Origin of the sequence: Streptomyces gottesmaniae (genome assembly GCF_031845845.1) — a bacterium.
In the GTDB taxonomy this organism is placed as follows: domain Bacteria; phylum Actinomycetota; class Actinomycetes; order Streptomycetales; family Streptomycetaceae; genus Streptomyces; species Streptomyces akebiae.
Window position 1 is genome coordinate 1 of sequence record NZ_JAVRFJ010000030.1, and the last position, 57,671, is coordinate 57,671.

The 57,671-nt window shown below is 70.9% G+C and carries 48 protein-coding genes (1 of these 48 running past the window's edge); 33 read left to right on the forward strand and 15 right to left on the reverse strand.

Annotated features, from left to right (window positions below):
* Window positions 1-245: 245 nt before the first annotated feature.
* Window positions 246-905 (forward strand): RBBP9/YdeN family alpha/beta hydrolase, encoded by a 660-nt coding sequence (locus tag RM704_RS29455; RefSeq protein ID WP_052146511.1) that lies wholly within the window; start codon window positions 246-248, stop codon window positions 903-905.
* A gap of 39 nt (window positions 906-944) precedes the next feature.
* On the opposite strand, the gene RM704_RS29460 is transcribed toward RM704_RS29455, so the two are convergent.
* The 3 genes from RM704_RS29460 to RM704_RS29470 all read right to left on the reverse strand — a co-directional run bounded on the left by RM704_RS29460 (window position 945) and on the right by RM704_RS29470 (window position 6,755).
* Window positions 945-2,678 carry a penicillin-binding transpeptidase domain-containing protein gene (locus RM704_RS29460; RefSeq protein ID WP_033531953.1) on the reverse strand — a complete coding sequence of 578 codons (1,734 nt, stop codon included), beginning with the start codon at window positions 2,676-2,678 and terminating at the stop codon, window positions 945-947.
* A gap of 446 nt (window positions 2,679-3,124) precedes the next feature.
* On the reverse strand, window positions 3,125-4,759 hold the full coding sequence (locus RM704_RS29465) for a penicillin-binding transpeptidase domain-containing protein (RefSeq protein ID WP_033531954.1): 1,635 nt from the start codon (window positions 4,757-4,759) through the stop codon (window positions 3,125-3,127).
* Between the two features lie 256 nt (window positions 4,760-5,015).
* Window positions 5,016-6,755, reverse strand: a complete 1,740-nt coding sequence (locus RM704_RS29470) for a dolichyl-phosphate-mannose--protein mannosyltransferase (protein WP_033531955.1) — start codon at window positions 6,753-6,755, stop codon at window positions 5,016-5,018.
* 226 nt (window positions 6,756-6,981) lie between these two features.
* Here RM704_RS29470 and rsmI point away from each other — a divergent pair, with 226 nt between their 5' ends.
* The 14 genes from rsmI (at window position 6,982) to RM704_RS29540 (ending at window position 25,460) form a co-directional block, all read left to right on the forward strand.
* Window positions 6,982-7,827, forward strand: a complete 846-nt coding sequence (gene rsmI / locus RM704_RS29475) for a 16S rRNA (cytidine(1402)-2'-O)-methyltransferase (RefSeq protein WP_033531956.1) — start codon at window positions 6,982-6,984, stop codon at window positions 7,825-7,827.
* A gap of 215 nt (window positions 7,828-8,042) precedes the next feature.
* The gene (locus RM704_RS29480; RefSeq protein ID WP_033531957.1) at window positions 8,043-8,447 is read left to right on the forward strand and encodes a hypothetical protein; all 405 of its coding nucleotides are present in this window, start codon (window positions 8,043-8,045) and stop codon (window positions 8,445-8,447) included.
* A gap of 62 nt (window positions 8,448-8,509) precedes the next feature.
* Complete coding sequence (locus tag RM704_RS29485) at window positions 8,510-9,385, forward strand: TatD family hydrolase (protein ID WP_033531958.1); 876 nt, start codon at window positions 8,510-8,512, stop codon at window positions 9,383-9,385.
* Between the two features lie 155 nt (window positions 9,386-9,540).
* The gene (locus tag RM704_RS29490) at window positions 9,541-10,935 is read left to right on the forward strand and encodes a resuscitation-promoting factor (RefSeq protein WP_033531959.1); all 1,395 of its coding nucleotides are present in this window, start codon (window positions 9,541-9,543) and stop codon (window positions 10,933-10,935) included.
* Window positions 10,936-11,150: 215 nt separating this feature from the next.
* Window positions 11,151-12,077 carry a 16S rRNA (adenine(1518)-N(6)/adenine(1519)-N(6))-dimethyltransferase RsmA gene (gene rsmA, locus RM704_RS29495; protein ID WP_052146512.1) on the forward strand — a complete coding sequence of 309 codons (927 nt, stop codon included), beginning with the start codon at window positions 11,151-11,153 and terminating at the stop codon, window positions 12,075-12,077.
* Window positions 12,074-12,988, forward strand: coding sequence for a 4-(cytidine 5'-diphospho)-2-C-methyl-D-erythritol kinase (locus RM704_RS29500; RefSeq protein ID WP_033531960.1), 915 nt, complete (start codon window positions 12,074-12,076; stop codon window positions 12,986-12,988). Before rsmA ends, RM704_RS29500 begins: the two co-directional genes overlap by 4 nt.
* Before the next feature lie 67 nt (window positions 12,989-13,055).
* Window positions 13,056-14,432 carry an acyltransferase family protein gene (locus tag RM704_RS29505; protein WP_033531961.1) on the forward strand — a complete coding sequence of 459 codons (1,377 nt, stop codon included), beginning with the start codon at window positions 13,056-13,058 and terminating at the stop codon, window positions 14,430-14,432.
* Between the two features lie 230 nt (window positions 14,433-14,662).
* On the forward strand, window positions 14,663-15,442 hold the full coding sequence (locus RM704_RS29510) for an MHYT domain-containing protein (RefSeq protein ID WP_033531962.1): 780 nt from the start codon (window positions 14,663-14,665) through the stop codon (window positions 15,440-15,442).
* 118 nt (window positions 15,443-15,560) lie between these two features.
* The gene (locus RM704_RS29515; RefSeq protein WP_033531963.1) at window positions 15,561-17,573 is read left to right on the forward strand and encodes a sensor histidine kinase; all 2,013 of its coding nucleotides are present in this window, start codon (window positions 15,561-15,563) and stop codon (window positions 17,571-17,573) included.
* 336 nt (window positions 17,574-17,909) lie between these two features.
* Window positions 17,910-18,491, forward strand: a complete 582-nt coding sequence (locus RM704_RS29520) for a hypothetical protein (protein ID WP_033532022.1) — start codon at window positions 17,910-17,912, stop codon at window positions 18,489-18,491.
* Window positions 18,491-20,302 (forward strand): ABC-F family ATP-binding cassette domain-containing protein, encoded by a 1,812-nt coding sequence (locus RM704_RS29525; protein WP_033531964.1) that lies wholly within the window; start codon window positions 18,491-18,493, stop codon window positions 20,300-20,302. The genes RM704_RS29520 and RM704_RS29525 overlap by 1 nt, the downstream gene beginning before the upstream one ends.
* 356 nt (window positions 20,303-20,658) lie before the next feature.
* A complete protein-coding gene (locus tag RM704_RS29530) occupies window positions 20,659-22,458 on the forward strand; it encodes an outer membrane protein assembly factor BamB family protein (protein WP_033531965.1) in 1,800 nt (599 codons plus the stop codon).
* A 55-nt stretch (window positions 22,459-22,513) separates the two neighbouring features.
* Window positions 22,514-24,472 carry an outer membrane protein assembly factor BamB family protein gene (locus RM704_RS29535; protein ID WP_033531966.1) on the forward strand — a complete coding sequence of 653 codons (1,959 nt, stop codon included), beginning with the start codon at window positions 22,514-22,516 and terminating at the stop codon, window positions 24,470-24,472.
* Window positions 24,473-24,764: 292 nt separating this feature from the next.
* Window positions 24,765-25,460, forward strand: a complete 696-nt coding sequence (locus RM704_RS29540; protein ID WP_078937496.1) for a helix-turn-helix transcriptional regulator — start codon at window positions 24,765-24,767, stop codon at window positions 25,458-25,460.
* Between the two features lie 19 nt (window positions 25,461-25,479).
* On the opposite strand, the gene RM704_RS29545 is transcribed toward RM704_RS29540, so the two are convergent.
* From RM704_RS29545 to RM704_RS29555, 3 genes are all read right to left on the reverse strand, one after another.
* Window positions 25,480-26,682, reverse strand: coding sequence for a serine hydrolase domain-containing protein (locus RM704_RS29545; protein ID WP_078937497.1), 1,203 nt, complete (start codon window positions 26,680-26,682; stop codon window positions 25,480-25,482).
* 71 nt (window positions 26,683-26,753) lie between these two features.
* Window positions 26,754-26,957: a DUF397 domain-containing protein gene (locus tag RM704_RS29550; RefSeq protein ID WP_033531968.1), complete on the reverse strand. Its 204-nt coding sequence runs from the start codon at window positions 26,955-26,957 to the stop codon at window positions 26,754-26,756.
* A gap of 7 nt (window positions 26,958-26,964) precedes the next feature.
* Entirely contained in the window at window positions 26,965-27,816 is an 852-nt protein-coding gene (locus RM704_RS29555; protein ID WP_033531969.1) for a helix-turn-helix domain-containing protein, read from the reverse strand.
* A 214-nt stretch (window positions 27,817-28,030) separates the two neighbouring features.
* Here RM704_RS29555 and RM704_RS29560 point away from each other — a divergent pair, with 214 nt between their 5' ends.
* From RM704_RS29560 to RM704_RS29610, 11 genes are all read left to right on the forward strand, one after another.
* Entirely contained in the window at window positions 28,031-28,441 is a 411-nt protein-coding gene (locus tag RM704_RS29560) for an ATP-binding protein (protein ID WP_311591366.1), read from the forward strand.
* A 32-nt stretch (window positions 28,442-28,473) separates the two neighbouring features.
* Window positions 28,474-29,352 carry a hypothetical protein gene (locus RM704_RS29565; RefSeq protein ID WP_033531970.1) on the forward strand — a complete coding sequence of 293 codons (879 nt, stop codon included), beginning with the start codon at window positions 28,474-28,476 and terminating at the stop codon, window positions 29,350-29,352.
* Window positions 29,353-30,243: 891 nt separating this feature from the next.
* Window positions 30,244-30,762, forward strand: a complete 519-nt coding sequence (locus tag RM704_RS29570; RefSeq protein WP_078937498.1) for a GntR family transcriptional regulator — start codon at window positions 30,244-30,246, stop codon at window positions 30,760-30,762.
* Window positions 30,759-31,706 carry an ABC transporter ATP-binding protein gene (locus RM704_RS29575; RefSeq protein ID WP_033531971.1) on the forward strand — a complete coding sequence of 316 codons (948 nt, stop codon included), beginning with the start codon at window positions 30,759-30,761 and terminating at the stop codon, window positions 31,704-31,706. Before RM704_RS29570 ends, RM704_RS29575 begins: the two co-directional genes overlap by 4 nt.
* Window positions 31,703-32,722, forward strand: a complete 1,020-nt coding sequence (locus RM704_RS29580; protein WP_033531972.1) for an ABC-2 membrane transporter-related protein — start codon at window positions 31,703-31,705, stop codon at window positions 32,720-32,722. The genes RM704_RS29575 and RM704_RS29580 overlap by 4 nt, the downstream gene beginning before the upstream one ends.
* A 94-nt stretch (window positions 32,723-32,816) precedes the next feature.
* Window positions 32,817-36,200 carry a S8 family peptidase gene (locus tag RM704_RS29585; RefSeq protein WP_033531973.1) on the forward strand — a complete coding sequence of 1,128 codons (3,384 nt, stop codon included), beginning with the start codon at window positions 32,817-32,819 and terminating at the stop codon, window positions 36,198-36,200.
* A 179-nt stretch (window positions 36,201-36,379) separates the two neighbouring features.
* A complete protein-coding gene (gene galT / locus RM704_RS29590; RefSeq protein WP_033531974.1) occupies window positions 36,380-37,441 on the forward strand; it encodes a galactose-1-phosphate uridylyltransferase in 1,062 nt (353 codons plus the stop codon).
* Entirely contained in the window at window positions 37,438-38,400 is a 963-nt protein-coding gene (gene galE / locus RM704_RS29595; RefSeq protein ID WP_033531975.1) for a UDP-glucose 4-epimerase GalE, read from the forward strand. The genes galT and galE overlap by 4 nt, the downstream gene beginning before the upstream one ends.
* A 195-nt stretch (window positions 38,401-38,595) precedes the next feature.
* A complete protein-coding gene (gene galK, locus RM704_RS29600) occupies window positions 38,596-39,756 on the forward strand; it encodes a galactokinase (protein WP_033531976.1) in 1,161 nt (386 codons plus the stop codon).
* A 53-nt stretch (window positions 39,757-39,809) separates the two neighbouring features.
* A complete protein-coding gene (locus RM704_RS29605; RefSeq protein ID WP_033531977.1) occupies window positions 39,810-40,061 on the forward strand; it encodes a type II toxin-antitoxin system Phd/YefM family antitoxin in 252 nt (83 codons plus the stop codon).
* A complete protein-coding gene (locus RM704_RS29610; RefSeq protein ID WP_033531978.1) occupies window positions 40,058-40,306 on the forward strand; it encodes a type II toxin-antitoxin system RelE family toxin in 249 nt (82 codons plus the stop codon). Before RM704_RS29605 ends, RM704_RS29610 begins: the two co-directional genes overlap by 4 nt.
* 34 nt (window positions 40,307-40,340) lie before the next feature.
* Here the strand turns inward: RM704_RS29610 and RM704_RS29615 are convergent, their stop codons facing one another.
* Window positions 40,341-40,784 carry a GNAT family N-acetyltransferase gene (locus RM704_RS29615; RefSeq protein WP_192829849.1) on the reverse strand — a complete coding sequence of 148 codons (444 nt, stop codon included), beginning with the start codon at window positions 40,782-40,784 and terminating at the stop codon, window positions 40,341-40,343.
* Between the two features lie 261 nt (window positions 40,785-41,045).
* Here RM704_RS29615 and RM704_RS29620 point away from each other — a divergent pair, with 261 nt between their 5' ends.
* Entirely contained in the window at window positions 41,046-41,828 is a 783-nt protein-coding gene (locus RM704_RS29620; protein ID WP_033531980.1) for a LuxR C-terminal-related transcriptional regulator, read from the forward strand.
* 75 nt (window positions 41,829-41,903) lie between these two features.
* On the opposite strand, the gene tamR is transcribed toward RM704_RS29620, so the two are convergent.
* Window positions 41,904-42,401 carry a MarR family transcriptional regulator TamR gene (tamR, locus tag RM704_RS29625; protein ID WP_311591367.1) on the reverse strand — a complete coding sequence of 166 codons (498 nt, stop codon included), beginning with the start codon at window positions 42,399-42,401 and terminating at the stop codon, window positions 41,904-41,906.
* Between the two features lie 148 nt (window positions 42,402-42,549).
* Between tamR and RM704_RS29630 the strand changes: the two genes are divergently transcribed.
* The 5 genes from RM704_RS29630 (at window position 42,550) to RM704_RS29650 (ending at window position 48,791) form a co-directional block, all read left to right on the forward strand.
* Window positions 42,550-43,368 (forward strand): trans-aconitate 2-methyltransferase, encoded by an 819-nt coding sequence (locus RM704_RS29630; protein ID WP_033524925.1) that lies wholly within the window; start codon window positions 42,550-42,552, stop codon window positions 43,366-43,368.
* Window positions 43,365-43,724, forward strand: a complete 360-nt coding sequence (locus RM704_RS29635; RefSeq protein WP_033524917.1) for a VOC family protein — start codon at window positions 43,365-43,367, stop codon at window positions 43,722-43,724. The genes RM704_RS29630 and RM704_RS29635 overlap by 4 nt, the downstream gene beginning before the upstream one ends.
* Window positions 43,725-43,878: 154 nt before the next feature.
* Window positions 43,879-45,240, forward strand: coding sequence for an MFS transporter (locus tag RM704_RS29640; RefSeq protein WP_033524916.1), 1,362 nt, complete (start codon window positions 43,879-43,881; stop codon window positions 45,238-45,240).
* A 107-nt stretch (window positions 45,241-45,347) separates the two neighbouring features.
* Window positions 45,348-46,214, forward strand: a complete 867-nt coding sequence (locus RM704_RS29645; protein WP_033524915.1) for a PaaX family transcriptional regulator — start codon at window positions 45,348-45,350, stop codon at window positions 46,212-46,214.
* A 471-nt stretch (window positions 46,215-46,685) separates the two neighbouring features.
* Window positions 46,686-48,791 carry a glycosyltransferase family 4 protein gene (locus RM704_RS29650; protein WP_033524914.1) on the forward strand — a complete coding sequence of 702 codons (2,106 nt, stop codon included), beginning with the start codon at window positions 46,686-46,688 and terminating at the stop codon, window positions 48,789-48,791.
* Between the two features lie 135 nt (window positions 48,792-48,926).
* Here RM704_RS29650 and RM704_RS29655 read toward each other — a convergent pair whose 3' ends face one another.
* Both RM704_RS29655 and RM704_RS29660 read right to left on the reverse strand, forming a co-directional pair.
* The gene (locus RM704_RS29655) at window positions 48,927-49,604 is read right to left on the reverse strand and encodes a TetR/AcrR family transcriptional regulator (RefSeq protein ID WP_033524913.1); all 678 of its coding nucleotides are present in this window, start codon (window positions 49,602-49,604) and stop codon (window positions 48,927-48,929) included.
* Window positions 49,601-50,632, reverse strand: a complete 1,032-nt coding sequence (locus tag RM704_RS29660) for an acyl-CoA desaturase (RefSeq protein ID WP_033524912.1) — start codon at window positions 50,630-50,632, stop codon at window positions 49,601-49,603. The genes RM704_RS29655 and RM704_RS29660 overlap by 4 nt, the downstream gene beginning before the upstream one ends.
* A gap of 381 nt (window positions 50,633-51,013) precedes the next feature.
* Between RM704_RS29660 and ppc the strand changes: the two genes are divergently transcribed.
* The gene (gene ppc / locus RM704_RS29665; RefSeq protein ID WP_033524911.1) at window positions 51,014-53,746 is read left to right on the forward strand and encodes a phosphoenolpyruvate carboxylase; all 2,733 of its coding nucleotides are present in this window, start codon (window positions 51,014-51,016) and stop codon (window positions 53,744-53,746) included.
* Between the two features lie 120 nt (window positions 53,747-53,866).
* Here the strand turns inward: ppc and RM704_RS29670 are convergent, their stop codons facing one another.
* The 5 genes from RM704_RS29670 to glmU all read right to left on the reverse strand — a co-directional run.
* Window positions 53,867-54,400, reverse strand: a complete 534-nt coding sequence (locus RM704_RS29670) for a hypothetical protein (RefSeq protein ID WP_033524910.1) — start codon at window positions 54,398-54,400, stop codon at window positions 53,867-53,869.
* Between the two features lie 80 nt (window positions 54,401-54,480).
* Entirely contained in the window at window positions 54,481-55,083 is a 603-nt protein-coding gene (gene pth, locus RM704_RS29675; RefSeq protein WP_033524909.1) for an aminoacyl-tRNA hydrolase, read from the reverse strand.
* A gap of 74 nt (window positions 55,084-55,157) precedes the next feature.
* Entirely contained in the window at window positions 55,158-55,751 is a 594-nt protein-coding gene (locus RM704_RS29680) for a 50S ribosomal protein L25/general stress protein Ctc (protein WP_033524908.1), read from the reverse strand.
* 197 nt (window positions 55,752-55,948) lie between these two features.
* Window positions 55,949-56,923, reverse strand: a complete 975-nt coding sequence (locus tag RM704_RS29685; RefSeq protein ID WP_033524907.1) for a ribose-phosphate diphosphokinase — start codon at window positions 56,921-56,923, stop codon at window positions 55,949-55,951.
* 110 nt (window positions 56,924-57,033) lie between these two features.
* Window positions 57,034-57,671 carry the final stretch of a bifunctional UDP-N-acetylglucosamine diphosphorylase/glucosamine-1-phosphate N-acetyltransferase GlmU gene (gene glmU / locus RM704_RS29690; RefSeq protein ID WP_078936909.1) on the reverse strand. 811 nt of this gene lie beyond the right edge of the window, so only the last 638 of its 1,449 coding nucleotides appear in the window; its start codon lies off the right edge, out of view; its stop codon occupies window positions 57,034-57,036.

Consider the following 57,671-nt stretch of genomic DNA (forward strand, 5'->3'; position numbering starts at 1 on the left):
GGGGGGGGGGGGGGGGTTGGGGGGGGGGGGGGGGGGGGTTGCTCGCGCAGTTGCCCGCGCCCCTAAAGCCCCAGGCCCTGCGGGCCTGAAAAGCACGGGGCGCAGCCCCGGCTTTTTCAGGGGCGCGGGGAACTGCGCGAGAAGTCCCACCCACCCGCACCCGACACACGAACGCCCCCTCGATCCCCCATCCAGCCACAGAGACGGCACTGGACCCACAGATCCGTTTCGCTGACGATCGGGGGATGACAGAAACCCCGGCCGCCGACGAAACCCGCGCCTTCCTCATCCTGCACGGCTGGCAGAACCACCGGCCGCCCGCCCACTGGCAGCACTGGCTGGCCGACCGCCTCACCGACCTCGGCCACGAGGTCGCCTACCCCCAGCTCCCGGAGGCGGACGACCCGGACCTGGAGCGGTGGCTGGCGGAACTGGACGCGCTGCTCGGTGAGTTGGCGGGGCGGCGGATCACGGTGGTCTGCCACAGCCTGGCCTGTCTGCTGTGGCTGCACGCGGTCGCCCGGGACGGCATCCTGTCCGGCCCCGTCGACCGCGTCCTCCTCGTGGCGCCGCCGTCCCCCGAGTTCGTCCTGAAGCAGCCGGAGATCGCCGAGTTCGCCCCGCCGCCGCTGACGCCGGAGCGGCTGGCCGAGGCAGCCGCGTACACCCGGGTCGTCGGCAGTGACAACGACCCGTACTGCCTGCCGGACGCGGCAACGGCGTACGCGCGGCCCCTCGGCCTGCCCGCCGACGTGCTGCCCGGCGAGGCCCACCTCAACCCCGACTCGGGCTACGGCCCCTGGCCGTCGATGCTCGACTGGTGTCTGCGACCGGCGTCCGACGCGTACGAGGAGATGCCGATCCAGGAGCGCCCCGTGCAGCGGACGGACGCGACCGGCGACTGAGTCACCCGCCCGCCTCGCCCGCCCGGTCCGCGTCGTCGCTCAGCCGCCGCTGCCCGCCTTGAGCAGCGCGGCCACGATCGGGCCCGCCGACTCGCTGCCGTGGCCGCCCTGCTGGACGACCCCGGCGGAGGCCAGATCGCCCTTCCAGGCGGTGAACCAGCCGTTGGGCTCCTTCTGCCCGTCGACCTCGGCGGAGCCGGTCTTGGCGCCGTAGTCCGGGCCGAGACCCGACATCGCCTCGGCCGCCGTACCGGCCGCGGCGGTGTACTGGAGGAGTTCGCGGAGCTGGGAGCGGACCGTCGCGGACATGGGCCGGGAGGCGGTGGCCAGGGTGCGGTCGTCGACGGACGGCGGCACCAGGTAGGGCTGCTTGAAGACGCCGGTCTTGGCCGTCGCGACCACCGACGCCATGTTCAGCGGGTTCATCCGCACCCCGCCCTGGCCGATCAGCGAGGCCGCCATCGGGGCGGCGCTCTGCACCGGCACCGCGCCGTCGAAGCTGGAGACGCCGATGGCCCAGTTGTTCAGGCCGAGCCCGAAGACCTGCTGGGCCTCCTTGGTCAGGGAGTCGTCGTCCAGTTTCTTCGCCTGTGAGATGAAGGCGGTGTTGCAGGAACGGGCGAAACTCGCCTTGAAGGTCCCGCCCTTGATCTCGAACTTGTCGTCGTTCTGGAACTTCCAGCCACCGTACGAGGAGTACTTGGGGCAGGGGTGGCCCTTGTTAGCCGAGGCCAGGCCCTTGTCGATGAGCAGTGCCGACGACACGATCTTCATCGTGGAGCCGGGGGCCAGTGAGCCCTGGAACGCCACGTTGAAGCTGCTGGAGTTGGCCGCGGCCAGGATCTCGCCGGTCGAGGGCCGCATCACGACCACCGACGCCCGCTTCGTGGCGGCCACCTTCTCCTCGGCGGCGGCCTGCAACGACGGGCTGAGCGTCGTCCTCACCTCGCCCGGGGTGCCCTCGTTCAGCTCCAGAAGGGTCTTGTCGGCGGCCTTGTCCTTGGTGGACCTGGTGGAGTTCGTGGGCTCGGCGGAGGACTTGCCGTCCGACCCGCCCTCGGCCGGGTCGGCGCGGACGATCCGCAGTTCGACGCCCGCCTTGCCGCCCGCCTTCTTGCCGTACTTCTCCCGCAGCCCGTCCAGCACCGAGCCCAGCGACGGGTACTTCTCCGTCGTCAGCTCGCCGCCGTCCCGGTCGAGGGCCTTCACCGGGGGTGTGCCCGCCTCGCCGGTCACCAGCCGGTCGCCCTCGGCGAGTTCGGGGTGGACGACGGAGGGCTGCCAGTCGACGACGGGTTCGCCGTCCTTCTCCGCCCGTACGACGGTGAGGGCGGACTTGTAGGTCAGCGGCTTCTCGGTGCCCTTGAAGGAGACCGTGCCCTTCACCGTGAACGGCACCTTGTCGCCGGAGCGCTTGCCGCGGGTGAGGGTGACGTCCTTGACGTGGGCGTCCTTGGTGAAGCCGGTCAACGCCGTCTTGGCGGCCGCCGAGTCGTCCGTGGCGGCGGCGGCCTTCGCGACCGTGCCCTTCTGCCAGGCCGTGAGGAACGTGGTCGCGGCCGTGCGGACCTCGCCGGCGGACAGGGGGCCGGTCTTCACGGCCTTGGCGTCGGCCGAACCGTCCTCGGCCGCCGCGCCGGCGCCGAACACCGTGTACACGGCCATCGCGCCACCGCCGAGGGCCGCGACCGCCACTCCGCCCAGCACGAGATGCCGCCGTGACCTCCCCGACTTCGCGGCCTTCCGCTCGTCGACACGCCTTCTCTTACCCACGCTCCCGACCTTCCGCTGCCCCCGACTGCCTCTCGTTCCTCAACGAGAACCACCACCCTAGAGTCCCGCGGATCACTCCGTGGGTTCACCCGTTGGATGCACGGGCGACTGAAGGCCTCTCGCGCAACTCCCCGGGCCCCTGAAGCCCCAGGCCCTGCGGGCTCGGATGCGGGGGCTGCGGGCCTGGAAGGCGGACGGGGCTGCAGGCTGGGGAGCGAGGGGGCTGCGGGCCTGGAAGGCGGACCGGGCTGGGGGTTGGGGAGCGACGGGGCTGCGGGCCTGGGAAGCAGACGGGGCCGCGGTGTGAAAAGCACGGGGCGCAGCCCCTGCTTTTCAGGGGCGCGGGGAACTGCGCGAGAAGCCCCACCCACCCGCACCCCGCAACGAACCGCACCCTCTACGGCGCGCCCCGGACACTCACCCCAGTCCATGTGACCGGGCCACACTCACCCCCCAGCCTTCAGCACATCCACCACGATCGGCCCAGCCGCCTCCCCACCACGGCCACCTCCCTCCGACATCGCCGCCGCAGCCACATCCCCACGGAACCCGGTGAACCAACTGTCCGCCACCGCCTGCCCGTCGATCTCCGCGGACCCGGTCTTCGCCCCGATGTCCCCGCTCAGATCGGCCATGACGGTCGCGGCGGTCCCCTGCGTCGCGGTCAGCCTCATCATCTGCTTCAACTGCGACGCGGTACTGGCCCGCAACCCCTCCGCCGTGGCCAGCTTCCGGTCGTCCAGCTCGGGCGACACCAGATACGGCTGCCGGAACCGCCCCGTGATCGCCGTGGACGTCACCGACGCCATGTTCAGCGGGTTCATCAGCACATCACCCTGTCCGATGGCGTTGGCGGCCCGGTTCGGCCCGCCGGACGCCGGTACCTTGCCGTCCATGGAGGCGATGCCGGTCTTCCAGTCGTCCCGGCCGATCCCGAACCGCTCCTGCGCCTCCTCGGTCAACGACGCGTCGGTCAGCGGCTTCTCGTCGATCAGCTTGATGAAGGCCGTGTTGCAGGACCGCTGGAAGCTGTTGGCGAGCGTGGCGTTCGGTGTCTCGTCGGCCTTGAGGCCCGGCAGGTTCTTGAAGGTCTGGCTCTGCCAGGTGGCCGTGTCGGGGCAGGGGGCGGGGCCGTTCATGGAGGTCACGCCGTTGTCGATGAGCATCGCGGCGGTGACGATCTTCATCGTGGAGCCGGGCGGCAGTTCGCCCTGGAAGGCGGCGTTGAAGCCGTCCTCGCGGTGGTTGGCGACCGCCAGCACCTCACCGGTGCTGGGCCGCAACGCGACCACGGACGACTCGGCGTACTTCTCCACCGCCGCCTCGGCCGCCGCCTGCGTGCGGGCGCTGATGGTGGTCTGCAGCTTGCCCGCCTTGCCCTCGGCGAGGGTCAGCAGCGTGGTGTCGCCCGCGTTCGTGGTGGTGTGGCGGATGGCCAGCTCGACCCCGGGGGTGCCGCCCGCGTCGGCGCCGTAGCGTTCGCGCAGGGTGTCGAGGATCGGTCCGAGGGAGGGGTACTTCTCCTTGGTCAGCACCTTGCCGTCCCGGTCCACGGCCTCGATGGGCGGCGCGGCCGCCTCCCCGAGGAACAGGGTGTCGCCGGCCTTCAGTTCGGGGTGCACGACGGACGGCCGCCAGTCGATGAGGGCCCGCCCGGTGGTCTTCCCCCGCACGACGGTCAGCCGGCTCTTGTAGGCGAGCTTCTTGCTCTTCCCGTCGAACGACACCTTGGCCGCGACGGAGTACGGGACGGTCCGGTCGCCGGCCCCGGTGGGCTCGCCCGGCTCGATCTCGACGTCCGCGATCCGTGCGGCGTCGACGAAGCTGCCGAACACGGCTCTCGCGGCCGCCGCGTCGTTCGTGTACGAGGACGCCGTGGCAGCGTCGCCCTTCTCCCAGGCGGCGAAGAACTTCTCCGTGGTCTCCCGCACCTCGTCCGCACTCGGCGGCCCGGTGCGCTTCTCGACGCCCCCGACGTCCCCGTTGAGCGCGGTCACGATGTTGTACCCGCCGTACCCGGCGCCCCCCACCATCGCGGCGAACACCCCGCCGACTATGGCGACCTTGACCCCCTTGCGCATGACGCGTTCCCTTTCCCCGTTACCCCGTGGTGGCTTGCCGTCCGGCCCCGAACACGTCTTTGAACACGTTCAGAAACCGCTTGCCGAGGCTCACTGTAAACACGGGGGAGTGACGCGTGGGAAAAATGCGTCCCGTGTGTGCCCTGATTGTTAGCCCAGGGCACCCACTGAACCGGATTCAGGCCACGACGACCCCGTATCCGGCCACGCCTGGCCACGCGGCCCCAGGGGGGCGGTCGACCGCTGGACCCAGATGTCAGACCCAGGTGTCCATCCACATCCGCGACCGCCAGCTGTCGATCGGGATGGGCTGCCCGGTGTACAGAGGCCAGAAGTAGATGAAGTTCCAGGCGATGAGGAGGATCAGGACGCCGGCCGCTGCCGAGCCGGCCACGCGGCGGCGTTCCGGGGCGCCCGGGGGGCCGAGGACGGCGCCGACCAGCATGGTGACGGCGAGGCAGAGGAAGGGGAGGAAGACGACGGCGTAGAAGAAGAAGATCGTGCGTTCCTGGTAGAGGAACCAGGGGAGGTAGCCGGCGGCGATGCCGCAGGCGATCGCGCCGGCGCGCCAGTCGCGGCGGAAGAACCAGCGCCACAGGACGTAGAGGACGGCGACGGCGGCGGCCCACCAGAGGAGGGGGGTGCCGATGGCCAGGACCTCGCGGGCGCACTTGTCGGCGGTGTCCGCCGGGCAGCCGTCGTTGCCGGGGGACGGGGACTCGTAGAAGTACGAGACCGGGCGGCCGAGGACGATCCAGCTCCACGGGTTCGACTCGTACGTGTGCGGGGACGACAGGCCGACGTGGAACTCGTAGACCGCGTGCTCGTAGTGCCACAGGCTCCGCAGCCAGTCCGGCAGCCAGGCGAACCAGCCGCCCTTGCCCTCGGTCGCGGCCCAGTCGCGGTAGTAGCCGCCGCTGCCGTCGTCCGGCGAGAGGATCCATCCCGTCCAGGAGACCAGATACGTGACGATCATGACCGGGACCGTGGAGAGGAACGCGAAACCCAGGTCGCGCTGGGCCGTCGCGATCAGCGGCTGACGGGCGCCGGCGACCTTGCGGGCCGCGTAGTCCCAGAGCACCGTCATGATCCCGAAGAACACCATGAAGTACAGGGCGTTCCACTTGGTGCCGAGCGCCAGGCCCAGGCAGAGGCCGGCCAGCAAGCGGTAGGGGCGCCAGCCCAGTCGAGTGGTCTCGGCGACGAGGGAGTTGGGGCGTACGACTCCGTCGCCGTCCGGGGGGAGGGCCTCGGCCAGGCGCCGGCGTGCCTTGTCCCGGTCGATGACCAGGCAGCCGAACGCGGCCAGGACGAAGAACATCAGCACCTGGTCCAGCAGCGCCGTGCGGCTCATCACGAAGTGCAGGCCGTCGACCGCCATCAGGCCGCCCGCGAGACAGCCGAGGAACGTCGAGCGGAAGATACGGCGGCCGATACGGCACAGCATCAGGACGGAGAGCGTGCCGAGCAGGGCGGTCATGAAGCGCCAGCCGAACGGGTTGAAGCCGAACATCAGCTCGCCCAGGCCGATCACGTACTTGCCGACGGGCGGGTGCACGACGTACGCCGCGTCCGTCGGGATCGGGACGTTCCCGTCGTTCCGGAGGATCAGCTCGTTGGCGTTCTTGGCCCAGTTGACCTCGTAACCGCGGTGGACGATCGCCCACGCGTCCTTGGCGTAGTACGTCTCGTCGAATATCACCGCCTTGGGGCTGCCCAGGTTGTGGAACCGCATCAGCCCGGCGACCAGCGTGACCAGCAGGGGGCCGCCCCAGGCCGACCAGCGGACGAGGCGGTTCCCGACCTCCTCGCGCACCCCGAGGACGGCCCAGAAGCGCGCGCCGGGGCGGGTGTACGGGGGCACCAGTCGGCTGCGGACGTCGCTTCTCGGCGGCGCCGTGTAGCCGAAACGGCGCAGGCGGTGCTGCCACGACGGCCGCGGGTCTTCGGTGGCCTGGTCCTGCCGGGTGTCCGTGGAGGACGCGGTACTGGTCACCGCGCCATCGTAGGGAACACGGCTGTGGGAGTCCCGTGGGATGAGGATGTGGCCGGGTGACCTCGGCACGCGCGGTCGCGTGCGGCGGGGACGGCCGTGGGTGGGTCGTGGCTGGTCGCGGGGGCCCCGGGCGCCGATTCGGGACGTCGCCCCGGCCAGGGCCGTCGGTGTCCCTGCCCGCCCCTCGGCTTCGCCCCGGCATCGGCGTGGCTGGGAGGATGGGGGTGTGACAGGAATCCTTGTGTTGGCAGGTACTCCCATCGGTGAGATCGCGGACGCGCCGCCCCGGCTCGCCGAGGAATTGGCCGGGGCGGACGTGATCGCCGCAGAGGACACGCGGCGGCTGCGGAGGCTCACCCAGGCGCTGGGGGTGCAGCCGGGCGGGCGGATCGTCTCCTACTTCGAGGGCAACGAGGCCGCGCGTACGCCGGAACTCGTCGAGGCGCTGGTGGGCGGTGCCCGCGTGCTGCTGGTCACGGACGCGGGGATGCCGTCGGTCTCCGACCCCGGGTACCGGCTGGTCGCCGCCGCCGTGGAGAAGGACATCCGGGTCACCGCCGTACCCGGGCCCTCGGCCGTCCTGACCGCCCTCGCGCTGTCCGGGCTGCCCGTCGACCGGTTCTGCTTCGAGGGGTTCCCGCCGCGCAAGGCCGGGGAACGGCTCGCCCGGCTGCGCGAGGTCGCGCAGGAGCGGCGCACCCTCGTGTACTTCGAGGCGCCCCACCGCCTGGACGCCACCCTCGCGGCGATGGCCGAGGTCTTCGGCGCGGGGCGGCGGGCCGCCGTGTGCCGCGAGTTGACCAAGACGTACGAGGAGGTCAAGCGGGGGCCCCTCGGGGAGCTGGCCGAGTGGGCGGCGGCCGGTGTGCGCGGGGAGATCACCGTGGTGGTCGAGGGGGCGCCGGAGCGGGGGGCGGAGGAGCTGGACGCCGAGGAACTGGTGCGGCGGGTCCGGGTGCGGGAGGAGGCGGGGGAGCGGCGCAAGGAGGCGATCGCCGCGGTGGCGGTGGAGGCCGGGGTGCCCAAGCGGGAGGTGTTCGACGCGGTGGTGGCCGCGAAGAGAGCGGAGTAGGGGCCGAGCGCCTCTGTGTGGGGGCGCCGGTCTTCATGCCCGGGTAAAGCCGCGCAAAGGGCGTCCCTCGTGTCGACGGTCTTCGCACAAGGGCAGGCCAAATGCCCTTCAACAGTCGGCAGATGGGGTGCCCTCCAGGTCCGCCAGGGCGTCAACTGGGTGGTGAGGACGTACACGTCACGTCCCCACCGTCCAGCGGACAAGAGGAGCTGGCAATGACCGAGATCGCAGAGCGCGCAGTGCTGCGCGACACCGCCACCGCCGTCGTTCACGAGTCGTACGCGTTCGCCTGCATGCGGTGCGGGCACGGCTGGGAGCAGTCGTACGAGATAGAGCACCACAACGACGCCCAGGGGCGCGACTTCGTGATGTACGTGGCCGACGGGACGGTCGTGCCGTCCCCGCTGTCCCGGCCCACGTGCCAGAACTGCGACGGTCATGTCGTCCGGATCATGCGGGCGGGCCAGGTGTCGTCGGCGTTGGACGCCGAGCGTCGACGGCACCTGCCGAAGCCCCGCGCGGTGGCGGACACCGACACCCCGGAAGGGGCGGAGCCCGGGGAACACCACCACTGGCACCTGTCCGACCTCCTGCACCCGTTCCACCGCAAGGCGAGCTGACCCTCCCCCGCTCAGCGAGCCTGTGGGGCATGCCCCGATCGTGCGATTCGTAGGATCGGGGCATGCCCTCGAACGACAAGAACGCCGCGCCCCCGCTCCCCGAACCCCTCCGGGTCCCGGTCGCTGATGCGCACACCCATCTGGACATGCAGTCCGGCACCGTCGAGGAGGGCCTCGCGAAGGCCGCCTCCGTGGGGGTGACGACGGTCGTCCAGGTCGGCTGCGACATCAAGGGCTCGCGCTGGGCCGCCGAGACGGCCGAGCGGTACGAGGCCGTGCACGCGACCGTCGCGCTGCACCCGAACGAGGCGCCGCGCATCGTCCACGGCGACCCTGACGGCTGGTCCCGGCAGGGCGCGCGGACGCCCGGCGGGGACGCGGCACTCGACGACGCTCTCGCCGAGATCGACCGGCTGGCCGCGTTGCCACAGGTCAAGGGCGTCGGGGAGACGGGGCTCGACTACTTCAGGACCGGGCCCGAGGGCAAGGCCGCCCAGGAGCGGTCCTTCCGCGCGCACATCGAGATCGCCAAACGGCACGGCAAGGCGCTGGTCATCCACGACCGTGACGCCCACGACGACGTGTTGCGGATCCTGAAGGAGGAGGGCGCGCCCGAGCGGACCGTCTTCCACTGCTACTCCGGCGACGCGGAGATGGCGGTGGTCTGCGCCGCGCACGGCTACTTCATGTCCTTCGCCGGGAACATGACGTTCAAGAACGCCCAGCCGCTGCGTGACGCCCTCGCCGTCGCGCCCCTCGAACTCGTCCTCGTCGAGACCGACGCGCCCTTCCTGACCCCCGCGCCGTACCGCGGACGGCCCAACGCGCCGTATCTCATTCCGGTCACGGTTCGGGCGATGGCGGAGGTGCGGGGCATCGACGAGGACGCGCTGGCGACGGCGGTCGCGGCGAACACGGCGAGGGCGTTCGATTACTGACGGGTCACGTTCCGTCGGCCGTCCGGGGGACCCAAAAAGATGATCAGCGGCCCGTGTCGCGACACTGAGTGACCGCGTTGCTTTGGAGGGTGACCGGAGTCCGCTAGGTTCACGTCGCCCGACCCGGACCCGGATCACCTCTGGAGCGTGTCGTCGTGAGCAATGCGCAGTCGCCGTACGAGGCCGAGACGCTGCCCCACAGGGGGTACGCGGACACCTATCGGCCCGCTTATGAGGATCGGCTCGCCCAGGAGGCCCAGGAGGCCCAGGAGGCCCAGGACGCCACCGAGGCCACGGAGGACCGTGGGATCCAGGAAGCCCCGGAAGCCCCCGAAGCCCCCGAAGCCCCCGAAGCCCCGGGAGGGCGTGAGGGCCCGGACGGGGTGGGCGCCTCGGCTCGTGGGGGCGGCCGGAGGGGCTCCCGGCGGGCCGTGCGGCGCAGACGGGCCGCCGACCGGCCCGGCTCGCTGCGGCGGCTGGTGCCCCAGGCCCTGGTCGTGGCCTTCCTCGCGGGCGGCACCTCCGCGTTCGTGGCGAAGGACAAGGCGATCGAGCTGACCGTCGACGGCCGGCCCCGCACGCTCCACACCTTCGCCGACGACGTCACCGAACTGCTCGCCGACGAAGGGGTCGCCTTCGGCGCGCACGATGTCGTCGCGCCCGCCCCCGGTACGGCGTTGAGCAGCGGGGACGAGGTCGCCGTGCACTACGGGCGGCCCGTCGCGCTCACCCTCGACGGGCAGCGGCGCAAGGTCTGGACGACCGCCCACACGGTGGACGGGGCGCTTCAGCAGCTCGGGGTGCGGGCGGAGGGCGCGTACGTGTCGGCCTCGCGCTCCCGGCGGATCGGGCGTGAGGGCCTGGAGCTGGACGTCCGCACCGAGCGCACCGTCACGATCATGGCGGACGGGCGGACGCGGACGATCCGTACGAACGCGGCGACCGTGGGGGAGGCCGTGGAGCAGGCCGGGATCACCCTGCGCGGGGAGGACACCACCTCGGTCGACTGGTCGAGTTTCCCCCGGGACGGGCAGACGGTGACCGTGCTGCGGGTGACCGGGTCCGAGGAGATCCGGGAGACGCCGATCCCGTTCCGGGTGCGCCGTACCGAGGATCCCTCGCTCTTCCGGGGCACCGAGGTCGTGGAGCGGGCCGGTCGTCCGGGGGTGCGTCGGGTCACGTACGCGCTCCGGACGGTCAACGGGGTCCGGGAGCGGCCGCGGCTGGTGCGTACCGAGGTCGTCCGTGAGCCGCGGGAGCAGGTGGTGAAGGTCGGGACGAAGGTGATGCCCACGTCCGTGGCGGGGGCGGAGGGGCTGAACTGGGGTGGTCTCGCCGCGTGCGAGTCGGGAGGGCGGCCCCATGCGGTGGATCCCTCCGGGACGTACGGCGGGCTGTATCAGTTCGACACCCGGACCTGGCGGAGCCTCGGTGGGAGCGGGAGGCCGCAGGACGCTTCGGCGGCGGAGCAGACGATGCGCGCGAAGAAGTTGTACGTCCAGCGGGGGGCGAGTCCCTGGCCGCATTGCGGGGCGCGGTTGCGGGGGTAGGGCGCCTGGGGCGCCTGGTGACTCGGGGATGCGTGTCTCGTCGGCGGCTGCGGGTGAGTGGGGGTTTCTCGCGCAGTTCCCCGCGCCCCTGAAAAGCCGGGGCCGCGCCCCTCGCTTTTCAGCGGCGCGGGGCCTTCGCCGGCCGACGCACCCGCACCCCGAGCCCTCAGGCGCCCAGGAACCGAACGCCGCCCCCCGCCCCGTACCCTGGTGCCGTGAGCAGCCCCTCCCCCGACGCCCTCCTCGGCCCCGCCGACGTCCGTGAACTCGCCGCCGCCCTCGGTGTGCGTCCGACCAAGCAGCGCGGCCAGAACTTCGTGATCGACGCGAACACGGTCCGCCGTATCGTGCGGACCGCGGACGTCCGCCCGGAGGACACCGTCGTCGAGGTGGGCCCGGGTCTCGGCTCGCTCACCCTCGCCCTGCTGGAGGTGGCGGACCGGGTCACGGCCGTCGAGATCGACGACGTGCTCGCCGCCGCGCTGCCGGCGACGATAGCCGCCCGCATGCCCACCCGCGCCGGGCGTTTCGCCCTCGTCCACTCGGACGCGATGGAGGTCACGGAGCTTCCCGGCCCCGCCCCCACCGCCCTCGTCGCGAACCTCCCCTACAACGTCGCCGTCCCCGTGCTGCTGCACATGCTCGAGACCTTCCCGACCATCGAGCGCACCCTCGTGATGGTCCAGGCGGAGGTCGCCGACCGGCTCGCCGCCGGGCCGGGCTCGCGGGTGTACGGCGTGCCGTCGGTGAAGGCGAACTGGTACGCGGAGGTCAAGCGGGCCGGGAAGATCGGGCGCAACGTCTTCTGGCCGGCGCCGAACGTGGACAGCGGGCTCGTCTCCCTGATCCGCCGGACGGAGCCGATCAGGACCACCGCCGACAGGCGGGACGTGTTCGCGGTCGTGGACGCGGCCTTCGCCCAGCGGCGCAAGACGCTGCGGGCCGCCCTCGCCGGGTGGGCCGGTTCCGCGGCCGCCGCCGAGGCCGCCCTCGTCGCCGCCGGTATCTCCCCGCAGGCCCGCGGCGAGTCCCTGACGGTCGAGGAGTTCGCGGCCATCGCCGAGAACCGTGTCCCGACCGACGACCAGGCCCACCACGAGACCCACCGCAAGGCCCACCACGAGGAGTCCCGTCAGTCGTGAGCGTCACCGTTCGCGTTCCCGCCAAGGTCAATGTGCAGCTCGCGGTCGGCGGTGCCCGGCCCGACGGGTTCCACGACCTGGCCAACGTCTTCCTCGCCGTCGGGCTGTACGACGAGGTCACCGCCAGCCCCGCCGACGAACTGACCGTCAGCTGCGAGGGCCCCGGCGCCGACCAGGTGCCCCTGGACCGGAGCAACCTCGCCGCCCGCGCCGCGCTCGCGCTCGCGGAGCGGCACGGGATCGAGCCCGCCGTCCATCTCCACATCGTCAAGGACATCCCCGTCGCCGGCGGTATGGCCGGCGGCAGCGCGGACGCGGCCGGTGCGCTGCTGGCCTGCGACACGCTGTGGGGCACGAACGCCTCGCGCGGCGAACTCCTCGACATCTGCGCCGAGTTGGGCAGCGATGTGCCGTTCAGCCTGGTGGGCGGGGCCGCCCTCGGGACGGGGCGCGGGGAGCGGCTGCGCCCCCTCGACGTGGGCGGGGTCTTCCACTGGGTGTTCGCCGTCGCCGACGGCGGTCTCTCCACGCCCGCCGTCTACCGCGAGTTCGACCGGCTCCACGAGCACGACGTCGTGCCCGAGCCCGTCGCCTCCCAGGTGCTGCTCGACGCGCTCGCCAAGGGGGACGTGGACGCGCTCGCCGCGTTCCTGCCGGGCTCCAACGGCCTCCAGCCCGCGGCCCTCTCGCTGTTCCCGAAGCTGGCCGACACGCTCACCGAGGGCCGTGCGGCGGGCGCACTCGCCGCGCTCGTCTCCGGCTCGGGCCCGACCACGGCCTTCCTCGCCCGGGACGCCGAGTCGGCCCGTGCCGTCGCCGAGGGTCTCCTCGCGTCCGGTACGTGCGCGTCCGCGCGTGTGGCCGCCTCGCCCGCGCCGGGGGCGACCGTGGTCCAGGGGCGACAACCGTAGGTACTCAGAGGTGAGTTGAGTACGGGAGCGCTGCCGCCCGCCCGGGTGCCCGCGCGACCGTACTCCCATGACCGTCATCGCAAGCGTGGGTGCGAGAGAACTCGCCGCCGCCACCCCGGCCACCAGGGACCGGTACGTCGATCTGCTCCGCGTCGCCTCCCTCGGCACCGTCGTCCTCGGCCACTGGCTGATGGCGGCGGTGACCACCGGGGACGGCGGTGGGGTCGAGGTGGGCAACCTGCTCGCCGTCGAGCCGCGGTTGCAGATCCTCACCTGGGCCCTGCAGATCATGCCGGTGTTCTTCTTCGTCGGCGGCTTCTCGCACGCCCTCTCCCACCGTTCGCTCAGCCGGAAGGCGTCGGACGGCGGTTCCGTCTATCCCGCCTTCCTCCGGGCCCGCCTGCAGCGGCTGTTGCGTCCCACCATGGTCTTCATAGGGGTGTGGGGCGCCGCCGCCGTGCTGCTCCATCTCGCGGCACTGGGCGGCGGGTTGCTCGACGTGGCGCTGCGGCTGGTCGCGCAGCCGCTGTGGTTCATCGGGATCTATCTGGCGATGGTCGCCTTCACCCCGCCGTTGCTGCGGCTGCACGAGCGATGGGGGTGGGGCGCGTTCGCAGGGCTGGTCGCGGCCGCCGCGCTCGTGGACGTGTCACGCTTCGCGCTCGACGTGCCGTACGTCGAGTTCCTCAACTTCGCCTTCGTGTGGCTCGCGATCCACCAACTCGGGTTCCTGCGGGCCGACGGGCGGCTGACGCGGCCGTATCTGCTCGCCGGCGCCGGGCTCGTGGGGGCCGCGCTGCTGGTGGCGTTCGGGCCGTATCCGCTGTCGATGGTCGGGATGCCGGGCGAGAAGGTGTCGAACATGGCGCCGCCGACCTTCGCGCTGCTGTGCCACGGGCTGTGGCTGGTCGGCGCGGTGGAGTGGGTGCGCGGCCCGGTCACGCGGTGGCTGGAGCGGCCGAAGGTGTGGCGGACGGTCGTGGCGGCCAACGGCATCTCGATGACCGCGTTCCTGTGGCATCTTTCGGCCATGCTCGGGGTGTACGGCGTACTGCTCGCCCTGGATGTCGACCTGCCCACGCCCGCGACGGGCGCCTGGTGGGTCCAACTGCCCCTGCGGCTGGCGTTCGCGGCCGTCCTCACGGCGGTTCTCGTCGCCGCCTTCCGGCGCTTCGAACGGCCTGCGGCCCGCCCCTCGCGCCCGTCCCTGCCGAGCCGTTCCAGCAGGTCAGCGGCGTATTCCGGGCCGGTTGCCGCCCTCGGGGTGACCCTGTGTCTGTTCGGGGTGCTGGGGCTCTCCATGGTCGGATTCGGCGGGCTGTTCGAGGGGCGTACGGCCCTGTTGATCGCCGTCCAGGTCAGCGCTCCGGTGGCCGTGGCCATGACGCTCGCCGGGTGGTCGCTGGTCGAACTCATTGGTCGTGGCACCCGGTCAAGTGCCTGACCCGAGTGGTCCGGTGGAGGAAATGTGCAGGTCACGCATTGGTCTGACAAACCCTTCGGTTTGTAACCCATGCCACAGTATTTTAATGTTCACGGAATTCCCTTCTGGGCCCCTTCGGGTGATTTGCCGGTCATTCTCGGGTGGCATGATCTCGATCCCCGGTGACTCGTTACCGGCGGTACTTCCCGTGTGCGGGGTGTCGTCCCCGCGGCGGGCGAGAGGGGTTCCTCATGGGACACATGGACCACTTCAGCGCCGGATGGGTCACCCCCGTCCTCTCCTTCGTCATGGCCTGTGTCGGCTCCGCGCTCGGACTGCGCTGCACCGTCAGGGCACTTGAGGCCGAGGGCGCCTCCAAGCGGAACTGGCTCACGCTGGCGTCGTTCGCGATCGGCTCGGGCATCTGGACCATGCACTTCGTCGCGATGATGGGCTTCGGCGTGCGGGGCACCTCGATCCGCTACGACGTCCCGATGACCGTCCTCAGCCTGGTCATGGCGATCGCCGTGGTCAGCGCCGGTGTCTTCACCGCCGGTTACGGCCGCTCCCGGATCCGCGCGGTGGCCTTCGGCGGCCTCGGTACCGGCCTCGGCGTGGCCGCGATGCACTACACCGGCATGGCCGCGCTCAACCTGCACGGCGAGATCGGCTACGACCCGTCCCTGGTCATCGCCTCCGTGGTGATCGCCGTCGTCGCCGCCACGGCCGCGCTGGCGCTGACGCTGGTCGTGCGCGGGGGCGTGCTCGCCGCGGTCGCCGCGCTCGTGATGGGGCTCGCGGTGAGCAGCATGCACTACACCGCGATGTATGCCGTGACCATCGATCTCACGCCCAGCACCGCGCAGTTGGCGGGGGCGACGGCCACGGAGTTCCTGTTCCCGCTGGCCGTGCTGCTGGGCTCGTTCCTCTTCCTGACCTCGGCGTACGTGGCGTTGTCGCCGACGGGGAAGCGGGCGGAGTCCTCGTTCGCCGACGAACTGTTGCGAGAGGTCGAGCTGTCGACGGCGTGAGTGCTCCGTCCGACGCCCAGTGAGTACCTGCGGGCCCGGTGGGGGCGGGCCACGCAGTTCCCCGCGCCCCTGCCCCTGACGGAGGCGCTCGATCCGCCCTCCCCTTGCGAGGTCCCCGATGAAATTCTTCCGTACCACCAGCCGGCTGCTGCGCCCCAGATCCGTGCGGGCGAAGATCGTCGCCCTGTTGATGCTGCCCGTCGTGTCGTTGATGGCGTTGTGGAGCTATGCCGCCGTGACGACCGTGGCCGTCATCGGCGACACCGAGCGGGCCAAGGACGTCAACAGCGAACTGCTGGCGCCCGTCGCCGAGTTCGTGACCGCGCTGCAGGGCGAGCGGACGGCCGCCATGCGATACGCCGCCAGGCGCACCGAGACGGGGCTCGACGAACTGAGGGCCGATCAGCAGGCCACAGACAAGGCCGTGACGGCGCTCCGCGCGGGCCTCAGCTCCTCCAGTTCGGACGCCGCCCTCATCGACGCGGGGCTGCCCGACCGCCTGGAGACCCTGGAAGCCGACTTCAGCGACCTCGCCGCCCTGCGCGCCGGCACCACCGGCTCGGGTACGGGGGACCCGGTGTCGACGGCGTACACCGAGTACTCCACCGTCATCGACCACGCCTTCGCCGTGACCGGCGCGCTCACCAGCGAGAAGGGCACCGACGCGACCTCCGAGGCGCGCGTCGTCCTCGAACTCTCCCGGGTCCGGGACGCCGTGGCCCGAGAGCAGGCACTGCTGGCCGCCGCCACCGCCTCCGGGACGCTGAGCAAGGAGCAGTACGCGTGGTTCGTCGGCGCCGTCGCCATCCAGCGCGAGCTGCTGAGGCCGGCCGTCGCCGACCTCAAGGCCGAGCACCGGCCCGCCTACGACGTGCTGCTGGACGGTGACAGTCACGCCGCCCTCGTCAAGATCGAGGACGGGGTGACGGACGCCGGAGCGGGACCGGTGTCCGCGGCCGTGCTGCGGGACTGGGACGCCTCCTCGGCGGCCGTGCTCAAGGGCCTGGCCGCGGCCGAGGAGGGCGCGGGAACGGGCGCGGCGGCCAAGGCGGACGTCTTCGGCTGGGACACGCTCGGCGCGTCCGGCGTCGCCGTCGTCCTCGGCCTCGCCGGTGTGCTCCTGTCGCTGCTGGTCTCCGTGGGCGTCGGGCGCGGCCTCATCGTCGAACTCCTCGACCTGCGCAACTCCGCCCTGGAGGTCGCCGGGCGCCGGCTGCCGCAGGCGATGCGCAAACTGCACGCCGGGCAGGGCGTCGACATCGACGCCGAGGCCCCGATGCGACGGCTCGCCGGTGACGAACTCGCCCAGGTGGGCACGGCGTTGACGGCCGTGCAGCGGGCCGCGCTCAAGGCGGCCTCCGAGCGGGCCGAACTCCTCAGCGGCATCTCCGGGGTGTACGTCAGCCTCGCCCGGCGCAGCCAGGTGCTCCTCCACCGCCAGCTCGACCTGCTCGGCGTCATGGAGCAGCGCCAGCGGGAACAGCAGAACAACGCCGAGCTGTACGACCTGTACCGGATCGACTACCTCGCCACCCGGATGCGGCGCCACTCCGAGTCGCTGCTCATCCTGTCGGGCATCGCGCCCGGCCGGGGCTGGCGCGAACCGATCGCGCTGACGGACGTCCTGCGGGCCGCCGTCGCCGAGATCGAGGACGCGACCCGGATCCAGGTGTGGGCCGTACCGAAGGTGTCGCTGAACGGCGGCTCCGTCGCCGACGTCATCCATCTGCTCGCCGAACTCGTCGAGAACGCCGCCGCGTTCTCCCCGCCCTCCACCAAGGTCCAGCTGCGCGCGGCCCGGCTGCGCGACGGCATCCTCATCGAGGTCGAGGACAGCGGCTTCGGCATGAACGAGGAGGCGATGGCCGAGGCCAACCGCAAGCTCCGGTCGGAGCAGGTCGACCTCCTCGACGCCAAGCAGATCGGCCTGTTCGTGGTGAACCGGCTCGCCGACCGCCAGGGTCTGCGCGTCGAACTGCGGCAGTCGACCGACGGAGGCGTCGCGGCGGCCGTCTTCATCCCCGAGAACCTGATCCGCGACGACATGCCCGTCCACCGGGAGCCGGCCGACGACGGCCACTACCCGGCCCCGGCGTCGGCGCAGATCCGGCAGCAACAGCGGCGGCGGTAGAGCCGCCCACGGGACCGCCGTGCGTCCCGGGTGATGGTGTCCCCGGGGCGCGCGGCCTTCGTATGCGGGAGTCTTCGTATGCGGGAGTCAGGGTCTCGGCGGGGGCCCGAAAAGCGAGGGGCGAGGGCCCCTGCTTTTCAGGGGCGCGGGGAACGCGCGAGAAGCCCCACCGGACCCGCACCCGCCACCGCCGTATCCCACCCCCGACAGCCCTCACCCCCGACAGCCCTCACCTCCGGCAACCCTCACCCCCGCCTACTCCCACCCCCGTACTCCCGGATACTCCCGCCGGCAGACGCCCAGCCGCCCCCACCCCGGCACGGTGGGCACATGAACATGAAGACGAACCGAAGCCCCCTGCGCCGCCCCGCCCGCCGGGCCCTCCTCGTCGTCCATGTCACCGCCTCCGCCGCCTGGCTCGGGCTCACGCTCGGGCTGCTGGCGCTCGGCGCCACCGCGGGCACCACCTCGTCGGCGGCCGCGGTGGAGGCGTCCGTCCGCGCCATGAAGCTGTTCGCGGACTGGCTCCTCGTCCCCGTCGGCCTGCTGACCTTCACCAGCGGTCTGGTGCTGTCGCTGGGCACCCCGTGGGGGCTGGCCCGCCACCGCTGGGTCCACACGAAGTTCTGGCTGACCCTGGCCACCCTCACGGCCACCGTCCTCGCCCTGCGCCCCGGCGTGAACACGGCCGTCACCGCCGTCGCGGCCGGTGGGCCGCTGCCGGACGCCGGAGACGTCCTCTTCGGCCCGGCCGTCTCCCTGTGCGCGTACGTCTTCATGACGGTGATCTCGGTGCTGAAGCCCTGGGGGCTCACCAGGCGCGGCCGCCGCCTGCGCGCGACCACCCGCCGCCCCGCCGCACCCGTGCGCCCCGCCGACTACCCTGGAGGGTCGATCGTCCCCGTGGCAGGAGAGTAATGGCCGTCAACCTGGTCAATGTCGAGAACGTCAGCAAGGTGTACGGCACCCGTGCCCTGCTCGACGGGGTCTCGCTCGGCGTCTCCGAAGGGGACCGGATCGGCGTCGTGGGGCGGAACGGGGACGGCAAGACCACCCTGATCCGGATGCTCGCGAAGCTGGAGGAGGCCGACACCGGGCGGGTCACCCACTCCGGCGGCCTCCACCTCGGCGTCCTCACCCAGCACGACTCCCTCGACCCCACCGCCACCGTCCGGCACGAGGTCATCCGGGACCTGGCCGACCACGAGTGGGCGGGCAACGCCAAGATCAGGGACGTGCTGACGGGGCTCTTCGGCGGGCTCGACCTCCCGGGGTTCCCCCAGGGGCTCGACACCGTCATCGGCCCGCTCTCCGGCGGTGAGCGGCGGCGCATCGCGCTCGCCAAGCTGCTGATCGAGGAGCAGGACCTGATCGTCCTCGACGAGCCCACCAACCACCTGGACGTGGAAGGCATCTCCTGGCTCGCGCGCCACCTGCGGGAGCGGCGCTCCGCCCTCGTCTGCGTCACCCACGACCGGTGGTTCCTGGACCAGGTGTGCACCCGGATGTGGGACGTGCAGAAGGGCTCGGTCTTCGAGTACGAGGGCGGCTACTCCGACTACGTCTTCGCCCGCGCCGAGCGCGAGCGGATCGCCGCCACCGAGGAGACCAAGCGGCAGAACCTGGTCCGCAAGGAGCTGGCCTGGCTGCGGCGCGGCGCCCCCGCCCGTACGTCGAAGCCGCGCTTCCGCGTCGAGGCGGCCAACGAGCTGATCGCGGACGTACCGCCGCCGCGCGACACCAGCGAGCTGATGAAGTTCGCGTCGACCCGGCTGGGCAAGACCGTGTTCGACCTGGAGAACGTCACCGTGCAGGCCGGTCCGAAGGTGCTGCTGAAGCATCTGACCTGGCAGCTCGGCCCCGGCGACCGGATCGGCCTCGTCGGCGTCAACGGCGCCGGCAAGACCTCCCTGCTGCGGGCCATGGCGGACGCCGCGCGCAGCGAGGGGGAGAAGCAGCCGGCCGCCGGGCGGGTCGTCACCGGCAAGACCGTCAAGCTGGCGTACCTGTCCCAGGAGGTCGCCGAACTCGACCCGACCTGGCGGGTGCTCCAGGCCGTGCAGCAGATCCGCGACCGGGTCGACCTCGGCAAGGGCCGCGAGATGACGGCGGGGCAGCTCTGCGAGACCTTCGGCTTCAACAAGGAGAAGCAGTGGACGCCGGTGGGCGACCTCAGCGGTGGTGAGCGGCGGCGGCTCCAGATCCTGCGGCTGCTGATGGACGAGCCCAACGTCCTCTTCCTCGACGAGCCGACGAACGACCTCGACATCGAGACGCTCACGCAGCTGGAGGACCTCCTCGACGGATGGCCCGGGTCGATGATCGTGATCTCCCACGACCGGTTCTTCATCGAGCGGACGACGGACAAGGTGTTCGCGCTGCTCGGTGACGCGGCGCTGCGGATGCTGCCGCGGGGGATCGACGAGTACATCGAGCGGCGCCACGCCATGGAGGAGGCCGCGGCCGCGGCCTCCGGGGTCGCCGTGAAGCCCGCTGCCGACACCGCGCAGAAGAGTGGCGCCGACACCCGTGCCACGAAGAAGGAACTCCAGAAGATCGAGCGGCAGTTGGACAAGGTCTCCGAGAAGGAGGCGAAGTTGCACGCGCGGATCGCCGAGAACGCGACGGACTTCTCGAAGGTGGGGGAGCTGGACGCCGAGTTGAGGGCGTTGCTCGGGGAGAAGGAAGAGCTGGAGATGCGGTGGCTTGAACTGGCCGAGGAGGCGTAGCCGCTGAGTCGGGGGCGGCCACGGGTTGTTGGGGCTCGTGTTCGAGGCCGAGCGTCGGCCGTCCGTGGTCGCTCGCGCGGTTCCTCGCGCCCCCTCAGTGCGCTCCCCCTGGTCGGCGCGCAGCAATTACCGCCCTCCAAACGGCGTATCGAGGCGGCGCGCGCGTCCCGTGAAGGGGGCGTGAAGGAGCGTAACGGGGGCATCACGGGCCGGTTCTCCCTTGGGAACAGGGGAGCGACCGGCCCCGTGTGTGGCAGCGTCGCAGTGATAGAAAGAGCCGTCTGAGAACAGTCTGAGAAGCGACACCACGCGTGGTCACGGGTGGCTCGAAAGCAGCGAACAGGGGGAAAGCGCTGATGGTTCAGCCACCCGATCAGCCGTCGCAGGGCGGTTACGGAGTACCGCAGAATCCACCACCGCCGTCGCAGCCGCAACAACCGCAGCAGCCGTACGGCTACCCGCAGACGCCCCCGCCGCAGGGCCCGCCCGCACCGGGCCCCGGCTACGGCTACCCCCCTCAGCAGCAGCCGCCCGCGCAGCCGGGTCCGTACACCCAGCCCGGCCCGTACGGTCAGCCGCAGCAGCCCGGCCCGTACGCGCAGCCCGGCCCGTACAACCCGGCGTCGCAGGCCGGTTACGGCTATCCGCAGGCGCAGTACGCGGGCGCGCCCACGCCCCCGCCGGTCGGTGGCGGCGGTGGGTCGAAGAACCCCTTCAAGGGCAGGCCCGCGATGGTCGTCGGGGCGGCCGTGGCCGCGCTGCTCGTGGTCGGCGGCGCGGTGTTCGCCGTGACCGGTCTCGGGGACGACGGCGAGAAGAAGCCGGTCGCCAAGGAGAGCACCGGCCCGTCCGAGGACGACAAGCCCTCCGACGCGCCCTCCGCGCCCGTCAACCCGGGCGACGGCAGCGGCGACGGTGGCGAGGACCTCGACATCTCCGACCTCAACGCGGATCGCCAGGACGGCGAGGCGAAGGTGCTCTGGTACAAGAGCGCACCCGACGCCCCCGGTTCCGGCGCGAGCGCACCCGGCCTGTGGGTCACCGACAAGGTCGCGGTGAAGCCCGCGTACAAGCAGCTGTTCGCCTACAACGTGGGGGACGGCGACCCGGCCTGGGACCCGATCGAGTTCCCCGGCAAGATCTGCTCGGTCACCCCGAAGACCTCCGACGACCGGGCCGTGGTCGCGTACCAGAAGAGCACCTCGAAGAACGCCGAGTGCGACCAGCTCCAGCAGATCGACCTGAACACCGGTGACAAGGGGTGGTCGGCCCAGCTGGAGAAGGGTGACCTGTTCGACAGCGCGAGCAGCGTCTCCCTGGCCGTCACCGGTGACACGCTCGTGGTGGGCCGCTCGCAGTCCGGGACGGCGTACGACATCGCCACCGGCAAGAAGCTGTTCGACAAGAAGAACTACGGCCAGTCCTGCTATCCGTCCGGGTTCGCGGGCGGTACGCGGCTGGTCGTCGTCTCCTCCTGCGCGGTGACCACGGAGAAGGAGCACGACGAGGTCCAGGAGCTCGACCCGAGGACCGGCAAGGCCAAGTGGACGCGGAAGATCCCCAAGGGCTGGAAGGTCGAGAACGCGTACTCCGTGGACCCGCTCGTCCTCTACCTCACCAACGAGGAAGAGAACACCTGGAACATCTCCACCCTCAAGGCCGACGGATCGACCCGTTCGCAGGTCGACTCCGACGCCTCGTTCGCCCCCGAGTGCGACGGCGGGATCCTCACCGGGAACCTCGCCGGCTGCACCGGTGTCGCGAGCGACGCGAACACGCTCTACCTGCCGACCGAGGAGAAGGACGGCACGAACGAGATCGTCGCGCTGAACCTCGCCACCGGCAAGGAGAAGTGGCGCGTCAAGTCGCCCTCCGCCGACGCCGCGATGTCGCCGGTGCGGACCGAGGGCGGCAGGCTGATCGCGTACGTGGAGCCGTCGTCCGACGCGGGCGGCCAGATCGTGTCGTTCCCGACCACGGGCGGCAGCCCCGCCGCCACCAAGCTGCTGCAGATGCCGGCGAGCGCCGCGGCGATCGAGAGTTCCTTCTACTCGAAGGCCATCGACTACGTGGACGGACGCTTCTACATCTCCTCGACCCTGCTGAACGGTGCCGACGAAGCGAAGGAGAAGTTGATGCTGGCCTACGGCAAGTGACAGCCCCGCTCGTCCTCCACCCGACCACCGAGATCCGCTCCGAGGAATCCACGTCATGACGCAGCCGCCGCCCCCGCCGAACCAGCCGCCGAACCAGCCGCCGAACCAGCCGCCGGGCCAGCCCCAGAACCAGCCGCCGGCCCCGTCCTTGTCCAAGGACCAGCCGCCCGCGCAGCCCCCGGCCCCGGGTCAGCAGCCCCCGCAGAGCACCCCGCCGCAGGGCGGTTTCGGCGCGCCCACGCCCCCGCCGCCCGGCGGTTTCGGCGCCCCGACGCCCCCGCCGCAGGGCCCGCCCGCGCAGGCCCCGGGCTACGGCTACCCGCAGACGCCCCCGCCGGCGCAGCCGGGTTACGGCTACCCGGGCCAGCCCGGTCAGCCGGGTCCGTACGGCCAGCCGCAGCCCGGCCCGTACGGCCAGCAGCCGCAGCCCGGTCCCTACGGGCAGCAGCCGTACGGCTATCCGCCGCAGACCATGCCGATGCAGCCCCAGGTGGGGCACGCCCCGGGCGGTCCCGGCGGCAAGAAGAAGCTGAACTCCGCGGCGATCATCATCACCGCGGCGGTCGCGGCCATCGCCCTCATCGTCGGCGGCGGCGTCTACATCGCCACCTCCAGCGGCGACGACGACAACGGCAAGAACGACACCGCCAGTTCGGAGGGCACCTCCGGCGGCAAGGACGACACCAAGGGCGACGACGACGGCGGCTCCTCGTCCGGCGGTTCGTCCTCCGGCGGCGTGGAGATCCCGACCACGGCGCAGGAGAAGGCACCGTCCAGCCCCAGCGCGAAGATCCTCTTCCAGGTGCCCGCGCACGAGGTCAAGGAAAAGCTCCAGATCGACAGCGTCAAGGGCTCCTGGCTGACGAAGACCACGTACGCCAAGTCCGCGCTCAACAAGATCGTCGGCTACGACCCGGACAGCGGCAAGGCCAAGTGGACGCTGGACCTGGCCGGCCAGACCTGCGCGGGCTCGCGGGAGATCACCACCGAGGGCATCGCCGTCGTGGTGACCGAGTCGGCCAAGCGCAAGAACAACGACGACCGCCAGCCCTGCACCGAGGTCACCGCCTTCAACGTCGAGACCGGCAAGGAGGTGTGGACCAAGAACGCCGACCTCAGCGGAAGCAAGGTGCCGTTCGGCGAGGTCACCATCTCCGGTACGACGGTCGCCGCGGCCGGCGGCTACTCCGGTGGCGCCGCGTTCGACGTCAACTCCGGCAAGGTGCTGTGGTCGCCGAAGGCCGGCGAGTGCACCGACGAGGGCTACGCGGGCGGCGCCCAGCTGGTCGCGGTCCGCAAGTGCGGCGACTACGGCAGCGAGACCTTCGAGATCCAGCTGCTCGACCCGAAGTCGGGCAGCGTCAAGTGGACGTACAAGGTCCCCTCCGGCATCCAGCGCGCCACGGTCATCTCCACCAACCCCGTCGTCTTCGGTGTGGTGACGGGCAGCGACGTCCCGCTGACCGGCACGACCGACATCTTCTCCCTCGACGACAAGGGCAAGCTGCGCGCCAAGATCTCCGTCCCGGACGACAAGTACGACTACGAGTGCCCGGTCCGCGGTGTCTGGGCCTGCCGGGGCATCTCCGTCGGCAACGACAAGGTGTACATGCCGACCAAGAGCCACGACGGCACCGGCGCCTACAGCTCCACCAACGAGATCGTCTCCTTCTCGCTGGCCACCGGTAAGTCCACCGGTGACCGCGTCGACGCGGGCGACGACCACGAGCTGTTCCCGATCCGTATGGACGGGCCGAACATCATCGCCTACAAGGACGGCCCGTACGACAAGGGCGCCCAGATCGTCTCCGTCGACGGCAAGACGCTGAAGCAGACCAAGCTCCTGGAGACCCCGGCCTCCGAGTCGGTGCTGCGCGCGATCAGCGCCATGACGCCGACGATGAGCGAGATGCTCTACACCGACGGACGGTGGTTCATCGGCTCGGAGCTCGTCAGCAAGCCGTACTCGGACGACGAGAAGGAGTACACGGCGCTCGGCTTCGGGGCGAAGTAACCCCACGCGCCCCCTCGGCCTCGTTCCACGGCCCCGCCCCAGCTCAGGGGCGGGGCCGTGCACGTATCCCGCATCACGCTCGAATCGGAGGGAATTTCGGTAATCCGGGCACTTCTCTCCCGTAGGGGGAGCGCAACGTCGAACAAGCGTGTAGCTTCCGGGGGCATGAAGAGCGGGCGTCGACCGGCGAGTCGACGGGAAGTCGGGGGGCTTCTGTCCGCGAGGTCCGGTGGGCAGCCATAGTGGGCAACCATCTGGGGGACTGTGGGGGACTGGGGGGTGGGGTGGCTCGATGGGAGTGCGGCTCATGGTGGTCGACGACCACCGACTGCTGGCCGAGGCGTTGGCCTCGGCCTTGAAGCTGCGGGGACACCGGGTCCTGGCGGCGGCGGCGCCCGCCGCGGGCGCGGCGGAGCTGGTGATCACCAGGGCACCTGAGGTGTGCCTGATCGGCACGGCGACACCCGCCGAGCCGGGGATCTTCGACCCGGTGGTGAAGATCAAGCGCGAGCGCCCGCAGGTGGCGGTCCTGGTCCTCGGACCGGTGCCCAACCCGCGCGGCATCGCGGCGGCGTTCGCCGCCGGCGCCTCGGGCTACGTCCGGCACGACGAGCGCATCGAGGGGGTCGAACGGGCCATCATGAAGGCCCGCGCGGGCGAGGCGGCGGTGGCACCACAGCTCCTGCAGAGCGCCTTCGGCGAACTGCTGAACCCCGCCGCCCAGCCGGACGACGAGGGCCAGCGGCTCCTGCAGATGCTGACCCCGAGAGAGGTCGAGGTCCTGGTCCGCGTCGCGGACGGCGAGGACACCCGCCTCATCGCGGCGGGCATGGGCATCGCCCCGTCGACGGCCCGCACGCACGTCCAACGGGTCCTGATGAAGCTCGGCGTCGGCTCCCGCCTGGAGGCGGCGGCACTGGCGGCCCGCACGGGCTTGCTGGACCGGGCGGGGCCGGTGCGGCAGGGCCCGCCGGGCCCGGAGGCATAGGGGAGGGGAGCGCGGTCGGCTACTTCCCGCGGTGCTCCCCGGGCCGGGTGGCGCACAGGGCGTGGTCGACCAGGTCCGTGGTGGCCCGGATCTGCCGTACGGCGGTCTGCTCGTCGCCCGGCCGGCTGTGCACGGCGACGGTGACCGAGGTCCGGCCGTCCCGCGTCGTCCCGGGCCACGCCAGAAAGCCGAAGCCGCTGCCGCTGTGGCCCCAGTAGCCACCGCCGCAGGTGAGCGGCGTCCAGCCGATGCCCAGCCCGTAGCGTGAGCCCGGCACCTCGCCGGGGCTGTCGGGCACGGCGACGGTGCGCAGCATCTCGGCGAGCTGGGCGGGGGCGAGGAGCCTGCCGCCCAGCAGCGCGGAGAAGAAGCGGTTGGTGTCGGCCGTGGTGCTGATCATCGACCCGTCGGCGTCCCCGTCGAAGGGGAGGTAGGCGAGGGTGGTGTCGGTGAAGGTGGTGCGGGCGCCGGCGCCGTCGCCCGTCCCGAACTCCTGGTAGTTGCGGGCGTGCGGCCGGGGAAGACGGGGATCGTCGCCCGGCGCGTACGTCCGCGTGAGCCGCAGCGGCCGCAGGATCCGCTCCCTCACCTCCTCGTCCCACCCCTTGCCGGTGACCGCCTCGATCACCATCCCGGCGAGGATGTAGTTGGTGTTGGAGTACTCCCAGCGGGCCCCCGGCTCGAAGACGGGAGGGTGCGTCATGGCGAACGCGACGCGCTGCGCCGAGGTGTACGTCGTCGACCGGTGCTTCAGATACCCGGCGGCGCTCAGCTCCGGGACGACGTCGGCGACGTAGTCCGGCAGCCCGCTGGTGTGCTGCAACAGCTGCCGGACGGTGATCCGCCGCCCGTCGTTCCCACTGCCCCGGACCACCCCCGGCAGCCACCGCTCCACCCGGTCCTCCAGCGACAGCCGCCCCTCACCGACGAGCTGGAGGACGACGGCGGCGACGTACGTCTTGGTGGTGCTGCCGATCCGGATGTACTCGGCGGGCGGCACGGGCGCACCGGTGCGGAGGTCGCCGACCCCACTGCGAACGGTCCGCGTCCCACGAGGCCGGTCCACCCGCACGGACACGCCGGTCACCCCCGAGTCCCGCAGGGCGTCGGCGTCCCGTTGCAGGGGGTCCGCCGCGGCTTGGGCGCGGGCCGGGGCGAGCGTGGCGAGGAGGGCGAGAGCGAGGGCGACGACGGAGGTCGAGGCGGTGTGGGGGGTGCGCATGGAACCACGGTAGAAACGCACGTCCCGGACCAGCCATCCGGCGAACCCCCGCGTGTCGCAGGGGGTTTTTCTCAGCTCGTCGTACGAAACCCGCCGGCCTTTATGTGGTGGAGGAGTCCGGCTAGGGGGGTGGGGGTGGTGCGGAGGTGGGTGGTGGGGGTGGTGGATTCGCGGAGGCCGAGGAAGTTGGGCGCTACGGCGGCTATCTCGACGCAGGTGTCGCCTTCGCCGCCACCGGAGTACGTGGACTTCTGCCAGTGCGGGGCGCGGTCCATCGTGTCCTCACAGTTCCTTCGTCAGACGGTGGATGAAGTCCCGTGACGTCGTGGGGTCCAGCGACGCCTCCTTCACCTTACGAAAGAGTGTTCGGAGTTGCTTCAGCTGTGCTTCGGCGTCGATGAACAGGACGCCGGTGGGTGAATCGCGAAGCCCGGTGTCCAGGCGGGGCACCGGACCGCCCAGGTACATCATCGAGGCGGCGGCACCGGCGAACCCGTCCTGATCGGTGGGGATGACCCGCACCGTCACGTGCCCCCGCTCGATCTCGGCCAGGATGCGGCGGAGTTGGGCGAGCGAGGTCTGCCGGTCGGCCACTCGGATCCGCAGGGTGAACTCGTGGACGATCGTCTCGTACGGCAGCGGATGGTCGCCTTCGATGACCGCGCGCCGCCGCATCCGGTGCTCTACCCGAGGAGTCAGCTCGCTCTCGGGAAGTTCGGGGCGCGTGTAACTGAAGACCGCTCGTGCGTAGTCGGCGGTCTGGAGCAGTCCGGGCACATAGGCGATGGCAACCTCGTCCAGGAACGTCGCATGGTGCTCAGCCTCGGCGACGTCCAGATTCACCTGGGGCAGGACGCCTCGGTAGTCGTCCCACCAACCGCGCGTGCGGTCGGTCGCGATCGCCACAAGGGCCTCGATGAGTTCCGCGTCCGTGCAGGCGCAGTGAGCCGCCAGCCTGCGGAGCCTCTCCTCGCTGATCGCCGAACTCCCGGCCTCGATCTGGCTCATGTGGGCCGAACTCGCTCCGAGGAGCCCCGCGACCTCCTTGGCGGGCTTGTCCGCCGCCTCACGCAGCTTGCGCAGCTCGGACCCCAGGCGCACCTGTCGTGCCGTGGGCTGGTTCCGCATGGTCATCCGAGTAACTGCCTCTCCGTGACTCCTCTTTCGGGTGTCAGATTACGGCAGCGTGTTGCAAGGGTATGAATTTCTACCCTACCGTCAGTGATGCGCCGCACACCCTGCGCATGCGGGGCTTCCGGAAGCGCACCACTCCGTCACGCCCCGACGGCTGAGGCAATGCCACCGGACCGCCCCCGAACCCCACCCCCACCCCGAACGGAGTTCACCCATGCCTGAAACGGCTGCCGAACCCTGGGAGTACGTCCTCCACATCCCTCATGACCCCCGAGCCGTCACCGTCTCCCGCCGCACCCTCCGACTGATCCTGACCATGCACGGCCTGACCGCTCTCCTCGACCCCGCCGAACTCCTCGCCACGGAACTGATCGCGAACGCCGTACTGCACACCAAGGGCCCGGCGGCCCTGCGCGTCCGCTGGTCGAACGGAACGCTCTGGATCGGAGCCTGGGACGCGGACCCCGAACCCCCGGAACCCCCATGCCACTTGGCGAAGCCCGACACGGAGACCGGCCGAGGCCTCGCCCTCGTCCGCGCCTGCACGGACGTGTGGGGCTGGCAGCCGTCCTCCCGCTTCGGTCATCGCGGCAAATACGTGTGGTGCGAACTGCTGACCGCGTAGCTCGTTGACCATCCCGAAAGAAAGGAGATCCGATGGTCAGCTCGCCGCACGAGGCGCTGCACCGCATCTTCCAGAAGGACCCCTCGCTGCTTACCCGCACCCTGCAACGTGTGTTGCACGTGCCCTTCCCCGAGCCGCGCGAGTTCGCCGCCATGAATGTCGACCTCACGGAGATCGAACCGGTCGAGCGGCGCGTGGACACGCTCTTACGGGCGGAGACCGACGAGGGGACGTATCTCCTGGTCGTCGAGTCCCAGGGCAAGAAGGACGAAGCCAAGCAACGCAGTTGGCCGTACTACCTCAGCTACCTGTACGCGAAGTACCACTGCGACCCGGTGCTGATCGTGATCACCCAGAGCCGCGCCACGGCCCGCTGGGCGGCGCAGCCTATCCATCTCGGGGTACGCGGTCGCCCCTCGCTGACGGTACGGCCGCTCGTGCTGGGCCCGGACAACGTACCGGTCATCGCGGACGAGCGAGCGGCCGAGCGAGATGTCTCTCTCGCGGTGCTCTCGGCGATGACGCATGGCAAGGGCCCCAAGGCTGCCGCCATACTGAAATCCCTGGTGGCCGCCCTGCATACCATCGACGCGGAGAGCGCCGCGGTCTTCGTGCAGTTCGTCGACTCGTGCCTGAAGGACCCCGAGGCACAGCAGATCTGGAGGGACCTCATGACGGATACGCAGTACTTCTGGCGACACCCGCTCGCTGAGCAGACGCGTGAGGAAGGCCGGGAGGAAGGCCGGATCCAGGCCCAGATCGAGATGATCTTCAAGACCCTCGAATGGCGCGGCATCCCGGTGCCGGACCACGTCCGCGAACGAGTCACCGACTGTCCTGACCGGGACCAGCTCATGATCTGGGCGGAGCGAGCCCTTCGGGTGACCGCCGCCGAGGATCTGTTCCGCTGATCAGGTACTGCGTACCGGGGCCGAGCGCCTGTGCGGGGCAGCGGCCCCTGGTCCCCGCCCCGCACAGCCGGAAGGTCTACTCCGGCGCTCCCCCTCGGCCTCCTCTGACCTCGCGGCGGCTCTGCGGACCGTGAACCCCGACATCGGTGAACTACTTCTACAAGAACCCGGTCGCGGTGAAGCTGCGAGAGGAGGGTCGGGTCGAGGAACGAATCGCGGAGCGGATCGCCGGCGTCCTGCGCACGCTCGACCGGCTCACATCGACGTACCCGACTCCGTCCGCCAGAGGGTACGCAGCTGCACCGACCCCGACCGCCTCCAGATCTGGGTGGACCGGGCCTGCGAGGTCACCGACGCCGCCGAACTGTCCGACGACGACCATGCCTGACCCGGCTGGCGTCTTGCCCACTGGTGCGTCCCGGTCGTGGGCGCACCAGCGTCAGTGAGAGACGCAAAAGGTCGGCGCCCGTGCCTTCGTCCCGTTTCGCGCGGGACGGCGGCGGCGCTGATGGTGTACACGTCCTCAGGTCTTCGGCGGCTTCCGGCTCGCGAGGTGTCGTCAGAGTCCCGTCGGTGAGACCCACCAGGCACGTGGCCGCGGCCGCGCCTCGGTAGACGGGCCCGCCGTCCCCCTTGTCCGGGCCGATTGCACCGACGATTGCACCGTGGCCGGCGGAGTGCCGATTGCTGTCGCGGGTGCGGCAAGGAACCTGAACGAAATCTCATCGGTCGGGGGTCTCGGATGGGCGGGGTGGGAGCCGTGCCCACGACGTCGCCGGACCGGCCGAGGCGTCCGACGGCGGCTCGCAGACCGTTCCGGCGCCCCGACCTGTGGGCTTTGACAGGTTCGCGATCGGTGCTCCATCATCATTTCACTAGTCGACTAGTGGAATGGTGGTGAAGGCGTTGGAGTTCCGCATCGACAGGCGGAGCGGGGTCGCCGCCTACCAGCAGATCGTCCAGCAGACCAAGCAGGCGCTGCGGCTCGGCGTACTCGGGCCCGGCGACCAGTTGCCCACGGCCAAGGCGGTTGCGGAGACCTCCGCGGTCAACCCCAACACCACGCTCAAGGCGTACCGCGAGCTGGAGCGGGAGGGGCTGGTCGAAGCACGGCCGGGACTGGGGACGTTCGTGCGTCAGTCGCTGGCTCGTCCGCAGGCGGCGGTGGATTCGCTGTTGCGCGGCGAGCTGGGGAGCTGGATGGACCGGGCCCGCGAGGCGGGTCTTGAGCCGGACGACGTGACCGCTCTGGTCACGTCGGTGATGGAGGAGCGGTACGCCGGGACCAGGCCTGCCGCCGAGGGTGCGGGACCAGCGAGACCAGCGGGACCGGCAGGAACGACCGAACCAGCAGGTACCACCGGAACCACAGGAACCACAGGAACCACGGGGACAAGGGGACACGCATGACGAGCTACGAAACGGGCTACGGGGGGTCGGCGGACACGTCCGCGATAGAAGCCCGCGGGATAGGCCGGAAGTACCGCCGGGGCTGGGCGCTTCGGGACTGCTCCTTCCGGCTGCCGGCCGGGCGGATCTGCGGTCTGGTCGGTCCCAACGGGGCCGGCAAGACCACGCTGATGGCCATCGCCGCCAACCTGCTGGAGCCGACCACCGGCACCCTGCGCGTGTTCGGCGCGGCCCCGGAGTCCGCGGAGGCCACTCGGCGTACCGCGTTCCTCGCCCAGGAGAAGCCCCTGTTCCGGCGCTTCACCGTCGCCGAGACCCTGCGGATGGGACGAGAGCTGAACCCCGGCTGGGACCAGCGGGCCGCCGAGGACATCGTCCGCGCGGGCAATGTGCCCTTCGACGCCAAGATCGGCACGCTCTCCGGCGGCCAGCGCACCCGGGTGGCCTTCGCCGTCTCCTTCGGCAAGCGTCCCGACCTGCTGCTCCTCGACGAGCCGATGTCCGACCTCGACCCACTGGTCCGCCACGAGCTGATGGGCACCCTGCTGGCGGAGGCAGCCGAGCGCGGCACCACCGTGCTGATGTCCACCCACATGCTCGCCGAGTTGGAGAACACCTGCGACTACCTGCTGGTCATCGCGGGCGGCGGGCTGCGCCTGGCCGGTGAGGTCGACGAACTCCGCACCTCCCACGCCGTGCTGACCGGGGTCCGGTCCGACGGGCGGACGCCCCCGGAGCTGGCGTACCACACGGTGGTCGAGACCCGCACCAGCGGACGGCAGTTCACCGCACTGATACGCCCCGACGGGCCGGTCACCGGCGGCCCGTGGGAGGCGAGCACCCCGAACCTGGAGGAGCTCCTGCTCGCCTATCTGCGCTCGCCCGAAGCCCCGCCGCTGATCAGCCCCAGTTCCTACGTCGCCCCGCAGACGGTGGCGGCATGAGCACGATGACCAGCACCGGCGGCACCGGCAGCACCTTCTCCGACTCCGCCCGCGGCGCGACCGGCCGTGGCCGCGGTCTCCGGCTCAGCGGCATGAACTGGCTCGTCTGGCGTCAGCACCGTGCCGCCTACTGGACGCTCCTGGCCGCCACCGCGATCACCGTCGCGGTGATCGTCTACCAGCGCCAGCAACTGATCACGTACCTCGACGGGTACGGCTACCCCGACCTCAAGTCCGGCTGGGAAACCGCATACGACCAGGATCCGCTCAACATGGCCGCCACGACGCTCGGGTTCCTGCCCGTCCTGGTCGGTGTCTTCGTCGGTGCGCCCCTGCTCGCCGGCGACCTGGAGACCGGCACCGGCAAGCTGGTCACCGCGCAGTCCGTCAGCCGCGTTCGCTGGATCGCCACCAAGCTCGGGGTGACCGCGCTCGTGGTCGTGGTGTGCACCATGGCGCTCTCCGCCGCGTTCACCTGGTGGTGGTCGCCCCTCAAGTCGTCGTCGTACTTCATGAGTTGGGCCGACGGTCCCGCCTTCGACAACACCGGACCCGTGCCCGTGGCGCTCACCCTGCTCACCGTCGTCGGTGGCGTGGCGATCGGCATGCTGCTGCGCAGGACCCTGCTGTCCATGGTCGTCACCCTGGGCTTCGCCGTCGCGCTGCAGGTGGTCTGGTCGTACTTCCGGACGTCCCTCGGGAACGTCGTCACGGTCACCACCCACAACGGTGTCGGGAACGACTCCGCGCCGAACATGCCCGAGGGCGCCCACCAGCTGGACGAGTTCTACCTCACCGCCTCCGGCGACCTCATCGGCTGGGGCAGCTGTGCCGAGCCGACGGAGAAGGCCCGCGAGGCCTGCCTGGACGAGGCGCAGGTCGTCGGCTGGTCGGTCGACTACCTCCCGATCTCGCAGATGTCCTCCATGCAGTGGCTCGGCGCCTCGATCCTGCTGGCCCTGACCGCCGGCATCGCCGCGTTCGTCATCCTCTGGGGTCGCAAGCGCCTCGTCTGACCGTCCGGCCAGGCGCCTCGTCCGACCCGATCCTCCGGCGGTCTTCCGCCCCCTACGCGGCCGAGCGGCCACAGCGTCGCTCGGCCGCGCCCTGATGCTGCCCCGAACCGGCGAGCACATCGCCATGAACCATGTCGAAAGGCCCGAGTTGACGTCGCACAAGCGCAGGAAACGAATGGTCACCACCGTCCCGTCGGCGGCCGCCCTGGCGGCGGCGCTCGGCGCCGGACTGCTGGTGAGCACATCCGACAGTGCCGAGGCCGCCCGGCCGGGGCCCCCGGCCGGCGCCCCCGCGAGGACCGTCACCCTCGTCACCGGCGACAAAGTGACCCTCGACGCCATGGGCAAGGTCACCGGCGTGGCGGCCGCCGAGGGCCGCGAGGGGATGGCCTTCCGCGTCCAGCAGGCCGAGGGCCACGCGTACGTCCTGCCGCGTGACGCCGAACCGCTGATCGCGAACGGGACCGCCGACCGGCGGCTGTTCGACGTGACGCGACTGGTGAGTTCGCGCTACGACGACGCCCGCCGCTCCGACCTGCCGCTGATCGTCACCTACGACAAGGGCACAGCCCTGTCGGCGAGCACGTTCCGAAGCGCGGGCGCGACCGTCCGGCGGGATCTGCCGAGCATCAACGGTGACGCCGTACGCGCCCGTAAGTCCGAGGGCTCCGCGCTGTGGGAGACCCTCACCAGCGCGACCGGCTCCGCGAAGGTCAGGAAGATCTGGCTGGACGGCAAGGTCAGGGCGACCCTGGACAAGAGCGTGCCGCAGATCGGCGCGCCCGCGGCGCACACGGCGGGATACGACGGCAAGGGCGTCAAGGTCGCCGTCCTCGACACCGGCGTCGACGCCACCCACCCGGACCTCAGGGACCGTATCGACGCGGTGAAGAACTTCTCCGCCGCCGCGGACACCGTCGACCGCGCGGGCCACGGCACCCATGTGGCCTCGACGATCGCGGGCTCCGGGGCCGCGTCCCCCACGGGCGCGAAGTACGCGGGCGCCGCGCCCGGCGCCCGGCTCCTGGCCGGCAAGGTGCTCGACGACTCCGGCGAGGGCGACGACTCCGGCGTCATCGCGGGCATGCAGTGGGCCGTCGCGCAGGGCGCCAAGGTCGTCAACATGAGTCTGGGCGGCACCGACGCCCCCGGCATCGACCCCGTCGAGCAGGCCGTCAACGACCTGTCGGCCAGTTCCGGCGCCCTGTTCGTCATAGCCGCCGGCAACGAGGGGCCGGGAGAGGGCACCATCGGCACCCCCGGCAGCGCGGCCGCCGCGCTCACCGTCGGCGCGGTCGACCGCCGGGACGCCATCGCCGAGTTCTCCAGCCGAGGTCCCACGGCCGACGGCTTCCTCAAGCCCGACGTCACCGCGCCGGGCGTGGACATCGTCGCCGCCGAGGCCGCCGAAGGCGACATGGGCGACCCCGCCGCCGACGGCTATGTCTCCATGAGCGGTACGTCGATGGCGACCCCGCACGTGGCGGGCGCCGCGGCGATCCTGGCGCAGCGGCACCCGGACTGGACGGGCCCGCAGATCAAGGCCGCCCTCACCGCCTCCGCGACGCCGACCGACGCCACCTCCGCGTACACACAGGGCAGCGGCCGGGTGGACGTCGCCAGGGCGATCACCCAGCAGCTCACCAGCAGTCCCACCGCGCTGGGCTTCGGGACACAGGCGTACCCCCACACCGACGACCAGCCGGTCACCAAGGACGTCACCTACCGCAACGCGGGCACCGAGCCGGTCACCCTCGACCTGGCCACCGACGCCTACGGCAACGACGGAAGGCCGGCGGCGGAGGGCCTGTTCACGGTCTCGCCGCAGCGGCTCACCGTCCCGGCGGGCGGTGAGGCGACCGCCACCGTGACCACCGACACCCGCGTGGGAACGGCCGAAGGCAGCTTCGGAGGCTCGCTGACCGCCACCACCGCCGACGGCACGACGACCGCGCGCACCTCCCTGGGCGTGGTCCGCGAGGTCGAGTCGTACGACCTGACCATCAAGCACCTCGACCTCAAGGGCAAGGCCCTCGGCGACGCCTCGACGAGTATCTACGGCCTGGACAACGACATCTGGACGGAGGCCTCCGACGAGAAGGACGGCGAGGTCACCATCCGTCTGCCGAAGGGGCGCTACGCCCTGGAAGGCATGCTCCGCACCGCCGGCGACGGAGGGTCCGTGCTGCTGTACCCGAAGTTCGCGCTGACCAAGGACACGACCCTGGTCATGGACGCCCGGAAGACGAAGCCCCTCAAGATCACCGTGCCGGACGGCGCGGCCAAGCCCGCGGGCGCGATGTTCTTCCTCCACGTCGACGTCAACGACAAGCCGTACACCTCTGTGTACGACGTCCGCTCCTTCGGCAGCCTCCGCGTCGGACAGCTGGGTGCCCCGGCGCCGGCCGCCGAGGTGTCCGCGATGTACCACGGCATCTGGACCCACAAGTCCGTCAACTACCGGCTGGCCTGGAACCGTACGGGTGACCTGTCCGGCTTCACCAAGAACGTCAAGCGGGCCCAGCTCACCAAGGTCAAGGTCGTCGTCGGTACGCCCGTCAAGGGCAAGACCACGACCATCGTCGCCGCACCGCTGACGCACGGCGGCTTCTACAACCAGCACTCGACCGCGGGCCGTCTGCCGCTGACCGGCACCGACTACGTGCTGCCCAACGGAATCAAGTGGTTCTACCAGGTCAGCCAGTACGGCGCCCCCGACGCCGAGGGCGAGCCGACGTGGGAGAGCACACAGGCCGGCGTCCCCAGGGCGTACGCGGCGGGCAAGGACCACACCCAGCGCTTCAACATCGGCGTCTTCGGCCCGACCCTCCCCGCAGGTGCCCTCGCGGCCGTCCTCGACCAGCCCGGAGCGGTACGCGTCGGTGACACCTTCACGGCGTACGTCCCGCTGTTCTCCGACGGCGTCGGCAACCAGGGGAGCTCCGACCACACCAGGGCCAGGAGCTCGCTCCACGCCGACGGCAGGAAGATCTTCGCCGTGGACGCTCCTCTGAACGGCGACTCGTACACCGTTCCCGCGGGCAGGCGCGCCTACAAGCTCGCCGTGGACGTCTCCCGCGCTCCGGCACAGTCCGCGGTCAGCACCCGGACGACCGCCACCTGGACCTTCGCCTCGGCGCACGTCTCCGGTGACACCCCCGAGCGGCTCCCGCTGACGGTCGTCCGCTACACGCCCAAGCTGTCGACGGCCAGTACCGCCGAGGCCGACACGACCCTCACCGTGCCGTTCGCCCTCCAGGGCGCGGCCACCGAGGTCGGCACGCTGCGCAAGCTGGCCTTCACCGTCTCCTACGACGACGGCAGGACCTGGAAGAAGACCACCCCCGTGAACGGCAAGCTGCTCAAGCTGCGCAGCCCCGCCGAGCCCGGCCCCGTCTCCCTCCGCGTCGCCCTCACCGACGCCGACGGCAACACCCTGACCCAGACCATCCACCGCGCGTACCGCACCACCAAGTAGACGAGGAGAACGCAGTTGGCCCCCGCCGGGCGACCGGCGGGGGCCAACTGCTTTGCACCCGGACAGCCAACCGATAGTCCGGATCTGGTGATCTTTGTTTGATTGTGATGGTGACGAACGTCGGAACTTGTGCTTTGATGTGTTTGGTTCTGTTTGATGGGTGGGATGGGGAGTCCGGCGTGAAAAAGACCTCGACCCGGCTGGCCGACGGTCGTGAGCTGATCTACTACGACCTGCGCGACGACACCGTGCGCGACGCGGTGGACAAGCGGCCCCTGGAGCGCACCGTCACCACTTCGGAGGTACGCCGGGATCCGCTGCTCGGTGACTCCGTGGCGATCGCCTCGCACCGCCAGGGCCGCACCTACCACCCCCCGGCGAACGAATGCCCGCTCTGCCCCTCCGAGGGCGACCGGCTCAGCGAGATCCCGGACTCCTCGTACGACGCCGTGGTCTTCGAGAACCGCTTCCCCTCCCTCGCCGGCGACTCCGGCCGCTGCGAGGTCGTCTGCTTCACCTCGGACCACAACGCGTCCTTCGCCGACCTGACCGAGGAGCAGGCCCGCCTCGTCCTGGAGGCCTGGACCGACCGCACCGCAGAGCTGTCCCATCTCCCCTCCGTCGAGCAGGTGTTCTGCTTCGAGAACCGCGGTGCCGAGATCGGCGTGACCCTGGGGCACCCGCACGGGCAGATCTACGCGTACCCCTTCACCACGCCCCGTACCGCGCTGATGCTGCGCTCACTGGCGGCCCACAAGGACGCCACCGGCGGCGAGAACCTGTTCGACGCCGTCCTGGAGAGCGAACTCGCGGGGGAGCGGGTGGTCCTGGAGACCGAGCACTGGGTCGCCTTCGTGCCCTTCGCGGCGCACTGGCCGTACGAGGTGCACCTGTACCCGCGCCACCGGGTGCCGGACCTGCTCGGCCTCGACGAGGGGGCGCGCTCAGAGTTCCCCAAGGTTTATCTGGAACTCTTGAGGCGCTTCGACCGGATCTTCGGCGAGGGTGAGCCTCTGACGCCGTACATAGCGGCCTGGCACCAGGCCCCGTTCGGCACGCTGGAGGAGTTCGAGGGTGTCCAGCGCGAGGACTTCGCGTTGCATCTGGAGCTCTTCACCATTCGCCGCACCCCCGGCAAGCTGAAGTTTCTCGCGGGTTCCGAATCCGGCATGAACGTGTTCATCAACGACGTGCCGCCGGAGCGCGCGGCCGAGCGACTGCGAGAGGTAGCGAGTTCATGAGCGGTAAGTACCTGGTCACCGGTGGCGCGGGCTACGTCGGCAGCGTGGTCGCCCAGCATCTGCTGGAGGCGGGCCACGAGGTCGTCGTCCTCGACAACCTCTCGACCGGCTTCCGCGAGGGCGTGCCCGCCGGCGCGTCCTTCATCGAGGGCGACATCCGCGACGCCGGCAAGTGGCTCGACGGCACCTTCGACGCCGTCCTGCACTTCGCCGCGTTCTCGCAGGTCGGCGAGTCCGTCGTGAAGCCCGAGAAGTACTGGGACAACAACGTCGGCGGCACCATGGCGCTGCTCGCCGCGATGCGCGAGGCGGGCGTCCGCAAGCTGGTGTTCTCCTCCACCGCCGCCACCTACGGCGAGCCGGAGACCACCCCCATCGTGGAGTCCGCTCCGACGAGGCCGACCAGCCCGTACGGCGCCTCCAAGCTGGCCGTCGACCACATGATCACCGGCGAGGCCGCCGCCCACGGCCTGGGCGCCGTCTCGCTGCGCTACTTCAACGTCGCCGGGGCGTACGGCTCCTGCGGTGAGCGCCACGACCCCGAGTCGCACCTCATCCCGCTGGTGCTCCAGGTCGCGCAGGGCAGGCGGGAGGCGATCTCCGTCTTCGGCGAGGACTACCCGACCCCCGACGGCACCTGCGTCCGCGACTACATCCACGTCGCCGACCTCGCCGACGCCCACCTGCTGGCGCTGGACGCCGCGCGGCCGGGTGAACACCTCATCTGCAACCTGGGCAACGGCAACGGCTTCTCGGTGCGCGAAGTGATCGAGACCGTCCGCCGGGTCACCGGCCACCCGATCCCCGAGGTCGTCGCCCCGCGCCGGGCCGGTGACCCCGCCACCCTGGTCGCCTCCGCCGCCACGGCCCGCGAACGGCTCGGCTGGAACCCGTCGCGCGCGGACCTCGCGGAGATCGTGGCCGACGCGTGGCGGTTCACGCAGGAGCGGGCCCAGTAGTTCACGCGGGCGTGTGCCCGGTGGTTCGCGCGGGCGCGGGCCCGGAGGTCCACGCGGGCGGCGCGGCGCGGGTCGCGTGACGCGCCGAAGGGGCGCGGATCCGCACCCCCTCGCGCGCCAAGTAGTGTGCCGGCTCGGCCAGTTCGTCGGCCGAGCCGGTTCGTCGGTCGAGTACGGAAAGGTCAGGGTCAGGGGATGAGCGAGGCTGTCGTCGTCGCCGAGCGGTTCGAGGAGCTCTACGGGGCGGCGCCGGAGGGAGTGTGGGCCGCGCCGGGCCGGGTGAACCTCATCGGCGAGCACACCGACTACAACGACGGCTTCGTCATGCCCTTCGCCCTCCCGCACACCACCGTCGCGGCCGTCTCCCGGCGCACGGACGGCGTCCTGCGCCTGCACTCCGACGACGTCGAGGGCGGGGTGGTCGAGCTGTCCCTCGACGCGCTGACCCCGGAGGCCGACCGCGCCTGGACGGCGTACCCGTCGGGCGTGGCCTGGGCCCTGCGCGAGGCGGGCCACACGGCGGTGACCGGCGCGGACATCCATCTGACCTCCACGGTCCCGACGGGCGCCGGCCTCTCCTCCTCGGCGGCCCTGGAAGTGGTCGTGGCCCTCGCCCTCAACGACCTCTACGACCTGGGCCTCAAGGGCTGGCAGCTGGCCCGCCTGTGCCAGCGCGCGGAGAACGTCTACGTCGGCGCCCCGACCGGGATCATGGACCAGACGGCCTCCGCGTGCTGCGAGACCGGCCACGCCCTGTTCCTCGACACCCGGGACCTGTCCCAGCGGCAGATCCCCTTCGACCTGGCCGCCGAGGGCATGCAGCTCCTGGTCGTCGACACCCAGGTGAAGCACTCCCACAGCGAGGGCGAGTACGGCAAGCGCCGGGCCGGCTGCGAGAAGGGTGCCGCCCTGCTCGGCGTCGACGCGCTGCGCGACGTCGCCTACGACGAGCTGGACGCGGCCCTGGACCGCCTCGGCGACGACGAGGAGGTCCGCCGCCTGGTCCGGCACGTGGTCACCGAGGACCAGCGCGTCGAGCGCGTGGTCTCCCTCCTGGAGTCGGGCGAGACCCGCGCGATCGGCCCCGTCCTGGTCGAGGGCCACGCCTCGCTCCGCGACGACTTCCGCATCTCCTGCCCCGAGCTGGACCTCGTCGTCGACACCGCCCTCGCCGCCGGCGCCCTCGGCGCCCGGATGACCGGCGGCGGCTTCGGCGGCTCCGCGATCGTCCTCGTCGACGCGACCGACGCGGACGCGGTCACCAAGGCGGTGGAGGAGTCCTTCGCCGACGCCGCCTTCACGGCCCCGCGCGTCTTCGTGGCGGTGCCGTCGGCGGGGGCGCGGCGGGTCTCCTGACTTGAAACGTGCATGATGATGCCACAAGGTGAACCTTGTGGCATCATCGGCGCATGACTGAGATTGCGATCAGCGCGGCCCGCTCCCAACTCGGTGACCTCGTCCGTCGGGCCGCTCACGGCCGCGAGACCATCGCCCTCACGGACCACGGGCATGTGGCCGCGCTTCTTGTCTCACCGCAGGTGATAGAGGATCTCGAAGACGCCCTCGCGGTCGCGGACTACCAGCGGCGCAAGGCGGAGGGGACGCTCGGGGAGGGCATTCCGCACGAAGAGGTCGGGCGGATGCTGGGGCTGCGTCCGTGACCTATCGCATCATCTGGGAACCGGGTGCCACCAGCGCGGCTGTGCGGTTCCTCGCGGACGACCCCGTAGGTCTCGCCGCCGTGTACGAGGCCGTGGACACTCTCGCCAAAGTGCCGCGCCCCGGCAACTCCACCGCGTACGGCTCCAACACCCGGCGCCTCCGGGTCGGCCGCTACCGAGTCCTCTATCTGATCGACGACGACATGATCCGCATCCTCGTCACGAACCTCGGACGCACTCCGTAGCAAACGCCTGAGCCCGTGTCGCGTCCCCCACGGCTCACCCGAGCCTCTTCGTCAGCGTGTACTCCGTGATCCCCGGCGGATAGTCGGGGATCACGCACACCACCTCGTACCCGAGGCGTCTGTAGAACTCCGGGGCCTGGAAGTCCCAGGTCTCCAGGCGGGCCGAGCGGCAGGCGCGGTCCTGGACGGCCAGGTGTTCGGCCGTCGACATCAGACGGGAGCCGAGCCCCGCGCCCCGGTGGCGTTCGTCGACCCACAGATAGGTGATGTGGAGCCAGCCGGCCCAGGTGTGGCCGACCAGGCCGCCCGCGAGGTCGTCGCTGTCGTCCAGGACCCAGACGTGCAGCGGGACTTCGCGTTCGTCGGGCGTTCCGCGCAGCTCGCGGAGAATCGGCGAGGCGGCGGTGTTGCTGGCCCGCAATCGGGAATGAAGCAACCGCCTTCGTTCTCTGTCGACTTCTGTCTCCATACGAAACATGCGGCACACGATAAACGCGCTGGACAACCAGTTCTGCAAATCAGCTTCCGCTCCCGCCCCCCGGCCTTACTCTGATGAACAGCGCCGGTGGGGGCCGGTGCTGATCAGGGGGCGAGACAGTCGGGTACGACGCCCGGAGTGGGGGTAGCGGTTCAGCACGGCGGCGGCCGTGCGGCTGCGACGCCCCGTCCCAGGTGTAAACCGGGGCACGCTCCGGGCGCCGTACTCGCGCCGGTCGTCCCCCGACCAGTGGGGGTTTCAGTGGTTCGCATCCGAGTCCTGGTCGTCGACGACCACCGCATCTTCGCCGAGTCGCTCGCGGCGGCGCTGGCCGCCGAGCCGGACGTCGACGTGTCCGCCGCCGGCAGCGGCCCCGCCGCGCTGCGCTGTCTGGACCGCGCGGCGGCGGAAGGACGCAAGTTCGACGTGCTCCTGGTCGACGCCGATCTGGGAGGCCAGGCACAGCTCCCGGGTGCGCGGCCGACCGCCGTACCCGTGCCGGACGGCAGCGAGGACGGCCTCGTGGACGGCATATCGCTCGTCGCGGGCGTGCGTTCGGGACAGCCGAGCGTACGGATCGTCGTCCTCGCCGAGAAGGACGATCCGCGCCGGGCCGCGCTGGCCCTCCAGGCGGGCGCGTCCGGCTGGGTCGCCAAGGACTGCTCGCTCTCCCGGCTGCTCACCGTCATCCGGGGCGTGCTGCGCGAAGAGACACATCTGCCGCCCGCGCTGCTCACCGGCGTCCTGCGGGAGCTGACCGCCGCACGCAAGCACCGCACGGAGAGTGAGCGGCTCGTCGAGTCCCTCACCCCGCGTGAGCGGGAAGTGCTCCGGTGCATGGTGGCGGGCCTGGGGCGCAAGGCCGTCGCCGAGCGCCTGTTCCTCTCCCCGCACACCGTCCGCACGCATATGCAGAACGTCCTCGGAAAGCTCGGCGTCCACTCCACCCTCGCCGCCGTGGCCCTCGCCCGCCGCGCGGGCGTGGGGCCCGTCGACCTGGGGCCCGTCGGCCGGATCATCCCGGAGGAGAGCAGCAGCGCCTGACGTCCGCCGGTGGACGGGGTCCGATGCGTGCCGGACCCCGCTGCCTTCGGCAGGACCGGTCGGCGACTGAGGGCCCTAGCCGGGAATGTTGTCGAACGGGGCGGTCAACTGGCGCAGCAGGCCGGCCAGCTCGCCGCGCTGGGCGCGGGAGAGTTCGGCCAGGATCGCGCGTTCCTGGTCGAGAAGACCGGCGAGTGCCTGGTCCGCCCGGTCCCGGCCCTCGTCCGTGAGCCGGACGAGCACGCCCCGACGGTCACTGGGGTCGGGAAGTCGCTCGACCAGGCCCTTCTTCGTGAGCCGGTCGATACGGTTGGTCATCGTGCCCGAAGTCACCAGCGTCTGCGTGAGCAGCTGACCGGGCGAGAGCTGGTACGGGTCGCCCGCCCGCCGCAGCGCCGTCAGCACGTCGAACTCCCACGGCTCCAGCTGGTGCTCGGCGAACGCCAGCCGACGCGCGCGATCCAGGTGCCGGGCCAGTCTGCTCACCCGGCTGAGTACTTCCAGCGGCTCCACGTCGAGGTCGGGGCGCTCCCGGCGCCACGCTGCGACCAGCCGATCGACCTCGTCCTCCATGACGATCAGTGTAGTGGTTGTGTCGATGTGAAGTCTCTTGATGTCGAGATGATTAGAGTCAAGTCTCTTGACTTCGAGATAAGTGCGGTCGAGAGTGGGGATGCCTTGTGACAGGCCAGTCATGACGGATGACGAGGAGGACGTCCCCATGCCCGCCACCAGCCCCACCTGGGACCCCCAGCAGTACCTGCGGCACGCCGGTCACCGCGCCCGTGCCTTCGTGGACCTGCTCGCCCACATCCCCGACCCGCCCGCCGCGCACCCCCGCGTCGCCGACCTCGGCTGCGGCCCCGGCAACGTCACCCGGCTCCTCGCCGACCGCTGGCCCACCGCGCGCATCACCGGGTACGACAACTCGCCGGAGATGCTCGACCGGGCCAGGGCCGACCACGAGGGGCCCACCCCGGGCGGCGGCAGCCTCGACTTCGCCGCCGCCGACGTCCGTACCTGGGCGCCCCCGGAGCCGTACGACCTGATCGTCGCCAACGCCACGTTCCAGTGGGTGCCCGGGCATCTCGACCGCTTCCCCGTCTGGGTCGACGCCCTGGCGCCCGGCGGCACCTTCGCCTTCCAGGTCCCCGGGAACTTCGACTCGCCCAGCCACCGCCTCATGCGCGAACTGGCGCACTCCGCCCGCTGGAGGAGCCGCCTCGGCGTCACCCTCCGCCACGCCGACGCGGTCCACACCCCCGTCGAGTACCACGCCGCCCTCGCCGACCTCGGCTGCGAGGTCGACGCCTGGGAGACGACGTACGTCCACCTCCTCCAGGGCGAGGATCCGGTGCTCGACTGGGTCAGGGGGACGGGCCTGCGCCCGATCCTCACCGAACTGGGCGCGGAGGCGGACCCCTTCGTCGCCGAGTACCGCACGGCCCTCCGTGCGGCGTATCCGGCCACCGCCCACGGCACCCCGTTCCCGTTCCGCCGCATCTTCACCGTCGCCCACAAGCCGGAGACCAGCCGATGATCACCGCCGTCGACCATGTCCTGCTCGCCGCACCGCCCGGCACGGAGGGCCGGCTGCGGGCGTACTACGTCGGCGTTCTCGGGATGGCGGAGATCCAGAAGCCGCCCGCGCTCGCCGTGCGGGGAGGGTGCTGGTTCGCGGCGGGGGACGTGCTGTTGCACCTCGGGGCGGAGGCGGATTTCCGGCCGCCGAGGAAGGCCCACCCCGGGCTGCGGGTGCGGGGCATCGACGCGTTCGCCGCCCGGCTGGCCGGGCGTGGGGCCGTCGTCATCTGGGACGACGGCCTGCCCGGGCACCGGCGGTTCTACTCCGAGGACCCGGTGGGAAATCGGCTGGAGTTCCTGGAGCAGGTCTGACCCGCTTCGTCCAGGTCTGAGCCCTCAGGGACGACGGGGTTCTCGCGGGGCGAGGCGGCCACTCGAAGTTGTGCAGAATATTGACGGCGGGCGAATGTGCGCCTACCTTCGCGGTGTCCCTCCCTCGTTCCCCCTCAGCTCCAGGGAGACCCACATGTCCCCGTCCCCCCTCCCCAACCCCGCCGAGCAGGCCGAACAGGCCCTGCGGACAAGGCAGTTGCGTCGTGTGGCGCTGTCCGGGCTGCTCGGTACCGCTGTCGAGTTCTACGACTTCCTCGTCTACGGAACGGTCGCCGCGCTGGTGTTCGGCGAGCTGTTCTTCCCCGGTGCGGATCCCGCCGTGGGCACGATCGCCGCGTTCGGCACGTTCGCCGCCGGATACGTCGCCCGTCCGCTGGGCGGGATCGTGTTCGGGCACTTCGGCGACCGGCTCGGCCGCAAGTCGATGCTGCTGCTGACCATGGGGCTGATGGGTGGCGCCAGCTTCCTCATCGGCCTGCTGCCCACCTACGAGACCATCGGCGTGTGGGCGCCCGTCCTGCTGATCACCCTGCGGGTGCTGCAGGGCATCGCCATCGGCGGCGAGTGGGGCGGCGCCACGCTGATGGTCGTCGAACACGCCGGCGAACGGCGACGCGGGCTGTGGTCCAGCTTCACGCAGATGGGAGCACCGCTGGGCTCCCTGCTGTCCTCGCTGGTGGTCACCATGGTCGTGGCGATGCCGCGCGAGCAGTTCGCCGCGTGGGGGTGGCGGGTGCCGTTCCTGCTGAGTGTGGTGCTGCTCGGAGTGGGGCTGTTCGTGCGGCTGCAGGTCGTGGAGAGCCCGCTGTTCACCCGCGTGAAGAAGGACCGGGGGCAGGCCCGGCTGCCGCTGCTGGAGGTCGTGCGCCGGCCCAGGGCGCTGGTCCTGGCGGCGTGCGTCGGCATCGGCGCGTTCACCGCGCAGTCGCTGCTGACCAGCTATCTGATCTCGTACGCGACGGGCATCGGGTACCCCCGGCCGCAGGTGCTCACCGCGCTGACGGTCTCCGCGGCGGTGGCGCTGGTGGTGCTGCCGTGCGCGTCGGCGCTCTCGGACCGGGTCGGGCGCCGCCCGGTGGTCCTGGCCGGTGCCGTCGCCTCGGCCGCCCTGGCCTTCCCCGTCCTGGCGCTGGTGGACTCCCGCTCACCGGGCCTGCTGATCCTCGCGGTCGTGCTGGGCCACGGCATCGCCCAGTCGGTGATGTACGGGCCGCTCGGGGCCCTGCTGACCGAGATGTTCGGCACGCGTGTCCGCTACACCGGGGCCTCGCTGGGCTACCAGCTCGCCACGCTGATCGGCGCCGGCTTCTCCCCCATGATCGCCGGAAGCCTGGTCGCCGCCAACGGCGGTTCCGGCACCCCGGTCGCCCTGCTGATCTGCGGCGGCGCCGCGATCACCGCCGTGACCGTGTGGTTCGTACGCGAGACGCACCAGGAGACGCTGGGCGAGGCGGCCGTCCCCGCAGGTGCCAGGAAGCAAGAGGTGGCCTCCTGACGGGTGTCGCCACACCCTGCATGCGCCGTGAACTCCGGTCGAGAGGGGGCGGGGGCCGCGGCCCCCGCCCCCTGACCGGCTCCTGGCAACCCCCGTACTCTTGCGCTGTGGAGGACGAGATCCTGGACGCCGAGGTCGTCGACGTGCCGCAGCCGCGGCCGCAGTCGTTGGTGCTCGCCTTCTTCGGCAACCACGTGCTGGACCGGGGTGAGAGCGGCCTCGGGGCGTACTCGGGCAGCATCATCGACGTACTCGGGCGCGTCGGCACGGGCGAGCAGGCCGTGCGGTCGACGCTCACACGGATGGTCAACCGGGGGCTGCTGCGGCGCCAGCGCGAGGGCCGGCGGATGTTCTTCGGCCTCACCCCGCACGCGGAGGACATCCTGCGCGACGGCGGCCAGCGCATCTGGCGCGACGGCGCGGTGAACGAGGACTGGGACGGCACCTGGACCCTCCTCGGCTTCTCCCTCCCCGAGTCCTGGCAGCGCCAGCGGCACGACCTGCGCTCCCGGCTCACCTGGTCCGGGTTCGGCGCCCTCTACAGCGGGCTCTGGATCGCCCCCGGGCGGGTGGACGTCCGGGGGATCGTCTCCGAGCTGGGCCTGGACGCGCATGTGAAGGTGTTCCACGCGCAGGCCGACGAGTTCACCGACATCGGCCTGATGATCCGCGAGAGCTGGGACCTGGAGACGCTCGCCGCGGGGTACGTCGCCTTCGACAAGCGGTGGACCACGGCCGAGGTCGCCGAGGCCGACCCGATCGCCACCCGGCTGCGTCTCGTCGCCGAGTGGCTGCGCGTCATCCGTACCGACCCGCGCCTGCCCGTGCAGCATCTGCCGGCCGAGTGGCCCGCGCGGCAGGCCCAGGACACCTTCCGGCGCATCGCCGAGCAGACGGCGGGACCGGCCGGACGGATGGCGGCGGACGTTCTGGAAACGACCCCGCTGCGGCCCGCTTCCTTCGAAATTCCGTAGCCGAAACGGAGTTTTGCATTCCGTGCGGCGTGCCGTCTCCCGGTGCTTCTGCGGTGCTTGCCGATGCCTCTGCCGCGGGTGTGGCTGATATTGTTCTTGGTCTTTCCTTTGTCATGGATATATTCTCGGTTCACTTTTTGTTGTCTCCCGCCGGCTGTTCGGGGAAGCGGGAGTTCGTGCTGTGACCAGGGGGGATCTGGGCCAGTGAGTATCTGTTGAGCCGCTCGGCGCGCTTGTCCGGATTTGTGACGTGTGCCACATAGGCTTTTTGTCGTCCGGTCGGGATTTCTGCTCGCGTATCTCTGCGCGGATTCCCCGATCGGCCGATTTCCGCTGCGCCGAATCATTCATTTCTTGATTGTCGACCACGTATCGCGTATATAGCCGTGCCCGTGCGCAGCCCCTGCCTGACCGCCAGGGGGTGCGGGCGCGATGCCGTCCGCGCTCGGGCGGTTTCCAGGGGGAAAACATATGAAGATCGCATTCCTGATCAACAACGCCTTCGGTATCGGCGGCACGATCCGCTCGACCGCCAACCTGTCCGCCGCGTTCGCCGACCGGCACGACGTGGAGGTCGTCAGTGTCCACCGTTCCCGCGACGAACCGGCCCTCCCGTTCGACCCGCGCGTCCGTCTGACCTCGCTGATCGACCTGCGCGAAGGCAGCCCCGGATTCGAGGGTGACCACCCGCTGACCCAGCGGCCCGGCACGATGTTCCCGTACACCGGGGCCACCGGGAACATGCCCTACACCGGGCTCCAGGACGAACGCATCGGCGCCTTCCTCGCCGATACCCGGTCCGACGTCGTCATCGCCACCCGCCCCGACCTCAACGGCTATCTCGCCCGCGACGGCCGGCGCCGCTATCTGCGGGTCGGCCAGGAGCACCTCAGCCTCGACCAGTACCGGGAGCCGCTGCGCGGCGACCAGAACCGGGCGATCGGCGGACTCGACGCCTACGTCACCGTCTCCGAGGCCGACGCCGCCCAGTACCGCGCCGCCCTGCCCGACGTCGGCACCACCATCGTGTGCGTCCCCAACGGGGTCCGGGCCCCCGCCGTCGAACGGTCCACCCTGGACTCCCGGGTCATCGTCGCCGCGGGCCGGCTCATCCCCATCAAGCGGTACGACCGGCTGGTGAACGCCTTCGCCAAGGTCGCCGCCGACCACCCCGGCTGGACCCTGCGGATCTACGGACGCGGCCCGCAGAAGGAGAACCTGCGCGAGCTGATCGACCGGCTCGGGCTGCACGACCGGGTGTTCCTCATGGGAGCGGTCTCCCCGATCGAGACCGAATGGGCCAAGGGCGCCGTCGCCGCCGTCTCCTCCGACATGGAGTCCTTCGGCATGACCATCGTCGAGGCCATGCACTGCGGCGTCCCGGTCGTCGCCACGGACTGCCCGCACGGCCCCGGCGAGATCATCACCCACGGCCAGGACGGCCTCCTCGTCCCGCTCGACGGGGACGTCGACGCCTACGCCGACGCGCTGAACCGCGTCGTCTCCGACGAGGCCCTGCGGGAACGGCTCGGCAAAGCGGCCCTCACGAAGGCCGAGACCTACGCCCCCGCTGTCATCGCCCACCGCTACGAGACCCTCTTCGAGGAGCTCTCCAGGTCCCGGCGCCGCAGATGGGAAGGGGGCGCCGCCCGGCTGAAACGGCTCGCCGCCCTCGCCGTACGGCCCCGCCCCACGAAGGCCGCCCCCGCCGCCGAGGCCGACGGGAGCGCTCCCACGCCCACCGCGCACGCCCGCGCCACCGGCGACGGCGGCCTCACCGTCCTCCTCGACCCGGCCGAGCTGCCCTCCGGGCCCCTCGACTTCGTCGCCCGGCTGCGCCGCGACCCCGGCAAGCGGCAGGCGAGGGTGCCGCTGCTGCCGAGCGCCGACGCCCCGGACACCGTGGTGCGCGCGACCCTCCACCCCGCCGAGCACACCCTGGCCGAGGGCCGCTGGGACTGCTACGTCGCGCCGCGCGGCACGAACAAGCGGGTACGGCTGAGCGCACGGCTGGTGGAACAGGCCGCACTGGTCGGACGGCCCCCGCGGGTCGACCGGCGAGGGGTCGGGGTGTGGATCCCGTACCCGACCGTCGACGGGTTCCTCGCGCTGCGGACGTGGCTGCGGCCCGCGCACGCCGAGATCGACGCCGTCGAGGTGGGGGAGGGAGCGGTGACCGTGACCGGGACGGTTCTCGGGGACGCCGAGTCCGTGACCGCCGCCGTCGCGGAGGGTGCCGTGGTGCGTGTGGCGTCCCGGGTCGACAGCGCGTACGACTTCACCGTGGCCGCCTGGGCCGTGGGGGAGCGGGGGTTCCGGTTCACCGTCCCGTACGGCGAGCTCATGGCTCGGCGGAGCGTCGAGCACGATCTGTGGGATCTGCGGCTGGGGGACGGGCAGTCCGGGGACGTGCCCGTGGGCCGGATCGGGGGTGACGTGGTGGAGCGGCGGAAGACCGATCTGGTACCCGGTCAGGTGTTCGAGCATGGTGAGCGGGGGAGGACGCGGGTGCGGCCGTACTTCACCGTGAACAACGAGCTGGCGCTCAGTGCGAAGGACGTGGGCGAGGGCGCCTAGGAGCTCGGGGGTGCGGGTGAGTCGGCGGGTGCGGGTGGTTCGTGGTTGCTCGCGCAGTTCCCCGCGCCCCTTCAGGGGCGCGGGGAACTGCGCGAGAAGCCCCACGCACCCCCACCCGACCACGCACCCCCGAGCTCAACTCTTCCGGTGGCCGATCAGCCGCGGCTTCTGGTTGAGGCCGTCCAGGCCGTGCCACGCCAGGTTCACCAGATGCGCCGCCACCTCCGCCTTCTTCGGCCGGCGGACATCCAGCCACCACTGGCCGGTCAGGGCGACCATGCCGACCAGCGCCTGCGCGTACAGCGGCGCGAGCTTCGGGTCGAAGCCGCGGCTCTTGAACTCGCGGCCGAGGATGTCCTCCACCTGAGTGGCGATGTCGGAGATCAGCGACGCGAAGGAACCCGTGGACTGCGGGATCGGGGAGTCGCGGACCAGGATGCGGAAACCGTCCGTGTACTCCTCGATGAAGTCGAGGAGCGCGAACGCGGCCTGTTCGAGCAGTTCACGCGGGTGCCCGGCCGTCAGCGAGCTGGTCACCATGTCCAGCAACCGGCTCATCTCACGGTCCACCACCACCGCGTACAGCCCTTCCTTGCCGCCGAAGTGCTCGTACACCACCGGCTTGGACACCCCGGCCTTCGCCGCGATCTCCTCCACCGACGTGGCCTCGAAGCCCTTGGCGGCGAACAGCGCGCGCCCGACCTCCAGCAGCTGCGCACGGCGCTCGGCGCCCGTCATCCGGGTGCGGCGCACACGCCGCGGCTTGTCGTTGCTCGGGGTGCTGCTGGAGTCGGTCGCCACGGCGTCAATCATGCCGCCTCGGCGGGCGCCTTCCGCTGCCGGGAGCCGTCCTCACCCATGTTGCGCCTGGAATCGATACGCGAGCGTGACGGCCAGCGGACGTCGTACGCCCAGCCGAACACCTCGAACCACCGGATCAGCCGTGCGGAGGAGTCCAACTGGCCGCGCTCCACCCCGTGCCGTGCGGAGGTGGGGTCGGCGTGGTGGAGGTTGTGCCACGACTCGCCGCAGGAGAGGACCGCCAGCCACCAGACGTTGCCCGAGCGGTCGCGGGACTTGAAGGGGCGCTTGCCGACCGCGTGGCAGATCGAGTTGATCGACCAGGTCACGTGGTGCAGCAGGGCCACCCGGACGAGCGAGCCCCAGAAGAACCCGGTGAACGCGCCCCACCACGACATCGTCACCAGCCCGCCGATCAGCGGCGGAAGCGCGAGGGAGAGGGCCGTCCAGAAGATGAACTGGCGGGAGACCGCCCGGAGCGCCGGGTCCTTGATCAGGTCCGGTGCGTACTTCTCCTGCGAGGTCTGCTCCTCGTCGAACATCCAGCCGATGTGGGCCCACCACAGGCCCTTCAGCAGGGCGGGGAGCGTGTCGCCGTAGCGCCACGGCGAGTGCGGGTCGCCCTCGGCGTCGGAGAACCTGTGGTGCTTGCGGTGGTCGGCCACCCAGCGCACCAGCGGACCCTCGACCGCCATCGAGCCGGCGATCGCCAGGGCGATCTTCAACGGGCGCTTGGCCTTGAACGAACCGTGCGTGAAGTGCCGGTGGAAACCGATCGTGATGCCGTGGCAGCCGAGGTAGTAGAAGAACACCAGCAGGCCGAGATCCAGCCAGCTCACGCCCCAGCCCCAGGCCAGCGGCACCGCCGCGAGGAGCGCGAGGAAGGGGACGGTGATGAAGAGGAGCAGGGTGATCTGCTCGATCGAACGCTTCTGCTCGCCGCCCAGCGTGGCCGACGAGGTGGGGGAGTCGGTCGCTGCGGAGTCTGGAGAACCGGTCACATTCGGTGCGTCTTCGATCACATCGGACCTTGAGCTCATGGGGCGTCCCCTGGGGGGTCGAGGGTGGAGAGCGGGGGAGATGCCTGCGGCAACAGCGTGCGGGAGAGACCTGTCGGCTCTCCCTACGGTTCCGTAACCTACGGCATCGTAAGTATGGCAGCGCGGTGCCGGGCGGCAAGGGCCCGCCGGTCTGCGCGTCCAGGTGTAACGGGTGGGCTCGGTGGACAGGTGGCACTCAGTGCCGCAAAAGTGGCACCTGTCGCCGAGGGCGCCCAGGTGGACGCCTATCCTGGACTCGTTCGGACAGCGCGGTCCGCTCTGAATCCTGCCCGGCCGCCGAGCCGACACCGCGGCCCAGACCGCCGGGCCCCCACCCGGGTTCCCCTCAGCCGAGCTTCAACACTGCAAGGAGCCGCACCTGTGAGCAGTGCCGACGACCAGACCACCACGGTCAGCAGCGAGCTGCGCGCCGACATCCGGCGCCTGGGTGACCTACTGGGCGAGACCCTCGTACGACAGGAGGGCCCCGAACTCCTGGAACTCGTCGAGCGCGTCCGCCGCCTGACCCGCGAGGACGGTGAAGCCGCCGCCGACCTGCTGCGCGGCACCGAACTGGAGACCGCCGCCAAGCTGGTCCGGGCCTTCTCCACCTACTTCCACCTGGCCAACGTCACCGAACAGGTGCACCGAGGCCGCGAGCTGAGGGCACGGCGTGCCGCCGAGGGAGGTCTCCTCTCCCGTACGGCCGATCGCCTGAAGGACGCCGACCCCGACCACCTGCGCGAGACCGTCCGGAACCTCAACGTCCGCCCCGTCTTCACCGCCCACCCCACCGAGGCCGCACGCCGGTCGGTCCTCAACAAGCTCCGGCGCATCGCCGCGCTGCTGGAGACCCCGGTCATCGAGTCCGACCGCCGCCGCTACGACACCCGGCTCGCCGAGAACATCGACCTGGTGTGGCAGACCGACGAACTCCGGGTCGTCCGCCCCGAGCCCGCCGACGAGGCCCGCAACGCCATCTACTACCTCGACGAGCTGCACGCGGGCGCCGTCGGCGACGTCCTGGAGGACCTGACCGCCGAACTGGAACGCGTCGGCGTCACCATCCCCGACGCCACCCGCCCCCTCACCTTCGGCACCTGGATCGGCGGCGACCGCGACGGCAACCCCAACGTCACCCCCCAGGTGACCTGGGACGTCCTCATCCTCCAGCACGAGCACGGCATCAACGACGCCCTCGAACTCATCGACGAACTGCGCGGCTTCCTCTCCAACAGCATCCGCTACACGGGCGCGACCGAGGAACTGCTGACCTCCCTCCAGGCCGACCTGGAGGCCCTGCCCGAGATCAGCCCCCGCTACAAGCGCCTCAACGCCGAGGAGCCCTACCGGCTCAAGGCCACCTGCATCCGGCAGAAGCTGGAGAACACCAAGCAGCGCCTGGCCAAGGGCATCCCGCACGAGGACGGCCGCGACTACCTCGGCACCGCCGAACTGCTGCGCGACCTCACCCTCATCCAGACCTCCCTGCGCGAACACCGCGGCGGACTCTTCGCCGACGGCCGGATGAACCGCACCATCCGCACCCTCTCCGCCTTCGGCCTCCAGCTCGCCACCATGGACGTCCGCGAACACGCCGACGCCCACCACCACGCCCTCGGCCAGCTCTTCGACCGACTCGGCGAGGAGTCCTGGCGCTACGAGGACATGCCCCGCGAGTACCGCCACAAGCTCCTCGCCCGCGAACTCAGGTCGAGGCGGCCCCTGGCCCCCACACCCGCACCGCTCGACGCCGCCGGAGCCAAGACCCTCGGCGTGTTCGAGACCGTCAAGAAGGCGCTCGCCGTCTTCGGCCCCGAGGTCATCGAGTCGTACATCATCTCGATGTGCCAGGGCGCCGACGACGTCTTCGCCGCCACGGTCCTCGCCCGCGAGGCCGGCCTCATCGACCTCCACGCCGGCTGGGCCAAGATCGGCATCGTCCCGCTGCTGGAGACCACCGACGAGCTCAAGGCCGCCGACACCATCCTCGAAGAGATGCTCGCCGACCCCTCCTACCGGCGACTCGTCGCCCTGCGCGGCGACGTCCAGGAGGTCATGCTCGGCTACTCCGACTCCTCCAAGTTCGGCGGCATCACCACCTCCCAGTGGGAGATCCACCGCGCGCAGCGCCGTCTGCGCGACGTCGCCCACCGCTACGGCGTACGCCTGCGGCTCTTCCACGGCCGCGGCGGCACCGTCGGCCGTGGCGGCGGCCCCTCCCACGACGCGATCCTCGCGCAGCCCTGGGGCACGCTGGAAGGCGAGATCAAGGTCACCGAACAGGGCGAGGTCATCTCCGACAAGTACCTCGTCCCCTCCCTGGCCCGCGAGAACCTGGAACTGACGGTCGCCGCCACCCTCCAGGCCTCCGCCCTGCACACCGCGCCCCGCCAGTCCGAGGACGCCCTGGCCCGCTGGGACGCGGCCATGGACCGGGTGTCCGAGGCCGCCGAGGCCGCGTACCGCCGACTGGTCGACGACCCCGACCTCCCCGCGTACTTCTTCGCCTCCACCCCCGTGGACCAGCTCGCCGACCTGCACCTCGGATCCCGCCCGTCGCGCCGCCCCGACTCCGGCGCCGGCCTCGACGGACTGCGGGCCATCCCGTGGGTCTTCGGCTGGACCCAGTCACGGCAGATCGTGCCCGGCTGGTTCGGCGTCGGCTCCGGCCTGAAGGCGCTGCGCGAAGCGGGCCTGGACACCGTGCTCGACGAGATGCACGAACAGTGGCACTTCTTCCGCAACTTCCTCTCCAACGTCGAGATGACGCTGGCCAAGACGGACCTGCGGATCGCCCAGCACTACGTCGACACCCTCGTCCCCGACGACCTCAAGCACGTCTTCGACACCATCCGCGCCGAACACGAGCTGACCGTCCGCGAGGTCCTGCGCATCACCGGCGAGGACAAGCTGCTCGACGCCAACCCCGTCCTCCAGCAGACCTTCTCCATCCGCGACGCCTACCTCGACCCGATCTCCTACCTCCAGGTCGCCCTCCTCAAGCGCCAGCGCGACGCCGCCGCCGCCGGGGAGGAAGCCGATCCGCTGCTGGCGCGGGCGCTGCTGCTCACGGTCAACGGGGTGGCGGCCGGGCTGCGCAACACGGGCTGACCACTTCGGAGGGTTCGTTCGCGGCTGACGGCCGGCGGGGGCCGGTCGCGCAGTTCCCCCCGCTTTCAGGGGCTCGGGGAACTGCGAGAAGCCCCACCGGCCGTCAGCCGACCATCCGCCTCACAGCGCCACCCACGCCGCCGTGATCAGCGCGACACCCATCCCGCCCAGCACCCACGCCGACCGCACCATCCGCAACCCACCCGCCACGACCACGGCGGCCAACAACAGCGCCCCACCGAGCGGCACCCAGGCATGCAGCAGGCCCGCAGGCCCCGTCCGTACGACATCGCTGCTGCCCGGCTTCACGACCACGGTGTACGTCTCACCCGTCTCCACCGCCACCGACCGCTCGATGTCGACCCGATCCCGGGACCGCGACCCCGTCGACACCGGCTCGTACGGACCCCAGCAGGTCTCACCCTGGCACCGGGACACGGTCATCGTGCCCTGCTCACGCCCCTTGCTCAGCATCACGTGCTGGGCGCAGCCCCAGGACCCCCACACCCCGGCGATCAGGATCACCACCGCGATCACACCCATGGCCGCCAGCCGCCCGTACCGCAGCGCGGCCGACGCGCCACCGCCGCTCGGGCGCGCACGGCGCCGCGAACGGTGAGCGGGGGCTTTGCGGTCAGGCATGGCGGGGATCATTGGCCATGGCACCGCAGTCGGTCAACTCCCGCAGGCCAGCGCGCGATGACGGACGAAACGGGATATGTACGTCGAACAGCTCAGGAGTTGTACGTCCCCTGCGCCCGCTCCAACCCCTCGATCACCAGACACTCCACCGCGTCCGCCGCCCGGTCCACGAAGTAGTCCAACTCCTTGCGCTCCGAGGCGGAGAAGTCCTTCAGCACGAAGTCCGCGACCTGCATCCGACCCGGCGGACGACCGATCCCGAACCGCACCCGGTGATAGTCCGACCCCATCGCCTTCGTCATCGACTTCAGCCCGTTGTGACCGTTGTCACCCCCGCCGAGCTTCAGCCGCAACATGCCGTAATCGATGTCCAACTCGTCATGGACCGCGACGATGTTCCCCACCGGCACCTTGTAGAAGTCCCGCAACGCGGTCACCGGCCCGCCCGACAGATTCATGTACGACATCGGCTTGGCCAGGATCACCCGACGATTCCCAGGACCCGGCGGCCCGATCCGCCCCTCGACCACCTGCGCCTGCGCCTTCCCGGCCCGCTTGAACCTCCCCCCGATCCGCTCGGCCAGCAGATCGGCCACCATGAACCCCACGTTGTGCCGGTTCGCCGAGTACTCGGGCCCGGGATTGCCCAGCCCGGCGATCAGCCACGGGGCACTCGGATCGGTCGTCACGTCCATGTCTCCTTGATACGCGCCAGCCGCCGCTCCCACGAGGGAAGCGGCGGCTGACGAACCGATGACAGAGCCGGGGCTCAGGCCTGCGCGGCCTCGTCGCCCTCGGCGGTCTCCTCCGACGGCTCCTCCGCCTGAGCGGCCAGGACCTGGAGAACGACGGTCTCCCCGTCGACGCCCAGCTTGGTGCCCGACGGCAGCGGGATGTCCTTGGCGAGGACGGAGTCACCAGCCGCCAGACCCTCGACGGACACCGTGACCGACTCGGGGATGTGGGTGGCCTCGGCCTCGACCGGCAGCGCGTTCAGGACGTGCTCCAGCAGGTTGCCACCCGGGGCCAGCTCACCCTCGGTGTGCACGAAGATCTCGACGTTGACCTTCTCGCCACGCTGGACCAGCTGCAGGTCCACGTGCTCCAGGAAACCCTTGATCGGGTCACGCTGCACGGACTTCGGGATCGCCAGCTCGCTGGTCTTGCCGTCGATGTCCAGCGAGATCAGGACGTTCGGCGTACGCAGCGCCAGCAGCAGGTCGTGACCCGGCAGCGTCAGGTGCAGCGGGTCGGAACCGTGACCGTAGAGAACACCGGGAACCTTCGAGTCACGACGGATACGGCGGGCGGCACCCTTGCCGAACTCGGTGCGCGTCGACGCGGTGAGCTTCACCTCGGACATGATCACTCCTCGTACATAGGAACGGACGTGGTCACCCGGCCACGAACGGCCTGCTACGAAGAGCGCGTCGATAACGGACAGCCGCACCACCGTCCTGAGACGGAAACGCGTACGGCCTCCCTCGCCGAGCAACTCGCGCAGTCTACTCGGAGAGAAAGGCCGTACCCAAAACGATCTCCGGCCGGCGCCGGCGACCCCTAGTGCTCGTCGAAGAGGCTCGTCACCGAACCGTCCTCGAACACCTCACGCACCGCGCTCGCGATCGTCGGCGCGATCGACAGCACCGTGATCTTGTCCAGCTCCAGCTCACCCGGGGTCGGCAGCGAGTCCGTGAACACGAACTCACTCACCTTCGAGTTCTTCAGCCGATCCGCCGCCGGACCCGACAGCACACCGTGCGTCGCCGTCACGATGACATCCTCCGCACCGTGCGCGAACAACGCGTCCGCCGCCGCGCAGATGGTGCCACCGGTGTCGATCATGTCGTCCACCAGGACACACACCCGACCCTTGACCTCACCCACGACCTCATGGACGGTCACCTGGTTCGCCACGTCCTTGTCACGCCGCTTGTGCACGATGGCGAGCGGCGCGCCCAGACGGTCACACCAACGGTCCGCCACCCGCACCCGGCCCGCGTCCGGCGAGACCACCGTCAGCTTGTTCCGGTCCACCTTCGCACCCACGTAGTCCGCGAGCAGCGGCAGCGCGAACAGATGATCCACGGGCCCGTCGAAGAAGCCCTGGATCTGGTCCGTGTGCAGATCCACGGCCAGGATCCGGTCCGCGCCCGCCGTCTTCATCATGTCCGCGACCAGACGCGCCGAGATCGGTTCACGACCACGGTGCTTCTTGTCCTGCCGCGCGTAACCGTAGAACGGCACGATGACGGTGATCGAGCGGGCCGACGCACGCTTCAACGCGTCGATCATGATCAACTGCTCCATGATCCACTTGTTGATCGGAGCCGTGTGGCTCTGGATCAGGAAGCAGTCCGCACCACGTGCCGACTCCTCGTAGCGGACATAGATCTCACCGTTCGCGAAGTCGAAAGCCTTCGTCGGGACAACCCCGACACCCAACTGCTGGGCGATCTCCTCGGCAAGCTCGGGGTGGGCGCGGCCGGAGAAGAACATCATCTTCTTCTCGCCGGTCGTCTTGATCCCGGTCACAGCACAGTCTCCTCAGAGGTTCTCAGCCGGGCAGGCAGACATCGCAGGCTCAGCTGGGGTGCGGGTATGCACTTATCACGGTACGACGTCCTTGGCGCACCTGTTTCCAGTCAGCCTTCGCTCTCGCCCTCCGCAGACGCCGCCTCGGCAGCCTTCGCCGACGCGCTCCCCGGACGCTTACGAGCCACCCAACCCTCGATATTCCGCTGCTGGCCACGGGCCACAGCCAGCGAACCGGGCGGCACATCCTTCGTGATCACGGACCCGGCGGCGGTGTACGCGCCGTCCCCCACCGTGACAGGCGCCACAAACATGTTGTCCGAACCCGTCTTGCAGTGCGAGCCGACAGTCGTGTGGTGCTTGTTCTCACCGTCGTAGTTCACGAACACACTCGCCGCGCCGATGTTCGAGTACTCACCGATCGTCGCGTCACCGACGTACGACAGATGCGGGACCTTCGTCCCCTCGCCGATGTTCGCGTTCTTGGTCTCGACATACGTGCCGATCTTCGACTTCAGACCGAGCCGCGTGCCGGGACGCAAGTACGCGTACGGTCCCACCGTCGCCTGCGGCCCGACCTCGGCGCCGTCGGCGACGGTGTTGTCGACACGCGCGCCGGCCCCGACCGTCGTGTCCTTCAGCCGGGAGTTCGGCCCGACCTCGGCGCCCTCCGCGAGGTGCGTGGCCCCGAGCAGCTGGGTGCCGGGGTGGACGACGGCGTCCTGCTCGAACGTCACCGTGACGTCGA

What these genes read in the sequence shown, in the direction of transcription:
- RM704_RS29455 (WP_052146511.1), top strand. Translation starts at nt 246, where the DNA reads ATGACAGAAACCCCGGCCGCCGACGAAACCCGCGCCTTCCTCATCCTG.
- RM704_RS29465 (WP_033531954.1), bottom strand. Translation starts at nt 4,759, where the DNA reads ATGCGCAAGGGGGTCAAGGTCGCCATAGTCGGCGGGGTGTTCGCCGCG.
- RM704_RS29480 (WP_033531957.1), top strand. Translation starts at nt 8,043, where the DNA reads ATGACCGAGATCGCAGAGCGCGCAGTGCTGCGCGACACCGCCACCGCC.
- RM704_RS29485 (WP_033531958.1), top strand. Translation starts at nt 8,510, where the DNA reads ATGCCCTCGAACGACAAGAACGCCGCGCCCCCGCTCCCCGAACCCCTC.
- RM704_RS29505 (WP_033531961.1), top strand. Translation starts at nt 13,056, where the DNA reads ATGACCGTCATCGCAAGCGTGGGTGCGAGAGAACTCGCCGCCGCCACC.
- RM704_RS29510 (WP_033531962.1), top strand. Translation starts at nt 14,663, where the DNA reads ATGGGACACATGGACCACTTCAGCGCCGGATGGGTCACCCCCGTCCTC.
- RM704_RS29515 (WP_033531963.1), top strand. Translation starts at nt 15,561, where the DNA reads ATGAAATTCTTCCGTACCACCAGCCGGCTGCTGCGCCCCAGATCCGTG.
- RM704_RS29520 (WP_033532022.1), top strand. Translation starts at nt 17,910, where the DNA reads ATGAAGACGAACCGAAGCCCCCTGCGCCGCCCCGCCCGCCGGGCCCTC.
- RM704_RS29525 (WP_033531964.1), top strand. Translation starts at nt 18,491, where the DNA reads ATGGCCGTCAACCTGGTCAATGTCGAGAACGTCAGCAAGGTGTACGGC.
- RM704_RS29530 (WP_033531965.1), top strand. Translation starts at nt 20,659, where the DNA reads ATGGTTCAGCCACCCGATCAGCCGTCGCAGGGCGGTTACGGAGTACCG.
- RM704_RS29535 (WP_033531966.1), top strand. Translation starts at nt 22,514, where the DNA reads ATGACGCAGCCGCCGCCCCCGCCGAACCAGCCGCCGAACCAGCCGCCG.
- RM704_RS29540 (WP_078937496.1), top strand. Translation starts at nt 24,765, where the DNA reads ATGGGAGTGCGGCTCATGGTGGTCGACGACCACCGACTGCTGGCCGAG.
- RM704_RS29545 (WP_078937497.1), bottom strand. Translation starts at nt 26,682, where the DNA reads ATGCGCACCCCCCACACCGCCTCGACCTCCGTCGTCGCCCTCGCTCTC.
- RM704_RS29550 (WP_033531968.1), bottom strand. Translation starts at nt 26,957, where the DNA reads ATGGACCGCGCCCCGCACTGGCAGAAGTCCACGTACTCCGGTGGCGGC.
- RM704_RS29555 (WP_033531969.1), bottom strand. Translation starts at nt 27,816, where the DNA reads ATGACCATGCGGAACCAGCCCACGGCACGACAGGTGCGCCTGGGGTCC.
- RM704_RS29560 (WP_311591366.1), top strand. Translation starts at nt 28,031, where the DNA reads ATGCCTGAAACGGCTGCCGAACCCTGGGAGTACGTCCTCCACATCCCT.
- RM704_RS29565 (WP_033531970.1), top strand. Translation starts at nt 28,474, where the DNA reads ATGGTCAGCTCGCCGCACGAGGCGCTGCACCGCATCTTCCAGAAGGAC.
- RM704_RS29570 (WP_078937498.1), top strand. Translation starts at nt 30,244, where the DNA reads ATGGTGGTGAAGGCGTTGGAGTTCCGCATCGACAGGCGGAGCGGGGTC.
- RM704_RS29575 (WP_033531971.1), top strand. Translation starts at nt 30,759, where the DNA reads ATGACGAGCTACGAAACGGGCTACGGGGGGTCGGCGGACACGTCCGCG.
- RM704_RS29580 (WP_033531972.1), top strand. Translation starts at nt 31,703, where the DNA reads ATGAGCACGATGACCAGCACCGGCGGCACCGGCAGCACCTTCTCCGAC.
- RM704_RS29585 (WP_033531973.1), top strand. Translation starts at nt 32,817, where the DNA reads ATGCTGCCCCGAACCGGCGAGCACATCGCCATGAACCATGTCGAAAGG.
- galE (WP_033531975.1), top strand. Translation starts at nt 37,438, where the DNA reads ATGAGCGGTAAGTACCTGGTCACCGGTGGCGCGGGCTACGTCGGCAGC.
- galK (WP_033531976.1), top strand. Translation starts at nt 38,596, where the DNA reads ATGAGCGAGGCTGTCGTCGTCGCCGAGCGGTTCGAGGAGCTCTACGGG.
- RM704_RS29605 (WP_033531977.1), top strand. Translation starts at nt 39,810, where the DNA reads ATGACTGAGATTGCGATCAGCGCGGCCCGCTCCCAACTCGGTGACCTC.
- RM704_RS29615 (WP_192829849.1), bottom strand. Translation starts at nt 40,784, where the DNA reads ATGTTTCGTATGGAGACAGAAGTCGACAGAGAACGAAGGCGGTTGCTT.
- tamR (WP_311591367.1), bottom strand. Translation starts at nt 42,401, where the DNA reads ATGGAGGACGAGGTCGATCGGCTGGTCGCAGCGTGGCGCCGGGAGCGC.
- RM704_RS29630 (WP_033524925.1), top strand. Translation starts at nt 42,550, where the DNA reads ATGCCCGCCACCAGCCCCACCTGGGACCCCCAGCAGTACCTGCGGCAC.
- RM704_RS29635 (WP_033524917.1), top strand. Translation starts at nt 43,365, where the DNA reads ATGATCACCGCCGTCGACCATGTCCTGCTCGCCGCACCGCCCGGCACG.
- RM704_RS29640 (WP_033524916.1), top strand. Translation starts at nt 43,879, where the DNA reads ATGTCCCCGTCCCCCCTCCCCAACCCCGCCGAGCAGGCCGAACAGGCC.
- RM704_RS29650 (WP_033524914.1), top strand. Translation starts at nt 46,686, where the DNA reads ATGAAGATCGCATTCCTGATCAACAACGCCTTCGGTATCGGCGGCACG.
- RM704_RS29655 (WP_033524913.1), bottom strand. Translation starts at nt 49,604, where the DNA reads ATGATTGACGCCGTGGCGACCGACTCCAGCAGCACCCCGAGCAACGAC.
- RM704_RS29660 (WP_033524912.1), bottom strand. Translation starts at nt 50,632, where the DNA reads ATGAGCTCAAGGTCCGATGTGATCGAAGACGCACCGAATGTGACCGGT.
- RM704_RS29670 (WP_033524910.1), bottom strand. Translation starts at nt 54,400, where the DNA reads ATGATCCCCGCCATGCCTGACCGCAAAGCCCCCGCTCACCGTTCGCGG.
- pth (WP_033524909.1), bottom strand. Translation starts at nt 55,083, where the DNA reads ATGGACGTGACGACCGATCCGAGTGCCCCGTGGCTGATCGCCGGGCTG.
- RM704_RS29680 (WP_033524908.1), bottom strand. Translation starts at nt 55,751, where the DNA reads ATGTCCGAGGTGAAGCTCACCGCGTCGACGCGCACCGAGTTCGGCAAG.